Origin of the sequence: Rhodanobacter aciditrophus (genome assembly GCF_050026795.1) — a bacterium.
In the GTDB taxonomy this organism is placed as follows: domain Bacteria; phylum Pseudomonadota; class Gammaproteobacteria; order Xanthomonadales; family Rhodanobacteraceae; genus Rhodanobacter_A.
This window is the reverse complement of the sequence record NZ_JALBWP010000010.1, coordinates 457,966-515,376: the sequence shown is the minus strand read 5'-3', so window position 1 is coordinate 515,376 and position 57,411 is coordinate 457,966. Positions and strand designations below refer to the sequence as shown.

47 protein-coding genes and 1 tRNA gene are annotated in these 57,411 nt (G+C 67.9%); 17 read left to right on the top strand and 31 right to left on the bottom strand.

All coding sequences use genetic code 11. The features are described from left to right. Positions 1-458 precede the first annotated feature (458 nt). From ACQGNW_RS07190 to ACQGNW_RS07170, 5 genes are all read left to right on the top strand, one after another. A complete protein-coding gene (locus tag ACQGNW_RS07190; RefSeq protein ID WP_426662451.1) occupies positions 459-1,292 on the top strand; it encodes a phytanoyl-CoA dioxygenase family protein in 834 nt (277 codons plus the stop codon). Next, positions 1,289-2,407: a zinc-binding dehydrogenase gene (locus ACQGNW_RS07185; protein WP_426662450.1), complete on the top strand. Its 1,119-nt coding sequence runs from the start codon at positions 1,289-1,291 to the stop codon at positions 2,405-2,407. The genes ACQGNW_RS07190 and ACQGNW_RS07185 overlap by 4 nt, the downstream gene beginning before the upstream one ends. A gap of 265 nt (positions 2,408-2,672) precedes the next feature. Further along, positions 2,673-3,497: an alpha/beta hydrolase gene (locus ACQGNW_RS07180; protein ID WP_426662449.1), complete on the top strand. Its 825-nt coding sequence runs from the start codon at positions 2,673-2,675 to the stop codon at positions 3,495-3,497. Further along, the gene (locus tag ACQGNW_RS07175; RefSeq protein WP_426662448.1) at positions 3,494-5,089 is read left to right on the top strand and encodes an alpha-amylase family glycosyl hydrolase; all 1,596 of its coding nucleotides are present in this window, start codon (positions 3,494-3,496) and stop codon (positions 5,087-5,089) included. The genes ACQGNW_RS07180 and ACQGNW_RS07175 overlap by 4 nt, the downstream gene beginning before the upstream one ends. A gap of 61 nt (positions 5,090-5,150) precedes the next feature. Further along, positions 5,151-6,023, top strand: a complete 873-nt coding sequence (locus ACQGNW_RS07170) for a helix-turn-helix transcriptional regulator (RefSeq protein ID WP_426662447.1) — start codon at positions 5,151-5,153, stop codon at positions 6,021-6,023. A gap of 202 nt (positions 6,024-6,225) precedes the next feature. On the opposite strand, the gene ACQGNW_RS07165 is transcribed toward ACQGNW_RS07170, so the two are convergent. The 3 genes from ACQGNW_RS07165 to ACQGNW_RS07155 form a co-directional block, all read right to left on the bottom strand. After that, a complete protein-coding gene (locus ACQGNW_RS07165) occupies positions 6,226-7,068 on the bottom strand; it encodes a transporter (RefSeq protein ID WP_426662446.1) in 843 nt (280 codons plus the stop codon). 218 nt (positions 7,069-7,286) lie between these two features. Continuing rightward, complete coding sequence (locus ACQGNW_RS07160) at positions 7,287-8,504, bottom strand: hypothetical protein (RefSeq protein WP_426662445.1); 1,218 nt, start codon at positions 8,502-8,504, stop codon at positions 7,287-7,289. Between the two features lie 88 nt (positions 8,505-8,592). Beyond that, positions 8,593-11,070, bottom strand: a complete 2,478-nt coding sequence (locus ACQGNW_RS07155; RefSeq protein ID WP_426662444.1) for an outer membrane beta-barrel protein — start codon at positions 11,068-11,070, stop codon at positions 8,593-8,595. Between the two features lie 345 nt (positions 11,071-11,415). On the opposite strand from ACQGNW_RS07155, the gene ACQGNW_RS07150 reads away from it, so the two are divergent. Beyond that, positions 11,416-11,985: a hypothetical protein gene (locus tag ACQGNW_RS07150; RefSeq protein ID WP_426662443.1), complete on the top strand. Its 570-nt coding sequence runs from the start codon at positions 11,416-11,418 to the stop codon at positions 11,983-11,985. Positions 11,986-12,412: 427 nt separating this feature from the next. Here ACQGNW_RS07150 and ACQGNW_RS07145 read toward each other — a convergent pair whose 3' ends face one another. After that, complete coding sequence (locus tag ACQGNW_RS07145) at positions 12,413-12,895, bottom strand: hypothetical protein (protein WP_426662442.1); 483 nt, start codon at positions 12,893-12,895, stop codon at positions 12,413-12,415. A gap of 520 nt (positions 12,896-13,415) precedes the next feature. On the opposite strand from ACQGNW_RS07145, the gene ACQGNW_RS07140 reads away from it, so the two are divergent. Further along, a complete protein-coding gene (locus ACQGNW_RS07140; RefSeq protein ID WP_426662441.1) occupies positions 13,416-14,627 on the top strand; it encodes a hypothetical protein in 1,212 nt (403 codons plus the stop codon). Between the two features lie 816 nt (positions 14,628-15,443). On the opposite strand, the gene ACQGNW_RS07135 is transcribed toward ACQGNW_RS07140, so the two are convergent. The 5 genes from ACQGNW_RS07135 to ACQGNW_RS07115 all read right to left on the bottom strand — a co-directional run bounded on the left by ACQGNW_RS07135 (position 15,444) and on the right by ACQGNW_RS07115 (position 25,478). Beyond that, positions 15,444-19,853, bottom strand: coding sequence for an RHS repeat-associated core domain-containing protein (locus ACQGNW_RS07135; protein ID WP_426662440.1), 4,410 nt, complete (start codon positions 19,851-19,853; stop codon positions 15,444-15,446). A 493-nt stretch (positions 19,854-20,346) separates the two neighbouring features. Then, positions 20,347-20,778 (bottom strand): hypothetical protein, encoded by a 432-nt coding sequence (locus ACQGNW_RS07130; RefSeq protein ID WP_426662439.1) that lies wholly within the window; start codon positions 20,776-20,778, stop codon positions 20,347-20,349. 244 nt (positions 20,779-21,022) lie between these two features. After that, positions 21,023-21,538: a single-stranded DNA-binding protein gene (ssb, locus tag ACQGNW_RS07125; protein ID WP_426662438.1), complete on the bottom strand. Its 516-nt coding sequence runs from the start codon at positions 21,536-21,538 to the stop codon at positions 21,023-21,025. A 353-nt stretch (positions 21,539-21,891) separates the two neighbouring features. Continuing rightward, positions 21,892-25,062 (bottom strand): TonB-dependent receptor, encoded by a 3,171-nt coding sequence (locus ACQGNW_RS07120; protein WP_426662437.1) that lies wholly within the window; start codon positions 25,060-25,062, stop codon positions 21,892-21,894. A 164-nt stretch (positions 25,063-25,226) separates the two neighbouring features. Further along, on the bottom strand, positions 25,227-25,478 hold the full coding sequence (locus ACQGNW_RS07115; protein WP_426662436.1) for a transposase: 252 nt from the start codon (positions 25,476-25,478) through the stop codon (positions 25,227-25,229). 437 nt (positions 25,479-25,915) lie between these two features. On the opposite strand from ACQGNW_RS07115, the gene pdxR reads away from it, so the two are divergent. Continuing rightward, entirely contained in the window at positions 25,916-27,394 is a 1,479-nt protein-coding gene (gene pdxR, locus ACQGNW_RS07110; RefSeq protein WP_426662435.1) for a MocR-like pyridoxine biosynthesis transcription factor PdxR, read from the top strand. Between the two features lie 32 nt (positions 27,395-27,426). On the opposite strand, the gene ACQGNW_RS07105 is transcribed toward pdxR, so the two are convergent. The 8 genes from ACQGNW_RS07105 to ACQGNW_RS07070 all read right to left on the bottom strand — a co-directional run bounded on the left by ACQGNW_RS07105 (position 27,427) and on the right by ACQGNW_RS07070 (position 37,594). Continuing rightward, the gene (locus tag ACQGNW_RS07105; protein WP_426662434.1) at positions 27,427-28,119 is read right to left on the bottom strand and encodes a response regulator; all 693 of its coding nucleotides are present in this window, start codon (positions 28,117-28,119) and stop codon (positions 27,427-27,429) included. Then, entirely contained in the window at positions 28,116-30,785 is a 2,670-nt protein-coding gene (locus tag ACQGNW_RS07100; RefSeq protein ID WP_426662432.1) for an ATP-binding protein, read from the bottom strand. The genes ACQGNW_RS07105 and ACQGNW_RS07100 overlap by 4 nt, the downstream gene beginning before the upstream one ends. A gap of 30 nt (positions 30,786-30,815) precedes the next feature. Then, the gene (kdpC, locus tag ACQGNW_RS07095) at positions 30,816-31,394 is read right to left on the bottom strand and encodes a potassium-transporting ATPase subunit KdpC (RefSeq protein WP_426662431.1); all 579 of its coding nucleotides are present in this window, start codon (positions 31,392-31,394) and stop codon (positions 30,816-30,818) included. A 73-nt stretch (positions 31,395-31,467) separates the two neighbouring features. Continuing rightward, complete coding sequence (locus ACQGNW_RS07090; RefSeq protein WP_426662430.1) at positions 31,468-32,283, bottom strand: TorF family putative porin; 816 nt, start codon at positions 32,281-32,283, stop codon at positions 31,468-31,470. Positions 32,284-32,341: 58 nt separating this feature from the next. Next, positions 32,342-34,429: a potassium-transporting ATPase subunit KdpB gene (gene kdpB, locus ACQGNW_RS07085; protein ID WP_426662429.1), complete on the bottom strand. Its 2,088-nt coding sequence runs from the start codon at positions 34,427-34,429 to the stop codon at positions 32,342-32,344. Positions 34,430-34,451: 22 nt separating this feature from the next. Continuing rightward, positions 34,452-36,254: a potassium-transporting ATPase subunit KdpA gene (kdpA, locus tag ACQGNW_RS07080; protein ID WP_426662428.1), complete on the bottom strand. Its 1,803-nt coding sequence runs from the start codon at positions 36,252-36,254 to the stop codon at positions 34,452-34,454. After that, positions 36,251-36,343, bottom strand: coding sequence for a K(+)-transporting ATPase subunit F (gene kdpF / locus ACQGNW_RS07075; protein ID WP_426662427.1), 93 nt, complete (start codon positions 36,341-36,343; stop codon positions 36,251-36,253). The genes kdpA and kdpF overlap by 4 nt, the downstream gene beginning before the upstream one ends. A gap of 270 nt (positions 36,344-36,613) precedes the next feature. Continuing rightward, positions 36,614-37,594 (bottom strand): VTT domain-containing protein, encoded by a 981-nt coding sequence (locus tag ACQGNW_RS07070; protein WP_426662736.1) that lies wholly within the window; start codon positions 37,592-37,594, stop codon positions 36,614-36,616. Between the two features lie 146 nt (positions 37,595-37,740). Between ACQGNW_RS07070 and ACQGNW_RS07065 the strand changes: the two genes are divergently transcribed. Both ACQGNW_RS07065 and ACQGNW_RS07060 read left to right on the top strand, forming a co-directional pair. After that, positions 37,741-38,742, top strand: coding sequence for a polyprenyl synthetase family protein (locus ACQGNW_RS07065; protein WP_426662426.1), 1,002 nt, complete (start codon positions 37,741-37,743; stop codon positions 38,740-38,742). Beyond that, complete coding sequence (locus tag ACQGNW_RS07060; protein ID WP_426662425.1) at positions 38,742-39,308, top strand: NUDIX hydrolase; 567 nt, start codon at positions 38,742-38,744, stop codon at positions 39,306-39,308. Before ACQGNW_RS07065 ends, ACQGNW_RS07060 begins: the two co-directional genes overlap by 1 nt. 198 nt (positions 39,309-39,506) lie before the next feature. Here the strand turns inward: ACQGNW_RS07060 and bla are convergent, their stop codons facing one another. The 9 genes from bla to rsmD all read right to left on the bottom strand — a co-directional run bounded on the left by bla (position 39,507) and on the right by rsmD (position 46,928). Next, positions 39,507-40,394: a subclass B3 metallo-beta-lactamase gene (bla, locus tag ACQGNW_RS07055; RefSeq protein ID WP_426662424.1), complete on the bottom strand. Its 888-nt coding sequence runs from the start codon at positions 40,392-40,394 to the stop codon at positions 39,507-39,509. A gap of 96 nt (positions 40,395-40,490) precedes the next feature. Beyond that, positions 40,491-41,543 carry a TMEM43 family protein gene (locus ACQGNW_RS07050; protein ID WP_426662423.1) on the bottom strand — a complete coding sequence of 351 codons (1,053 nt, stop codon included), beginning with the start codon at positions 41,541-41,543 and terminating at the stop codon, positions 40,491-40,493. Then, entirely contained in the window at positions 41,543-42,409 is an 867-nt protein-coding gene (locus ACQGNW_RS07045; RefSeq protein WP_426662422.1) for an MBL fold metallo-hydrolase, read from the bottom strand. Before ACQGNW_RS07045 ends, ACQGNW_RS07050 begins: the two co-directional genes overlap by 1 nt. A 5-nt stretch (positions 42,410-42,414) precedes the next feature. Further along, entirely contained in the window at positions 42,415-42,849 is a 435-nt protein-coding gene (gene fosX, locus ACQGNW_RS07040; protein WP_426662421.1) for a FosX/FosE/FosI family fosfomycin resistance hydrolase, read from the bottom strand. Beyond that, on the bottom strand, positions 42,850-44,577 hold the full coding sequence (gene ggt / locus ACQGNW_RS07035) for a gamma-glutamyltransferase (RefSeq protein ID WP_426662420.1): 1,728 nt from the start codon (positions 44,575-44,577) through the stop codon (positions 42,850-42,852). It lies immediately after the preceding gene. 18 nt (positions 44,578-44,595) lie between these two features. After that, positions 44,596-44,859 carry a YfhL family 4Fe-4S dicluster ferredoxin gene (locus tag ACQGNW_RS07030; protein ID WP_426662419.1) on the bottom strand — a complete coding sequence of 88 codons (264 nt, stop codon included), beginning with the start codon at positions 44,857-44,859 and terminating at the stop codon, positions 44,596-44,598. A gap of 105 nt (positions 44,860-44,964) precedes the next feature. Continuing rightward, entirely contained in the window at positions 44,965-45,468 is a 504-nt protein-coding gene (locus tag ACQGNW_RS07025; RefSeq protein WP_426662418.1) for a hypothetical protein, read from the bottom strand. Continuing rightward, the gene (gene coaD, locus ACQGNW_RS07020) at positions 45,461-46,015 is read right to left on the bottom strand and encodes a pantetheine-phosphate adenylyltransferase (protein ID WP_426662417.1); all 555 of its coding nucleotides are present in this window, start codon (positions 46,013-46,015) and stop codon (positions 45,461-45,463) included. The genes ACQGNW_RS07025 and coaD overlap by 8 nt, the downstream gene beginning before the upstream one ends. A 349-nt stretch (positions 46,016-46,364) precedes the next feature. Next, the gene (rsmD, locus tag ACQGNW_RS07015) at positions 46,365-46,928 is read right to left on the bottom strand and encodes a 16S rRNA (guanine(966)-N(2))-methyltransferase RsmD (RefSeq protein WP_426662416.1); all 564 of its coding nucleotides are present in this window, start codon (positions 46,926-46,928) and stop codon (positions 46,365-46,367) included. Positions 46,929-47,161: 233 nt separating this feature from the next. Here rsmD and ftsY point away from each other — a divergent pair, with 233 nt between their 5' ends. The 5 genes from ftsY to ACQGNW_RS06990 all read left to right on the top strand — a co-directional run bounded on the left by ftsY (position 47,162) and on the right by ACQGNW_RS06990 (position 50,848). Next, positions 47,162-48,250, top strand: coding sequence for a signal recognition particle-docking protein FtsY (gene ftsY / locus ACQGNW_RS07010; RefSeq protein WP_426662415.1), 1,089 nt, complete (start codon positions 47,162-47,164; stop codon positions 48,248-48,250). A 17-nt stretch (positions 48,251-48,267) separates the two neighbouring features. Continuing rightward, entirely contained in the window at positions 48,268-49,362 is a 1,095-nt protein-coding gene (locus ACQGNW_RS07005) for an AsmA family protein (protein WP_426662414.1), read from the top strand. Next, entirely contained in the window at positions 49,359-50,417 is a 1,059-nt protein-coding gene (gene mutY / locus ACQGNW_RS07000) for an A/G-specific adenine glycosylase (RefSeq protein ID WP_426662413.1), read from the top strand. Before ACQGNW_RS07005 ends, mutY begins: the two co-directional genes overlap by 4 nt. Beyond that, positions 50,414-50,692: an oxidative damage protection protein gene (locus ACQGNW_RS06995; protein ID WP_426662412.1), complete on the top strand. Its 279-nt coding sequence runs from the start codon at positions 50,414-50,416 to the stop codon at positions 50,690-50,692. The genes mutY and ACQGNW_RS06995 overlap by 4 nt, the downstream gene beginning before the upstream one ends. 80 nt (positions 50,693-50,772) lie before the next feature. Next, a tRNA-Phe gene (locus tag ACQGNW_RS06990) sits at positions 50,773-50,848 on the top strand. Positions 50,849-51,045: 197 nt separating this feature from the next. On the opposite strand, the gene ACQGNW_RS06985 is transcribed toward ACQGNW_RS06990, so the two are convergent. The 4 genes from ACQGNW_RS06985 to ACQGNW_RS06970 form a co-directional block, all read right to left on the bottom strand. After that, complete coding sequence (locus ACQGNW_RS06985) at positions 51,046-51,930, bottom strand: alpha/beta fold hydrolase (RefSeq protein WP_426662411.1); 885 nt, start codon at positions 51,928-51,930, stop codon at positions 51,046-51,048. Between the two features lie 88 nt (positions 51,931-52,018). Next, positions 52,019-52,519, bottom strand: coding sequence for an SRPBCC family protein (locus ACQGNW_RS06980; RefSeq protein WP_426662410.1), 501 nt, complete (start codon positions 52,517-52,519; stop codon positions 52,019-52,021). Beyond that, positions 52,497-52,859: an ArsR/SmtB family transcription factor gene (locus ACQGNW_RS06975; RefSeq protein ID WP_426662735.1), complete on the bottom strand. Its 363-nt coding sequence runs from the start codon at positions 52,857-52,859 to the stop codon at positions 52,497-52,499. Before ACQGNW_RS06975 ends, ACQGNW_RS06980 begins: the two co-directional genes overlap by 23 nt. Positions 52,860-53,105: 246 nt before the next feature. After that, on the bottom strand, positions 53,106-54,503 hold the full coding sequence (locus ACQGNW_RS06970; protein WP_426662409.1) for an aminotransferase-like domain-containing protein: 1,398 nt from the start codon (positions 54,501-54,503) through the stop codon (positions 53,106-53,108). 102 nt (positions 54,504-54,605) lie between these two features. Here ACQGNW_RS06970 and ACQGNW_RS06965 point away from each other — a divergent pair, with 102 nt between their 5' ends. Both ACQGNW_RS06965 and ACQGNW_RS06960 read left to right on the top strand, forming a co-directional pair. After that, on the top strand, positions 54,606-55,511 hold the full coding sequence (locus tag ACQGNW_RS06965; RefSeq protein WP_426662408.1) for a DMT family transporter: 906 nt from the start codon (positions 54,606-54,608) through the stop codon (positions 55,509-55,511). 57 nt (positions 55,512-55,568) lie between these two features. Next, positions 55,569-56,933, top strand: a complete 1,365-nt coding sequence (locus tag ACQGNW_RS06960; protein ID WP_426662407.1) for a S41 family peptidase — start codon at positions 55,569-55,571, stop codon at positions 56,931-56,933. 168 nt (positions 56,934-57,101) lie between these two features. On the opposite strand, the gene ACQGNW_RS06955 is transcribed toward ACQGNW_RS06960, so the two are convergent. Further along, positions 57,102-57,224, bottom strand: coding sequence for a hypothetical protein (locus ACQGNW_RS06955; protein WP_426662406.1), 123 nt, complete (start codon positions 57,222-57,224; stop codon positions 57,102-57,104). Positions 57,225-57,411 lie beyond the last annotated feature (187 nt).

Genomic DNA, 57,411 nt, shown 5'->3' with positions numbered 1-57,411 from the left:
ATGTGAATCGCTGGATGCTGCAATGGGGTGCCGCCCAACCTCGCGGAGCCGCCGCACGCAGGATCACGCCCTCGATGCCTCTTGCGCTGACATCGCGCCCGCGTCGCACGACAGCCCCCCGGGTTTACGCCGCGGCACCGATGGCGCAGGCCAGATTCGTCGCCATCGATGCGCCCCCGTCGCGCTGCGACGCGGCAGCAGCCGGGCGAACTGCCGAAGCGCTGCCGCGCGGCCTGCCGGCGCGGGTACCGGTGCCGGACGGCGCCAGCCTGATCGTGGCTGGATGGTGCACGCGGCGCGTGCGCCCGGAGGATGCGCGCGACAGGTCATGAATCCGACAGTCGCCGCCGCGCATTGGACAAGCACCGGCGATGCCGGACCCGGCTGCCGTTCCTACCATGAGGTCATCCGCCCACGCCGCCCCGGCACGGGCGCGCCGGAAACGCACAGGAACCTGGATGGCCATCGACCTCGACCGCCCCTACCCGCTCACCGCGCAGCAGATCGCGAACTACCGCCGCGACGGCTTCATCAAGCTCAGGCAGGTGTTCGACGGCGACGAGCTGGCCCATTACGGCGCGGAGATCGCCCGCCTCACCATCGCGCTGAACACGCAAACCACGCCGCTGGAAGAACGCAGCACCTACGACCGCGCCTTCCTGCAGGTGATGAACCTGTGGGAGGAAAGCGGCGTCGTGCGCGAATTCGTGTTCGGCAAGCGCCTCGCCGCCATCGCCGCCGCGCTGATGGAAGTGGACGGCGTGCGGCTCTACCACGACCAGTCGCTGTACAAGGAGCCGGGCGGCGGCATCACGCCCGCGCACGCCGACCAGTACTACTGGCCGCTGGCGAGCGACCGCACCATCACCGCCTGGGTGCCGCTGCAGGCGGTGCCGCAGGACATGGGGCCGCTGGCCTTTTTCGCCGGCAGCCAGCACGTGGAATTCGGCCGCGACCTGCAGATCTCCGACGAGAGCGAGCGCGCGATCACCGCGAACATGCAGGCGCGCGGGTTCCGCGTGGTGGACGAGCCGTTCGAGCTCGGCGAGGTGAGTTTCCATTCCGGCTGGACCTTCCATCGCGCCGGCCCCAACCGCTCCACGCAGCCGCGCTCGGTGATGACGGTGATCTACATGGATCGCGACATGCGCCTGAAGGCGCCGGACAACCACATGCGGCAGGCCGACCGGGAACGCTGGTGCCCCGGTGCCGCGGTCGGCGCGGTGATCGATACGCCGAAGAACCCGGTGTTGTTCGAAGGCCGGCTGTCCGAGGACACGGTCGCCGCATGACGGCCGGCGTCGTCCGCGGCAAGGCGATCATCGCCGACGGCGCCGGCCGCTTCGGCCTGGACACCATCGAGGTCGATCCGCCCGCCGCGGGCGAGGTGCGCGTGGCGATCGCCGCGGCCGGCGTCTGCCACACCGACCACGCCTCGCTGCGCTGGCCGGGTCCGCTGGTGATGGGCCACGAGGGCGCGGGCCATGTCGAGGCCGTCGGCGAAGACGTGGAAGGCCTGGAAATCGGCCAGCCCGTGCTGCTGAACTGGGCGATCCCCTGCGGCCACTGCTGGCAGTGCGCGCACGCCGCCGCGGCGCTGTGCGAACGCACCCACGAACTCGACGTGCCGCGCCTCGGCAGCAGCCGCGCCCATGCCGGCGCCACGCGCCGGCGCGGGCAGGCGATCGAGCGCGCCTTCCACCTCGGCACCTTCGCGCAGTACACGCTGGTGCGCGCGGAAGCGGTGACGCCGCTGCCGCCCGCGCTGACGCCCGACGCGGCCTGCATCCTCGGCTGCGCGGTGATGACCGGCGTGGGTTCGGCGGTGAACGTGGCCGCCGTGGCGCCCGGCGACACCGTGGCGGTGCTGGGCTGCGGCGGCGTGGGCCTCAACGTGATCCAGGGCGCGCGCATCGCCGGCGCGCACAGCATCATCGCCATCGACCGCGTGCCGGCGCGGCTGGAACGTGCCCGCGCGCTCGGCGCCACGCACACGCTGGCGCCGCACGGGGATGACGCCGGCCACGCGCAACTCGTCGCCGAGGTGCGCGCGCTCACCGACGGCCGCGGCGTCGACCACGCCTTCGAGGCCACCGGCGTGCCCGCACTGGCCTTGCTGCCGCTGAAGCTCGCCCGCAACGGCGGCAACGCGCTGCAGGTGAGCGGAGCGCATGGCCCGGCCCCGCTGGAACTCACCGAGCTGTTCTGGAACAAGCGCTACCTCGCGCCGCTGTACGGCGGCTGCGTGCCGTCGCGCGACTTTCCGCGCCTGTTCGAGTGGATCGCGCAGGGCCGGCTGGAGCTCGCCGCACTGGTCAGCCACCGCTACCCGATGGAGGCGCTGGACCACGCCTTCGACGACATGCTGGCCGGACGCAGCAGCAAGGGCGTGCTGCGCATCGCATGAACGACGGGACCTTAGAGCCTGTTCAACATCTCCGCGTGGTCCGCGCCGGGAACTGTTTGCACGCAGGCCAAGAAAGAAGGAGGAAGTGGACGTCCGTCCACGACCGAGTGATGACGCAGGGATGCGGGCAAACAGACCCGGCCCTTCGGGTTGCCTGGCTGTGGCCGCCATGCGGCAGCGCGCGGCTTGGCCTGACAGCCAGTCAGGCGCTGCGCCACGCACTACCACCTGGCGACCACAGCCAGGCAACGCGGGCTACGTGGAGATGTTGAACAGGCTCTTTCGCACCATCGAGGCCTCCGACCCCGCCATCGCGGCGGACGGGCTCACCTTCGTCACCGTGAAAAGCCGCGCGCTGCGCCGGCGCGCCGACGTCACCTTCTACGTGCCGCGCGAGGCGCAGGGCATGGCGGACCTGCCGATCGTGGTGCTGCTGCACGGCGTGTACGGCTCGCACTGGGCGTGGGCGCTGAAGGGCCGCGCGCACCTCACCGCCGCGCGTCTGATCGCGCAGGGCGCGCTGCCGCCGGTGGCGCTGGTGATGCCGTCGGACGGCCTGTGGGGCGACGGCTCCGGCTACGTGGTGCACGCCGACCACGATGTCGAGCGCTGGATCGTCGGCGAGATGCCGGCGCTGGCGCAGGACATCGTCGCGGGCTGCAGTGCGCGCTCGCCGCTGCTGGTGGCCGGCCTCAGCATGGGCGGCTTCGGCGCGCTGCGCCTGGCCGGCAAGTACCCCGACCGCATCGCAGCGGCCGCGGCGCTGTCGGCGGTGACCGATGCCTCGCAGTTCGACGCGCTGATCGAGGAAAGCCGCGCCGGCTGGAGCACGGCGCCCGCCGACCGCAGCGTGCTGGCCGCGCTCGCCGGCGGCAGTGGCCCGCGGCCGGCGCTGCGCATCGACTGCGGCCTCGACGACCCCTACCTCGAAGCCAACCGCGAGCTGCACCAGAAACTGCAGCGCGCCGGCATCGCGCACCACTATGCCGAAGGCCCCGGCGGCCACGACTGGGGCTACTGGTCGGCCACGCTGGAACACACGCTGCGCTTTTTCGGCAGGGTGCTGCACGCAACGGAGGACGACGCATGAAACCCACGAGGCTGCTTGCCGCCCTCGCCACGCTGTTCGCGCTGGCCACCCTGTCCGCGCGGGCGGCCACGCCGCCGCCCGCGCCGCCGGCCACCAGCCAGGTGTTCTACCAGATCTTCTTCCGCAGCTTCCGCGACTCCAACGGCGACCGCATCGGCGACCTCAAGGGACTCACGTCCAGGCTCGACTACATCCGCCAGCTCGGCGCCACCACGATCCTGCTCACGCCGCTGCAGCCCTCGCCGTACTACCACAACTACTTCGCCAACGCGTTCAAGGCGATCGATCCCGCCTACGGCACGCTGGACGACTACTTCGCCTTCATCCGCGCCGCGCACGCGCAAGGCCTCAAGGTCTACCTGGACGAGGAGTTCCAGTACGTCGCCGAAGGCCATCCGTGGTGGCGCGACTCGATCTGCAAGCCGCATGCGAAGTACGCCGGTTACCTCTTGTGGAAAGACAAGCAGCACTGCGTGGCCGAGCCCTTCCTCGACAAGCCGAAGTGGCTGGGCTACGACGGCCGCGACATCGGCATCGCGATGGTGAACCTGGAAAACCCGGCGGTGCGCGCCTACTTCCGGGACCTGCTGCTGTACTGGGCGGACCCGCACGGCGACGGCAGCGGCCGCGACGGCGTGGACGGCTTCCGCATCGACCACATGATGGACGACCTGGACCACAAGGGGCTGGACAAGAACCTGTTCCAGGGTTTCTGGGCGCCGCTCTTCCGCGCACTCAAGGCGCGCCGCCCCGCCCTGCGCATCCTCGCCGAGCAGGCCGGCTGGGGTTACGGCAGAAAGTGGCTGAGCGCCGGCCACGTCGACATGGTGTTCGCCTTCCCGCTGCGCGGTGCGCTGGTTTCACTGGACAAGCGGCAGATCGTCGACACCCTCCGCGCCACCGCTGCCGCCACGCCGCCGGGCAAGACCCAGGTGATCCTGCTGGAAAACCACGACGTTGACCGCTACATGTCGGAAGTCCACGACGACCCCGCGAAGGCGCGTGCGGGCGCCGCGATCGAGCTGATGCTCAAGGGCGATCCGCTGATCTACTACGGGCAGGAACTCGGCATGCGCGGCGTGCAGCCGAAGAACGTCGGCAAGTCCGGCGGCATCCCGCTCACCGACGCCGTCGGCATTCCCGTGCGCGAGGCGTTCCGCTGGCGGGCGGACCTGGAGGCTGCCGGCTCGGCGACCTGGTACCGCGGCGGGCAGTGGTTCTGGAAGGATCGCTACAATCGCTCGCACGACGGCGTCTCGCTGCAGGAAGAAACGGCCCGGCCCGACTCGCTCTATCACTGGTACGCCAGGCTGCTCGCGTTGCGCCATGCGCGGCCGGAAATCGATGGCGGCAGGCAGCGCATCCTCTGTGACGACGACAGCGCGGTGCTGTGCATCCTGCGCGAACAGGGCGAGCGGCGCACCCTGCTGCTGGTCAACCTCGGCAAGACCGCGGCACGGCCGCGGCTGGATGCGAAGCTTGCGGCAGGCACGGCATGGACCGACCTGCTCGACGACGGCGAACCGGGCGCGGCGGACGGAACGTTGCAGCCGATGCAGGTACGCATCCTGGGCACGTCGTCGCCGCTCTGAAGCTTCCGGTCCCGCAAAATCGGGGACAATCCCACGGGTCGCGGCGATACAGGCCATGGTGATGACCCTGCCCCATCTCGATCGTCCCATCTGCGAGCCGGTGGAATTGCCGCCGGGTGCGCCGATGCGGGTCGAGCGCGTCCGGCAGGGCCGCAACGCGACGCGCAGCGAACCGTTCGTGCATTTCCACGACGTGCACGAACTGGTGCTGTTCGGCCGCGTGGCCGGGCACTTCGACGCCGAGGACCGTCGCTACCCGCTGGCGCCCGGCTGCATCGCGTTCATTCCCTCCATGCACCAGCACGACTTCTCGCTGGAGGCCGGGCCGCGCGACTGGGTGCTGCTGCAGGTCGAGGCGGCGGCCGGCGAAACCCTCGCACGGCGTCCCGGCCTGGAGCGCCTGCGCGAACCGTTCTGCGCCCGGCCCGGCCGGCGTCTCGGCCAGCGCCTGCAGCAACTCGCCGACTGGCTGGCCGGACTCGATCCGCGCGATCCGCTGGCCCCGCCGATGGTCGAATTGCTGCTGCGTGCGGCCGCGCAGGCCCCGGTGGTCGCGGGCGAGAAGCTGGCCGCCCACGCGCGCGGCCTGCAGCGCCTGCGCCCCGCCATCGACCGTCTGCGCCGCCGTCCCGCGGATGCCCCCGGCGCGGAACAGGCTGCGGCGCTGTGCGCGATGTCGGCCGCCTATTTCAGCCGCCGCTTCAAGCAGCAGGTCGGCATGAGCTGGAGCGACTACGTGCGCACGCATCGCCTGCAGTTGGCCAGCCGTCGCCTGCTCGACACGGAACAGAGCATCGCCGCCATTGCCGCGGACCTGGGTTTCGCCACGCCCTCGCACTTCGGCGAGCTGTTCCTTCACCGCTTCGGCGCGACGCCGGGGGAATACCGCCGCGCGCGCACCCCGCCGAAACACCCGCCGGCAACCCGGGCCTGACCGGGAACGACGCCCCGGGGTTTCGCGTGGCGCCGCGAAGCGGAGCCCGCTCCGTCACCGGCGGTGCCTGGACGCGACGGGGCGCGTTGTCGAAGAGCGGATCATCGGCGCCCGCGCAGCGCGGACGCCGGGCGACACGGCAGGGCACGGAAAAGCCCCCGAAACGAGGGCTTTCCGTGCATTCCCCGCGGGAATGGACATGTCAGAAGGAATACCTGACGCTGGCGCCGGCGCCGTAATCCGGGCTGCCGTCGGCGAAGCCGCCGAGCACGTACATCTGCAGGCGGGCGGAATCGCCCAACTGGTGGCTCCAGTAGGCCGTCAATTCGCTTTGCGGCCCGCCGCCCGCGGCGATCTTCTCGTGATACAGGTAATACGCCCCAAGGGTGTCGTCCGAAGTGACGTGGTAGCCGGCGCCGACGGTCGCGCCAAAGCCGTTCTTCAGCTGGATGTAGGACGAGTTGCCGTACTCCGTCCAGCCGACCGAGCCGTAGGTCATCCAGCTGTCGTAGGACTTGCGGATGTCCAGCGCGACGCCGTAGTCGTTCTTGCCCGTGCCCAGCCCCTTGTCAGCGTCGGCCGTGCCGAACTTCACCAGGCCGGTCAGCCCCATGCCGAACGAACGGTCGGCGCTCTGCACGAATTCGTATCCCGCCGACGCGGTGACGTCGCCGATGCCGGAGGCCGACCCGGTGGTGACCACCGTGCCATTGACGACCGTGGCGCCCGAGCCGCCGCGTCCGGCCGAACGCCCGCGACTGACGGGGTTCCGGTTGTCGACCCGGCCGACGCCGGGGATCACGTCGCTGGAACCGCTGACGTCGATGTACGGCACGCTCAGCCGGAACGTCCAGCGGTCGCCCGTGTAGCCCAGCGTCAGCGGCACCGACCAGATCTCGGTGGTGGTATCCAGGCCGTATTTGCCGCTGCTGTAGTCGAAGCCGGCCGAAAGGTTCCACGAGCCCTGCTCCGGTGTCGCCGCGTGGGCGGTGGCGAGCCCGAACGCCAGCGAGCCGGCCAGGGCCAAGAGACGCTTGTTGTTCATGAGTTGCTTCTCCTTCACGTCGCTCGAATGCGAGCGGCAAATCCAATCGTTGGCTTTGTCCCGGGTCGATTCGACGCTACCCGCCCGCCGGCGGTGTTGATCAGGATCAAGCGATGTGCGCGCCGCGGCATGGCATCGACCCGCGTCATGCGGGACGACGCACATGCCGCGGTGGCGCCGGCCGTGGCGGGGCGTCTTGCCCGGGTTCGCCACGCCCGTTACTGGCTCGGCACCGGGTTGTCGTGCACGAACTCGATCACCGCGCGGGCGTCATCGGCTGCCTGGGTAAACGCATCGAGCTGGGTGCCGGTGTAGTTGGTGCCGCCGAAGACGGCGTCGAGGATCGGCGCGGTGACGCTGGTGTAGGTGCCGTCGCCGTTGCTCTTCAGGTACGTCACCGTGCCGCTGTAGGTCGCACTGCGGTCGTAGGTGGCGCTGCTGAAGTCGTAGTAGCTCTTGCCGTCCGTGCCGACGATCGGCGTGGCGCCGGTGATGCCGAGGATGGCGTCGGTATAGACGACGGTATCGTCACTGATCGAGCCGGCCTTGTCCGACGCCGCGGCCAGGAACGAGGCCGCCTGCAGCAGGTCGCCCTTGGTGGTCGTCTTGTCGACCAGGCTGGAGAGATTGCCCAGCGAGACGCCGTCCTTGGGCACGAATCCCGGCAGGTAGCCGTTGTTCAACAGGGCCTGGTACAGCGCGAGGTTTTCCAGCGGCGAGTCGATGGTCGAGGTCGTGCCGTCGACGGTCACCACCAGCCGGCCCGACGCGTCCGTGGCGATCGCGGTGGCGCTGTTCAGCGCCGTGATCGCCTCGTTGTAGGACTTGTCCAGCACCTTGTCCGGCGAACGGGAGACGCTGAGGCGGCTGAACTCCACCGGCACGACCAGGTCCTCGTAGCCCGCGACAATGTCGCCTTCCGGCGTCAGCGGGATCGGGTTGCCGTCCGCGTCCAGCGGCTGCACGTGGCCGTACTGGTCCAGAATCGGCACGCCATTGGCGTCGCGCAGGATCACGTTCAGGTCGCCGAGCACGTCGCCCTTCTTGGTACCGGCGCCCGCGGGTTTTCCGGTGCTCGAACGGCCGCCGCCGTATTGCGGCCCGCGCCGATCCGAGCTTTCCTCCTCGGCGGCAGCGGCGGAGGCGGCATCCTGATGGCCGTGCAGCACCTTCGACTCCACCGATTGGCTGCCGCTGGAGCCATGCGTGCTCGAACCGGCGGCACCGCCCATGGAACCCTTGCCCTTGCCGCCCTTGCTGCCCTTGTCCTGGCTGCCGTGGCTGCCGGAACCGTGCGAGCCGCCATGGCTGTCCTGCGCGGCCGCCGTGGCGATCGGCGACCAGGCGGCATGGCTGCCGCCGAGCGCCAGCGCCGCGGCCAGTCCGGCCAGGCCGAGGTAGAGCGGCGTTCGCCGTGATGTGCGATGCGTGTTCATGTCCATCTCCTGCTGTGTGAAAGCCCCGGCCTGCGCCCGGGCCGCGGCGAAACGTCTGGGAGAGCGGGCGCAGGCTCGATACGTGGTTCTAGAAGCGCACTCCCGCGCCGATGCGCATGAGGTACTGCCAGTTGGCGAAGTGCAGCTGGTCGGCGCGCGCCTGGGTGGTGGTGAAGGCGATCGCGCCGAAATGCGTGACGGAGTAGTCCAGGCGCACGAACACGGCCTTCGTCAGCGGCACGTCCATGCCGACGCCGAAGCGGTTTCCGGTGCGGGTGTCGTTGCGGTCCACCCATGCCTTGGCGTTCTCGCCCTTGATGTAGGTGGTGGCGAAGCGTCCCTTGACGCGGCCGCCCCGCAGGTAGAGCAGGGCGCCGTAGCGCGTGGCGTAGCCCAGCCGCAGCGATGCGCCGTAGCTTCCGCGCCATTCGATGGAGAACACCCGGCCGCCCGGCTCCTTCTGGTGGTACCAGGCCATGTTGTCGGCATCGCTCTCGACCTCGACGCCGGCGTAGATCGCGCCGAAACGGTGGCCGTAGCCGGCGAAGGCGCCGAACTGGGTGCCGCGGCCGCCGAAATCCGTCAGGAAATGGGTGACCTCGGGGATCTCCGCCTGGCGCTGGATCGCATCCAGCCGGCTGCCGAAGCGGTTGTCGCCGCCCTGTGCGCCGACGTAGAAGCCGCCGGGGTCGACATCCTGGCGCGTGGCCTCAGGCACCCCGCCGAACCGCCAACCCACCCCCAGCAGGAACCGGCCGACGCTGCCGGTGAAGCGGTCCTCGCCGCCTTCATAGCGGACGTCGTAACCCTCGAAGTGCGCTACCTCGTAGCGCGCGCGGGCGAACAGGTGACGGCCCAGCGGCGCGTCGATGCCGAGCCCGTAGGCGTTGGCCCAGCGCGCGTTGGATTGGCCGTGCGGTGTGCCGCCCTTCTCGGCGTAGCTGCTGTCGAACCCGGCGCGCAGGCGCTCGGCGCTCGCGAACAGCAGGTTGCCGCCCGGCAACAGCGGGCCGCCGAGGATGGCCACGCTGCGGGCGCGGCGCTCGTCGGTGCCGAACACCCGGCTCGACGGCGTCTTGTCGTGGAGCCAGTCGATCCGCGAACTCTCGAGGGCGGCCTCGGCGCCCAGGTACCAGCGGTCGATCGCCAGGCCGTAGCCGGCGAACAGTGCCTCGGTGGCGCCGCTGCCCGCAAAGTCGCCGCGGTACGTGCCGTGCTCGCCGCGCAGCCCGGTGACGCGCGTGCCCATCGCGCCGTAGCCGGTGCCGGCACCGAGGTAGAAGCCGCCGGCGACCGCGCCCCATGGCGATGGCGTCATGGCGGGCTCGCGTGCCGCGATGGCGCCCGCGCCGCCGTCCATGCGCACGCCGACGTAGACCTCGTTGCGGCCGTACTCGGCATCGGCCACGTTCGAATGGCGCTGCAGCAGCTGATAGTTCGCATCCAACTGCAGGTGGCGCCGTATCCGGTAGCTCACGCCGACGCTCGCGCCGAACAGGTCGTCGCGCCGCGCGATGCCGCGGAAATCGCTGCGCGTCACGTCCACTCCGGCATAGGCGGAGAGGCGGCCGTCGAACACGCGCCGTACCTGCAGCCCGACGCTGGTGTCGACGTAGCTCGAGGTGCCGGGCAGCGTGGTCTCCTCCACCGAGCGGCTGAGGTTGGCATCCAGCGTGGTCCCCGGCGTGACCCGCCAGGACAGGCTTGCGCCCGCCGTCGGCACGGCCACGGCGGGCAGGCGCGGGTCCGCGTAATGCTGGGAGAGCCAGCCCGCGTAGAACTCGCCGCGCAGGTCGCGCGTGTCGTGGCTGGCCACGCCCACGACCCAGCTGTCGCCCTGCGAGCCGCGGCGCAGGCCGTTGTCGTCGATCCGGCGCGCGTAGGTGCGCTCGTCGTACGTGCCCTGCGTGAACAGGTCGACGTGGGGCGACAGCGCGTAGCCGAGGCGCAGGCCGACGCCGACCACGTTGCGGTTGCGGTCCGCGTTGTCGATCGCGTCGCCGGCCGCATCGCGCACGTTGCGGAAAATCAGGTGGTCGAACGTGCCGCCGACGCGCAGCGAGACGGCGGACCAGCGTTGCGACAGTCCGAGATAGGTGCTGGCATCGGTGAAGACAGTGGGACGCGTGCCCTGCACGTCGTCGGGCGAGGTCCGGTCCTCGTGCGCCCGGGCGTAGCCCACGCCGCCGAACACCTCGCCGTAGGCGTTCACGCGTTGCCGGCCGGACGCGTCCAGCTGGTAGTCGGTGCTGTTCTCGTTGGAGTTGCTGCGGTAGCGCGTTTCCGTCGCCTGCAGGCCCAGGCTCAGGCTGTGGCCGTTGCCCTGGCCGGTCACCTGCAGCGACGGCGACACCGTGAACAGCAGGTCGCTCTGCGGCTGGGCGGGCGTCGCGTAGACATTGCTGTCGTAGGTGACGCCCGTGGCCAGGCCGGGCACGACCTTGAAGCCGGACGGCGTGCCGGCGCTGTCCGAGGTGTCCGAGGTGTCCGGCGTGCCGGACTGCCGCGTCGCCGTCGCCGGCAGCGTCTGCGCGAACGCGGCTTCGCAGGCGCCGTGCAGGAGCACGGCGGAAAGCGCGGCACCGAGCGTCCGCTTGGCCAGAATCGACCTGTTCCTTTGCCCCCTGCTTTCCATGTCGTTGCATCCGGTTCGCCGGCACGCCCCCGTGTCGTGATGCTTCATGCTGGGGATTCGAGGGCGGGGCGAGTTGACCCTGGTCAACGGAAGCCGATTGCGGTGGGCATGCGCTCGTAGGTATGCAGTCGGGCAGCGGTCGGCGGATCGCCTGCCTCAGGTTCCCGTCGCGGAGGACCGACACGGACAGTTGATCGTGATCAACATGGCCCCCGGTCGGCACGACCGAAGATCACGGTGCGGTTCTTGTCACCGCCATTCGATCAGGAGTCCACCATGAATTCACGACACGTACTCGTTCTGGGTATCGCCATCGCCGCGGCAGGCGCGCTGCCGGCGATGGCTTATCAGTCGCGCGGCGGCCAGGGCGGCCAGGCGCAATCGTCCGCAGGCGCCGCGCGGGGCGTCACCCAGCAGGATCGCCTGCACGACAGGCTGCTCGACCAGGATCGGCTTCACGACCAGGATCGGCTCCACGATCAGGATCGGCTCCACGACCAGGACAGGGATCGTCTGCGCGACCGCGACACCATCTACGGCTCGCAGTTGATGACGCCGGCGGAGCGCACCGCCTACCGGAAAAAGATGCGCAGCCTGAAGACTGCCAAGGAGCGCGAGGCGTTCCGCATGCAGCATCACGAGGAAATGCAGCAGCGTGCCCGGGAGCGTGGCGTCACCCTGCCCGACGAGCCGAACCAGAACCGGGCGGGCTCTGGTGCGAACGTCCAGCAGCGCACGGAACAGCAGCAGCGCAACCAGCAGATGGATCAGCAGATCCAGCAGCAGGAGCGTACCCGCCAACAGGAACAGCAGCAGCAACAGGATCAGAGTTCGCAGGGACAGTGAGGCCTGTCCGCGCCGACAGGAAGTCGGCAATCGACCCGGACGCTTCGTGCTGCCGGAGGCGAGGGCATCGGCATGCCCCGTGGACAGGCAACGGCGATTGTCTCAGGCCACCTGGCGTGTCCGCTTTGAAAAACGAGAAAGCCCCGCAACTGCGGGGCTTCTCCATCATCTTCTTTGCAGCGCGGGAGCATCTCACGCGGGTTCTTGATACCTGAGCATGATATCTAACCGCCACAAAGCCTGATGTAGAGCCAACGTAGCACCCCAAACCGAACACGCAAGGGCGCATCCTGTCTTGTTTCCGGGGCCGCTCAAGATAAAACGCAACAACTTCGGATGCAGGCCAGATGGCCTGCATGATGCGGGCAGGCCGCTCACTGGCGGCCGACGCGCCTGCAGGGGCGCGTTTTCAATTCCAGTCTTGCAACTAGAGCTGTACGGGGTCGGAGAAGGAGACTATGTTTGCGGGGTCCTCGTCGGAGGACAACACCTTTGCGATCAGGTAGCCCAAGCCTGCCAGCGCCACGGCGCCGCCCACCAGCGCCACGGTCGTTAGTGCCGACGAATCCGTTTCCCGATCCCGGCCGGCCTGGGCAATCGCGGCGCGATCGCTGGCGAAATACAGGTCGGCCACACGCATCCGCTCCGACGCGGTCTCGGCGGCGTCCAGAAAGCGATTCGCGACCCGCTCCCGGGAACCGTCCAGGCCTATCTGACGGGCATCATTCCCGCGGCCCGCCTCAAGTAGGCCATCTGTGATCGCGTTGAATAGAGGGGCAGGTGACACCAACGGGCCGCTGAGCACTGCAACGGATTCGCGCCCTGGCGCGATTGCGCGGTGCTCGGCCCGCAATCGCTGCAGCTCACGCAGCTTCTCCTGCATTGTCCAGCCTTCGTACGGACCAGTCATGGCTGCGCTCTCCCGGAACCCACGAGCGAGTGTAAATCGAAAGCAGATTCGGCGTGAGGAAGTGGTGCGAGCGATGTGCAGCACGATTTCCCGTGTCTACAGTGCGGCGACGAAATCCTGCGTGTCGTAGCGTTTGTCGGCACCTAGCGTGGCCCCTCGCAAGACGCCAGCCGCAGTGAGCAGATCCAGCGCACCGTCCCGCTCACCGGTGTTGACGCGCGCCGGGACTTAACCAGATAGCCGAAAATTGATTGACCAGGGCCGGCATCGTCCAACCTGGCGCGCGGCGAGGGTTCGCTGTTAGTGGAGGTGGTCAATCGAAAGCGAGCACGATGGCCAATTCGTCGAGAGCGCCAAACACGCAGGGCTTCCCTTGCTGACCCGGCGTATGAACTTGAAGCATGGCAAGGCACTCGGCCACACTTTGCCGCGCCGAAGGTCACGCGGACGTAGATCCGCCATCTTCTAGCGGCAGGCGTTCTCTTGCCAACAGGAACTCAAAGCCACGAGGGCTACTGATATGCCAACAATCCCGGGCTCCGACCTCCCGCCCCCACTCTCATGGGATGAATTTGAGCTCATCTGCAGGGACTCGTTTGGCCTGCGTTGGAACACCCGCGACTTTCATCGACACGGCCGGCTTAGGCAGGCTCAAGAAGGCATCGATATCTATGGAACCGACAGTCGCGGAGACTTGGTCGGCATCCAATGCAAACGAACCACTCGTTCAATCGCCCCCGAAGTCATCGATACGGCGATCCGGGACGCGGAAGGGTTCAGGCCAGAGATCAAAAGGTTGTACATCGCCACCACGCTGGCAAGTGATGCGAAGACACAAGAGCGCCTGCGCACCATATCAGACGAACGAACGAGACAAGGCAAATTCGGCGTTGAGATCGTATTCTGGGGTGAGATCGTTCAAGACCTAGCCGAGAACCTCACGGTAGCCAGAAAGCACTTCCCTCAATATTTCACCGATGTCCCCTCCCTTCCAACGAATCCTCACCCTGCAAACGGCCCGAACGTATCATCGGTGACGCATACGCTTCCGCAGATCAAATTGCTTGATCAAAGTCGCAATCCCACTCAGAAGCTGCTAGTCCCGTATCAATGCGCCTGTATCCCCAATATTGAGGCATTGCCCGACTTCACCGACACGCGTTGGCCGTTCTTGAGGAAGCTGCGCAAGAAATCGAATCTAGGCTATTGGCGAGAGTTTGCAAAAGTAGCCTTGATCTCGCTCAACAGCTTCTGGTTCGACTTCGAAATCATCAACGACTCGAACACCTACTTAACCGAATGCACGGCGCACTTCACCGTGGCCGCACCCAACGGTCGGCCTGTGCCAGCTCACAGCCCTGTTCCAAAAGCGCCGACGCCGTATGGTAAGCAGGACCAGTGGCTCAAGGAATATGCACATTTCATCGCTTCTCAGAGGAGTCCGAAAAGAGGCTGGAAAACCAGGGAGCTATCGACAAGAAACCTGCGGCCTGGCGAAACAGCCGGGTTCAGCGACGGCTTGCTCCTTTACTTTGGCGAACACTCGCATTTAGACATCCAGTACAAAATACTCGCCAAAGAACTAACTCAGCCCGCGACGGGTGGTCTATCCGTCTCCGTGAACGTTCCATTTGAGAGCCTCACGTTTGAGGAGCTTGAAGCATTCGCGACTGCGAAAGGGCATGACCGTGGTCCTCGATACGTCGTGAAGTCCAGCAGCCCATTTGAGTAGTGCGATCGAAGACGCTTCACCAGCTGCAAACGCCAACCACCTGCTCACCTTCGCCACGGCAACTGATCGGCGGCAGCAACGATACTGGACTGCTGCCGGTTTCATAGACACAGAGCAGTACCGACGCCCCCCGTTTCCACAGACAGTTAGACTGATCGCGAAGAGCCTCTACAGCAAGCCTGCCTAAGTGGCGGCCAATCCAAGCGTCGGACCGAACCCCGTATACACAAAATTCTGCACACGCTCCCCACCAGGGCCGACCTGGCTGGCACGCCGTCCAAACCCATGTGAACCCATTGGCACTGGAGGCGGCCACATCACGAATAATTTCCGTACTTGTCCCTTCTCTGATAGAGAGCCCCATATTTCGCCGCGCGCGACTTCAAAAGCCCAGCCAGGCTCAGAATATCGTCAAAGCTATTTGTAACCGAAAATATTCGCCGGCCGCCCTTAGCGTATGCCGACAGATTGCTCGAGCTTCTGCCAAAACCTTCGTTGAAAACGATTCTCTCAATGTCACGGTATTCAACGGACCTGGATCCGCCAAGCCGATTCACAACGAGGCAATCATCTCTGTCCTCGATGGAAAATTTCCTCATGGAAACGTATGAAGCAAGCAGAAGCACGGCGGGAAGTATGCCGACCAAGAGGTATGGCAACAAATCGATCCCTCTCGGCTTGGGCGTGAGAAAGATATAAAACAAGATCACGAAAAGTACCGGCCACGGGGCACAGAATAATAAGAGCCGCAACCTGCCGGGGCGATATCGAAACACAGCCCCGGAATCCCCTTCCGCGATCTTATGCATAAATATTCTACCTTTGCTCTTGCCCTTCCATCGCCGAGACCGGAGCGGTTACTGCACCAGCTGTGCTTCCGCCCACAATCGTCGCCCTTACGTCTGATGGAGATGGATCCCAATGCATTCCATCACCAAGATCACTGGCAACATTCGATGCATCCAAATCGCCAACCATATCGCCAAACGCACTAGCCACACCCGCAAAGGCAATATCTTTGCCACTCAATTCCACACATCCCTTTTCCATGCCATTAACCCCTTCCCTGTATGCCTCCATCGACATGCTAATACCAGCCCTCAGGGAAACGCCCTCGACCAGGGAGAGACCATCCGTTAGTCCAGCAAGACCACCAGTAGCGGCACCGACAACCGTATCGTTGAATAGTGCGCTGCCCCTATCGCCAGACAAATAGCCATTTGCCAAGCCCCATACACCACCAACCAGAGCACCAACTCCAGCAAGAATTGGATCTCTGCCATCATGATCCTCAAATCTCAGCGGATTCGCATAACCGTACGCATACAGATTACTCCCCGCCGCCCACCCCATCGGATCGGCTTCCACGTAACGGCCCACGCTCGGGTCGTAGGTGCGGTGCAGGTTGTAGTTGAGCCCGCTCTCGGCGTCGAAGTACTGCCCCGGGAAGCGCAGGTTATTGGTGATCTGGGCCACCTGCAGCTGCGCCTTGCCGAACGGCAGGTATCGCGCCTGCCACACCACCTGGCCCTTCGCGTCGGTCATCGCCTGCGGTGTGCCGAGGACGTCCGTGTGGAAGTAGTAGACGAGCGCCTGGCCGCGATCATCGGGACCGCGATCGCGATCGCCGTCATTGCGGTCGCGATGATCGCGGTCGCCGCGATGCTCTTCGTCTTCGCCCTGATCGTGGTCCATTCGGCTATCGAGACGAGCCAGCGGCATGTTGCCCAACCACACGTAGTCTTCGATGTGGCCATGGCGATCCAGTTCGGCCAGCAGTCGGCTGCCTGGACCGTAGACGAAGCGGGTGTCCTCGCCCTGCGCCTGCTTCCAGATGCGCTCGCCAAAGGCGTTATAGGCATAGCGCGCATCCGGGCCGTCGCCATCGTCGTGATCGCCATGTTCGTCGCCGCGGGCGCGGATCGCCACCAGGTGCTGGTATCCGTCATAAACGAAGTGCCCCTGCTCCGGCGTGTAGATCGTGTTGCCGTCGGCGTCACGCTGCCGCTGGCCGCCTCCTTGCCCGTCCGAGGTCAGCCAGTTGGCGGGATTGTAGGTGTAGACGCTGGTCGCCCCGTTGCGGACGAGACTGGTGCGGTTGCCGTTGAGGTCATAGGTGTAGCCACGCGTGCCGTAGCCGTCCTTCGCCGTGTCGGTCGACTGGGTCAACCGATTCATGGCGTCGTAGCGGTTGTCCTGTTCGCTCTTGTCGGCATCGAGCAGGGTGGTGGGATTGCCGGCAGGGTCATAGCTGGCACCCTTCGCCCAGGGGCCGCTCTGTTCCAGCAGCGGGCGGTAGTCCTGGTCCACTTCCTGCAGGTAGCTGGCGCCGTTGCCGAAGTTGAAGCCCGCCGGGCCGGCGAACGGGTGGTAGCTGAAGTTGCGGGCGAGCACGGTTACCGGGCCACCGTGTGGCGCCTGGACACTGACCTGGCTGACCTGACCCAGTGAGTCATAGTCGTACCGTACCACCTGCCCGTCGGGGTAGGTCAGGCCGGCGAGCTGACCGCCGGGCCGATAGGTATAGGCCGTATGCAGCCAACGGCCACGAACGCGGTCCGACCGCTCGGTCAGGCGCTCCTGTCCGTCGTAGGCGAAGCGCATGACGGTTTCGCCCTGCTCGCGCACCGCGCAAAGGCGACCCACACCGTCGCGGCAATGGTCGTAGACGAAACGATAGGCTGGAGTCCGGCGATCGGAGCTGGCCTCGTAGACGATCCGGTTGAGCGCGTCGTAGGCGAAGGTGGTGACCTGGCCCTTCGCGTCGGTGGAACGCACCACGTTGCCGGCCGCGTCGAATACGCGCGTGGTCGTGCCGGTGTCGGCGCTGGCGGTGACCAGCGCATCGCCCCAGGCGTCCGGGGTATAGCGCGTAGCCTGGTGGTTGGGGTCAACCAGTTGCGTGAGGTGCCCCTGGGCATCATAGCTGGCGGTGTTCACGCCGCCGTCGGCCTGAGTCCACTGCACCAGGCGGTTGAGTGCGTCGTACTGGTACTGGGTAACATCGCCGATGTCGGTGCGCGGCCCGTTGCGGACGGCCAGGTTGTCGTGTGCATCGCGCGTGTCGGTAGTGGTCTGGTTGTAGGCACCTACGTCCTTCGCCACCCGGCCGAGCGCGTCGTAGACACGATGATGGCTGTACACAACCTGCCCGCTGGCATCGAGAATCTGTACCTGGGTGACGTCGCCGGCGGCATCCAGGGTGAATACCTGCTTGCTGCCGTCAGCGCGGGCAATGCTCGTGAGGCGGTGCGCCGCATCGTAGCCGTAGCTCGTGGTACGGCCATCCGGCGCGATCGTCTCGACGAGCTTGCCCACCGCGTCATAGCGGTACTGCGTGGTCTCGGCGCCTGCCGTCAGCGATGTCAGCCGGTTCATGGCGTCGTAGCCCAGGGTGATCACCAGGCCGTTCGGGTCGGTGATCTGCAGCGGCCTTCCGGCCGCGTTGTAGCTGTCCACCGTGGTGGTCTGGCCCAGCGCGTTGACCACGTCGCGCACCTGGCCGCGACAGCCAAGGGGTGCGTTGCCGGGGCAGCTGGCATCCGGCGCGTAGTAGTCGGTGGTGGTCACCTGAGCCACATCGGTGCGCGGACCGCGGACCACGGTCTGCAGCACGGCGCCCGCGACGTTCGGTGCATAGGTGTAGGCCACGGTCCAAGTGCGGCTGAGGTGGTTGGCCGTGTCGGTTTCGGTGCGGCTCAGCACATGGCCATGGTCGTCGTAGGTGTAATCGGTGGTCAGGCCGGGGGACGTCACGCTGTCCGGCAGGCGGAAGCGCTTATCCCAGGTCATCGCCGTGGTGCGCGCCACCGGGCTGCCGGCGGCGTCGGTGCGCGACAGCATCAGGTTGCGCGTGGTGTCCCAGGCGAACGTGGCGTTCTGCGGTGCGCTGCGGTCGCCCGGCACGTCGGTAAGCCCGGTGACGTAGCCGTTCGCGTTGTAGGCGATGGACTCAGTGTTTTGTGCGCTTGTGCAGGTCGTCCCTGCGCACGGCGTCTGGATTTCAGTATTGCGGAAACGGTTGACCAGGCTCTGGAAGTCATAGACGCGGGTGGCGCCGCGGGCATCCGTAGCGCTGGTGGCGCTGCCGCCGAAGTTCATCGACAGCGCGTTGACGCCGCCCGCCAGCGAGGTCGAGGTGATGTTGTCGTAGCTGGGATCGTAGTTGTAGGTGGCGTAGGTGACGCCCTTCTCGTCCACGATGCCGGTGAGGAAGGCCGTGTTGATACCCGACTGGTAAAGGTAGCGGCGCACGCTGCCGTCAGGATGGGTCACCGACACCAGGTTGCCGTTGCCGTCGTAGGCATAGGCGCTGACGCCTCCGTCGGGATCGGTGGCCGTCTGGATGCGCCGCTGGGCGTTGTAGGCGAACTGCAGCACCCGGCCGTCGCTGTCGGTAACGGAAACCAGCAGCCCCGGAACAGGAGCCACCGACGCAGGCGTGGATGCCGTGCTGTAGCCCAGGGTCTGCATCAGGCCCGCCCGGTTCGTGATCGACAGCAGCCGACCGGCCGCGTCGTAGCGTTCCGTCGCATCGTTGCTGGTGACCAGGGTCCAGCCGGTAGTGGCGCCGTTCGCGCCCGTCTGCATCGTCAGCTTGGCGTTGACGTCGGCATCGCTGCTCCAGGCGCCGCCATTGAGTGCATAGGTCAGCACTTGGCCGTCCGGACGCAACACTTTCACGCTGGTCAGCGGCTGGCCGGAATCGGGCAGGATCGCAGCGCCGTAGCTGAAGGTCCAGTCCACGCCCATCGGGCTGACATACGCCGCGAGGCCGTTGCCGCTCTGCGCCGCCGTGATCGAGAAAAAGGAGTTGTACGAGCGCACCATCTGCAGCGGGAACGCTCCTGCGCCCTGCCAGTCGACATGCTGGCTGTAGAGGTTGCCCGTGGCGTTGTCGACCGGGTCGCCCGAAGATGCTCCCGGTGCCTTGCACGTGAGGTCGGGGCTCTTGGGATTGCCCTGGGATTTCTGGTTGGTCTGCGGCGAGCACACCTCGTCGCCGTCGCCATCGTAGGCACCGACGTCCGCCGGATCGCACGCCGGCTCGGACTGCGCCTGGGCGCTCAGCGGCGTCGCCATCAGGCCGACCGCTCCCAGCCATGCCAACGACGCTATCGGCAGGGAGGCGACGGAAGCTCCGAGCGCTAGGGTCAGCGCCATCGGCAAGGCGGCAGGGCGGGATAACGCGCAGCGGGCAGCGCGGGACAGCGGCAACTTCACCATGACAGCTCCTTGTATCCGTGTGAAAGGCGTTTCGAGAATTCGAATCAATCTGCACGTTCGTCGCGCACAGCTGCGGCGTAGTGCTTACCGCGCTACAGCAGAAAAATTCGGTGATCAGCTAGCCGAGGGAGGCGCAACTCGGTATGGCGCCGCGCGAGAGAGCAATCCGCTGCCATGCATGGACATCCATTTCATTCCCCCACTCCCCTATAGTGGCGAACACGCCCTTTGCAGGCATGCGAATGGGCTGAAGTCTATCGACGTCGCAGCAGGTGATGTCAACAAGCAAGATTTTACGGCACCCGAAGTGTGATCGGGATGGATCTATTGTCGAGATTGCGCCTGAAACGATGCGTTCGATTGCGCTCGAGGTGCCCTACGCCAGACAGCGCCCGCATCGGCATCTCAGGCAGCTTGGTGCACACGGGGCCTGAGATGATCAACTCGAAAAAGCAACATCCAAATGGAGGTGGACTCCAAACCACCGTGCTACTCAAAACCGGGGGGGCGTCGGCCGACCAATCAACCCGCGATGAACCTGATCAATCTGGCGCGCGGCCACCGTATCAATCGCAGAGCCAAGTAGGGTATGCGATAGCCACCGAACGTAGTTGGCGACATGCGTCAAACGGGCGTATTCGCTTCCAGCTCCAATCCTCTGCGTTGCTTTACGCCCTCGGAATGGCGCGACCGCAGCGCCACCATGCTTGCTGCGTCGCTTCTGGCATTCATCCCTGATCGTATCCAACTCTGCCGGACTGAAGAAACGCCGCTCCCTGATTCGACTCTCCAGATTGACACCTCGCTCGGAACAGTAGGTAAGCAGCACATTGATCGCCGCAGAGGCGGCATTCATGCTGGCTGCCGACAGTGATCGATTTCGGACCTGCGTCGTCACAAACAGGTTCGGATAGAAGAGAGGCATGCCAGTGCCGGGATCGACGAGCAGGCAATACCTCTCGCCATCTCCCAGAACGAGGCCTTGAGTTCTATATCCAAGTCGCATCTCCAAGCTCCGATTGAAGGCTCACAACAGTTCTCAAGGTGCAGCTTATGCGAGGACATAGGATGGAAGTTGACTCAGAAACGTCCAGTTTGGGAAAAGAAAAACCCCCGACGAATCGGGGGTTTAGGCTCACAAACCGGACAACAATAGTCTAAGGTGCGTCCTAGAACGGAATGTCGTCGTCCTCGAATCCGCCAGTGTTGGCCGGTGCCGACGGCGCCGGTGCGCCGCCGCCGCGCTGCTGGTTGCCGTAGCCACCGCCGTAGTTGGCGCCGCCCTGCTGGCGCTGGCCGCCTTGCGGGCGTTCACGCTGGAAGCCGCCGCCGCCAGCACCGCCCTCGCCGCCACCGCCGAGCATCTGCATTTCGCTGGCGACGATGTCGGTGGAGTAGCGCTCCACGCCGTCCTTGTCGGTGTACTTGTCGGTGCGCAGCGAGCCTTCGATGTAGACCTGGCGACCCTTCTTCAGGTACTCGCCGGCGATCTCGGCGAGCTTGCCGAACAGCTTCACGCGATGCCACTCGGTGCGCTCCTGCTTTTCCCCGCTCTGCTTGTCGGTCCACTGCTCCGACGTGGCGATGCGCAAGCTGGTGATGGCGGTGCCGCTGCCGGTGTAGCGGGTTTCGGGATCGGCACCGAGATTGCCGACCAGGATGACCTTGTTGACTCCGCGTGCCATGGATGCGCTTCCTGGGTTGGCCGGCCGCACTTGAGGTTGGATTGCGGCCGGGGTTGAGGTGGCGGTCATCATACCTTGCCGTGGACCGGACGCGTCCACCGCGAGCCGCGCAGACCTTGTAGTCCCAGGCAGGCCCGGGGTGCAGGGCAGCGCCAGCGGCACTGGTTTCCGGTTGCACGAACCGCTTGCGCGGCCGACATCCCACGGTGTGTCGCCCCGCCGCGGCTGTCGCGCGATTGCCGTACATGCCGAGACGACAAGGCCGCCGGTTGCCCGGCGGCCTCGTCGATCCGCTCGCGTCGTTCCGGCCCGTGTCGCCGATCCACTGGCGACACGGGGCGCGGGGACGATGCTTACCAGTCGTACTTGACGCTGAACGCGGCGTAGCGCGGTGCCTCGATGCCCCACGGCACCTTGTACGTGGAATCGGGGACGTTGCCGTTGCCGGTGCCGCCGTAGAAGTCGTTGTAGGCGGTGACCTTCTGCTCGTTGAACACGTTGTGGACCTGCAGCTGGAAGCTCAGGTGCTTGCCGGCCCATTCCGGGATGTAGTTCACGGCCAGGTTGAGCTGGTGCGTCCACGGCGTGTGACCGGCGTCGCCCGGGCGCGACGGCACGCCGCCGCACCAGTGGTAGTTCTCGCCATAGCTGATCGGATCGGTCTGGCCGGTGCCGAAATAGCCGAGACAGGTGATCGGCGCACCGGACTGGACGATGTAGGTGCCGCTGACCAGCCACTCCGGCGTGATCGCGTAGGTACCGTAGGCCTTGAAGGTATGGCGGTGCGAGTTCGGCAGTTCGCCGTTGGCGTACTGCATCAGCTCGGGGAAGTCCCAGGCGGTGGTGATCGAGCCGGACGAGTGGCCGCCGGCGGAGCCCGAGGCGTTGCTGATCTGGTGCGTGGCGGACTGGGTCGGGCCCTCCGTGGTGCCGTAGCTCTTGGCGAACACGTAGTCGATCTTGCCCATCCACTTGCCGTCCCACGGATGCTCCAGCGACTCTTCCAGGCTGTAGTACTTGCGGAACGCCGCGGGGAAACCGATCACCTTGCCGGCAGGGCTTGCGGCCGCGCCCGGGTTCCACGTGTAGGTCTTGTAGGTGCCGTCCTTCGCCAGATAGCGCAGGGTATTGCTGCGTCCGGGGTTGACCAGCACGTCGACTTCCGAACTCAGGTTGTTCGGGTCGGCATTCGCAGGGATGATCAGGTTGCCGGACGCGTCGTAGAACGCACCGGTGTCGTCCACGATGTCGTTCATCTTCGAGTAGGTGGCCTGCGAGGTCCACACCAGCGACTGGCCGAATGCATTGAACGCCTTCTGGAAGCCCAGCACGTATTCGTCCTGGTACATGGGCTTCAGGTCGGCCGCGGCGACCACCTTGGGATCCTTCGGCTGGCCGTACTCGCCGTCGGCGGAGTACGGCGTCGAGGTCGTCGGAACCTGGGTCAGGCCCTGCGGAATGCCGTTCGCGTCGATGGACGAATAGGTGTAGTACTGATAGCTGAAGTTGTTGGAACCCGCCATGCGGGTGCCCAGGCCGGAAGGCAGGGCGAGGTAGTAGCGACCCACGTTGCCATACAGCTTCGCGCTGCTGTCGCCGAAGATGTCCCAGCTGAAACCGATGCGCGGCGCCCACTGCGGCTTGGTCTGGCGCACGTAGGGCTGCATGTCGCCGTTGTAGTTCGTGAACTGGTCGTTGCGCAGGCCAAGGTTCAACATCAGGTTCGGCGTGACCTGCCAGTTGTCCTCGACGTACTGCGCCTTCTGCATCACCGTGAACGAGGCCACGCCGCCGTAGTACACCTTCGCCGCGTAATAACCCGTCTGGCCGTTGGGATAGAACGTCGGGCTGTAGGCGCACTGGCCCAGGCTGTTGCACGCCATGTACTTGCCGTCGATGAGCGTGGCCGGCGCCTGGCCGTATTGCCAGTAGTAGCCCGGACCGCCGGAGATCGAGCCGTCGTTGATGTCCGTGCTGCGCTGGTTGTCGATGCCGAACTTCAGGTCGTGGTCGCCAAGCTTCCAGTCCAGATCCACGCGGAAGTTGTTTTCCGTCGACTTGTGATCGGGCGACGCCAGCGTGGAGGGATAGTTGTTGCTGTTGCCGAAGCCCGGCACCGCAGGGTTCTGGAAGTTGGTGGTGACGAGGCCCGGCGTCTGCGGATTGAAGCCGGAGTAGGCCAATTGCTGGCTGAAGTAGGTGCTCTTCATCTTGCCGCCCAGCACGCTCAGCGTGAGGTTGTCGGTGATGTACGAGGTGAACTTCAGGATGTTGACGTCGAACTTGCTCGAGTACAGCGGGTTGTTGATGGAATTGAAGCCGCCGATGGTGTTGTTGCCGTAGTTGTAGTTGTAGGCGTTGTTGAACTGATCCATCACCTTGCTCTGGATGTGGGTCAGCTCGAGGGTGTTGTTGTCGTTGATGTTCCAGTCCAGCTTGCCGTAGAACTTGGGCGAGGTACTGCCGTAGCTGTTGTAGTACGGCGAGAGGACCGAGCCGGTGGTTTTTGTGTTGTCGTGCTGGGCTTCGGCCGTCAGATAGAAGAACAGCGTGTCCTTGATCAGCGGACCAGAGATGTAGGCGTCGTAGATCGTGGTCCAGCTGCTGTTGTGCTGGCGGTTCCGGTAGATGTCCCCGTACTGCTGGCCTGGCGTGGTGACCAGCGGGTTGGCGAAGTGCTCGTTCTCGTAGCTGCCCTGCGCCCAGTCCGGCATCCACGTGGCATAGACGCCGGCGTGGAACTGGTTGCCGCCGCGCTGGCCCACCTGGCTGATCACGCCGCCGGTGGAGCGGCCGTATTCGGCACCGTAGCCGGAGGTGATGGTCTGCTGCTCGGCAATGGCGAAATACGGCAGGGCAACACCGCCCGCGCCGCCCACCGGATCGGTGGTGTTGAAGCCGTTGATGTAGTACGCGTTCTCCACGACCGAGTCGCCGCCGAAGGAGATCAGCGGGGTGCCGGCCGGACCCGTGCCGAGGACGGCGTTGCCGCCCGCCGTGCCGGGCGCCAGCAACGCAATGGACTCGGCATCGCGCGCCACGGGCAGCACCTTGAGGTCCTGCGAGGTGATCACCGAAGTCTGGCGGGTGGAGGACACGTCGATCGCGGGAACCGAATTGGCCGTGACGGTGACGCTGGAGAGGTTCTGGACGTTCTTGCCTGACTCGGCCGTGACGAACGGCACCTGGGAGCCGCCATTCACGCTCACCGGCACGTTGTCATGCGAGGCCACCACGTTGCCGCCCTGCATCAGCGACACGCTGTAGTTGCCCACCGGCAGGTTGCTGACGCTGTAGCGGCCGCTGCTGTCCACCGCGACCTCGCGGGTAAGCCCGGTCTGGTTGTTGACGACCCTGACCGTTTCGCCCGTCGCCGCCGGCGCGGTACCGAAAATGGAGCTCGTGGTGGCCTGTGCCAGCGCCTGGCCGGTCACGCCGGCACCGGCGGCGATGGCCAGGGCCAGCGCCGTGCGGCGCAAACGCGCGGCACGCGACGTGGCATTGCGGAAATTTGCGATATTCATCAAGCGACTCCCCAGCATATGACATGAACAAAGGTCCCGGCCTTCAGGCACGCGACCCCACAAGGTTTCTTACCGTGGTTGGAACACCTGCAGAAACAACAGAAAACCGCCTCTTCGGCGGATGATTGCGAACCCTGGATGCCTGCACGACGGCAGTGCGCGACTCATCCCGTTTTCTCGAGAAGACGGGCGGCAATACCGGCAAGCGTGTCGCGCTCGATCGCAAGCTTTTGCACACAGGCGCGCAATTGGTCGGCGTCATTGGGGCGTGCCGTCCGGCCACGAAAGCGACGCACCCAGACCCGCACGATCTCGCCGCGCAGGCCCAGCTGCTGTGCGGCCTCCCGCGTGGTAAGCCGGTGCTTGACCACCAGCCGGATGGCCTCGTCTTTCAGCTCATCCGGATAGAACTTCATGCGCATCTTCCACTCTCCGTCATCTCGTCACGCGTGTTTTTCATGACGCAAGAATTTTCCAATCGGCCATTCCCGAACAGATCGAATCAAACCGGAACCGGTTCGACATGCCTAAAGCGGCATTTCTTTGAATCCATCATCCGGTCACATTAAATAAACATTCACGGCCATTACAGAACCAATCGAATGGGAGCGAACATGACCAATGGCGCTAGCCAGTGCACGGATCCACCCACCGCTCGTTCACGGCACGGACGTGCCTTGTGGCACATGACGATGCAGCCAAGCCATGCCTGACAATTAGCCGGATATCCCCTCTCCCCCGGCCAATTCCGGGTCATTTCAATTTCCGGGCAGGTAATCGTCCTGCTCAGGTCGAGTAACGCCGCGACATAACCAATTTCACGGAAGCGTCCATAACCAATTAAGGAGCCATGATGTTTCTCGAACTCGATGGCCATGGCCCGCACTACAGCCAGCTCACGCGCGCCATGAAGTCGGCCATCCTCAGCGGCCGGCTCGCCGCCGGCGCCCGCCTGCCTCCCACCCGCGTGCTGGCGGAGGATCTGGGGGTTTCCCGCATCACGGTGCTGACGGCCTACGAGCAGTTGCGTGCCGAGGGCTACATCGTCGGCCGCGTGGGCTCAGGCAGCTACGTGAGTACGTCGCAGGCCGACCCCATGCCGCCGCGGCGGACCACGCCCAGGTCCATCGCCCCGCTCACGCGCTATGCCAAGCGCGCACGGCAGCTGGCGGACTGGTCGATCACCGCGAAACATCGCGACCGGCGTCTGGACATGCAGTACGGGCGCCCGCAGGTCAATCCCACGCTGGGCGCGATCTGGGGGCGCGAGCTTGCCTGGGCCGCCACCCACACCAAGCTCGACTGCACCAACATCCAGGGCCTGCCCGCCCTGCGCGAGCAGATCTGCGACTACGTGGCCCGGCGCCGCGGGATCAGGACCTCCCCGGACCAGGTGCTGATCGTCGGCGGCACCCAGCAGGCCGTTGCGCTGACGTCGCGCGTGCTGCTGGACGAGGGCGACGAAGTGGCTCTCGAGGAGCCCCATTACTTCAGCGCCAGTCAGCAGTTCAGTGCCCATGGGGCATCGCTGCTGGCCATCCCCACGGATCACGAGGGTCTCGTTTGCAGCGCCTTGCCGAAACAGGCGCCGCGCCTGGTGATGGTCACGCCATCCCACCAGTTTCCCGCCGGCCCGGCGCTGTCGCTGTCGCGACGGCAGGAGCTGCTGAGCTACGCGCGGGAGACGGGCTGCTGGATCATGGAGGACGACTACGACAACGAACTGCGTTACGACGCCTCGGCACTGCCGGCCCTGCGCTCGCTCGACGGCGACGACCGGGTGATCTACGTCGGCACCTTCTCCAGGGTGATGTTCGGTGCGCTGCGCCTCGGCTACATGGTGTTGCCGGAGGCGCTGTGCGGCGACTTCATCAACGCCAAGTACCTGTGCGATCGCGGCAGCCCCGCCATCGAGCAGGCCGCGCTCGCCCATTTCATGGAGTACGGCGGCTTCGAGCGCCATCTGCGCTACGTGACCCGGGAATTGGGCGCGCGGCGGCGGGAGCTGATCGCCGGCCTGCAGCAGCACGCCGGCGATCGCGTGCAGATCGCGGATTCGCATGCCGGCATGCACGTCACCGCATGGCTGCCCAACTACGACCATGCGCAGGTCGACGCGCTGATCGCCGACGCGCACGAGCGCGGGCTGGGCCTGTATTCCATCGCCCCGCACTACCGGAAACCACCGGACGTGCCGGGGCTCGCCCTCGGCTACTGCGGCCTGTCCAGGGCACAGCTGCAGGAGGCGATGCAACTGTTCGGCGAATGCCTGGACGCGGTCGACGCCGCCGCAGCCCAGCCGTCAGCCGCGGCGCGGCGCAGGCAGGCCTGAAATCGCCTCGCCGCGTGCGTGTCGTACTGCGCTCAGCCCAGGAAGCGGTAGCCCACACCCGGCTCGGTCTTCAGCCAGCGCGGCTGCGCCGGGTCGTCGCCCAGTTTCTGGCGCAATTTGCCGATCACGATGCGCAGGTACTGGCTGTCGCGGGTGTGGGTGGGCCCCCACACCTCGCGCAGCAGCTGCGGCTGGGTGACCACGCGCCCGGCATGGCGCAGCAGCAGTGCCAGCACGGCGTATTCCTTGCGGGTCAGCGCCAGCTCTACGCCATCCAGGCGCACCTCGCGGCGCAGCAGGTCCACGCTCAGCCGGCCGTCGTCCCAGCGCGGCGGCACTTCCGGCTCGCTGGCCGGGCGCTGACGCAGCAGCGCGCGCAGCCGCGCCATCAGTTCCTGGATGCCGAAGGGCTTGGTCACGTAATCGTTGGCGCCCGCGTCCAGCGCGCGCACCTTTTCGGTTTCGGCGTCGCGCACCGAGAGCATCAGCACCGGCACCCGGCTCCACTGGCGCAGCTCGGCCAGCACCTCGTGGCCGTCGCGGTCGGGCAGGCCCAGGTCGAGGATCACCAGGTCCGGGCTGCCGGTGGCGGCCTGCGCCAGGCCTTCGGCGGCATTGGCGGCGAGCAGCACCTGATAGCCCTCGGCGCGCAGGCCGATGTCGAGGAAGCGGCGGATCTGCGCTTCGTCGTCGATCACCAGCACGCGCGGTGCGGAAGCGGTCATGGTTGCGTATCGGGCGGTGGCGGCAGCGGCAAGTTGATGCGGATGGTGGTGCCCGCGCCGTCGCCGGGCAAGGCCTCCACGCTGCCGCCGTGCGCGCCGATCATGCCTCGGCAGATCGCCAGGCCCAGGCCGGTGCCCTGCGGCGCGCGATCGCCGCGCGCCACCGAGTAGAACATGTCGAAGATGCGCGCCCGCTCCTCCTCCGGGATGCCGGGGCCGCGGTCGGCGACGTCGATCAACAGGCGCTCGCCGGCGCCATGCACGGCGATGCGCACGGCCTCGCCGGGCGGCGAGAAGCGCGCGGCGTTCTCCAGGATGTTGAACAGCGCCTGCTCGATCAGCGCCGGATGCACGTACAGCAGCACGGTATCGGGCGGCAACGCGGTATCCACGCGCAGGTCCGGGAACAGCTTGCGCAGGCGCGCCACCGCGGCCGCGACGATCTCGGCCACATCCACCCAGTCGCGGTTGAGCTTGAGCGTGCCGTGGCCAAGGCGGGTCATGTCGAGCAGGTTCTGGATGTAGCGGTCCAGCCGCTGACCCTCGCCCAGGATCGCTTCCAGCAGTTGGCTGCGTTCCTCGGGCGGCAACTGGTCCCCGTAACTGGAAAGCGTGCCGGCGGCGCCGATCATCGAAGCCAGCGGCGAGCGCAAGTCGTGCGAGACCGAGGACAGCAGCGCGCTGCGCAGGCGCTCGGTTTCGCCCTGCACGCGCGCGCTCTCCAGCTCGTCGGCCAGCCGCGCCCGCTCCAGCGCCTGACCGATGTCCTGCGCCATCGCCAGCGCGAGGCTGCGCCGCTCGGGGTCGGGTTCGGCAACGCCCTCCGCGAAGCGCAGGGCGGCCACGCCGAGGCGGTTGTCTTCGCTGCCCAGCGGCAGCGTCCAGCAACTCGCGGCATTGATGGTGTCGGTATAGCGGCCGGCCGGCTCGGCGTGCTGCTCGCTCCAGTCCGCCGCGGCCAGGTCCTGCATGCTCAGGGTCATGCCGCGCGGCGAAGCGGCCATCGCCTGCAGCCGCTGCGAGGCGTCGCGCGCCAGGATCGCCACCTGGGCGTCCAGCGCCTTGGCCATGGCCTGCGCGCCGACGTCGCGCACGCCTTCGGCGTCGGCACTGGCGGCCAGCCGCTGCCCCAGCGCGAGCAAGGCGCGCGAACGCACCTGCGCGGTGCGCAGCGATACCACCTGGCTGGACAGCCGCGTCGCCAGCCGGCTGCTGACCAGCGCCGCCAGCAGGAACAACCCGACCGTGAGCACGTCGCCGGCGTTGCTGATCATCAGCGTGTAGCGCGGCGGAGTGAAGAAGAAATTGTCGCCGAGGAAGCACAGCAGCGCGGTGTACACCGCCACTGACATGCGCGTGCGCACCGCCACTACCAGTACGGCGGTGAGAAAGATCAGCGACAGGTTGGCCACCGACAGGTAGCGATCCACGGCGAAGGCCAGCGCGAACGCGGCCAGGGTGGCCATGGCCGCGTAGGCGTACTCGTCGCGCGAGCCGCCCACCGCGGAGCGCTGCAGCCGGCGCCGCGACTTTGCCCGCTCGACCGGGGTGGCGATGATCGCCAGCTCCAGGTGGGCGCCGCGGCGCAGCAGTTGCTGGGTGAGCGAGCGGCCGAGCATGCGCGCCAGCGGCCGTTCGCGGGTGCGTCCGAGGATGATCTGGCCCACGCCTTCGCGGTCGGCGTGCGCCAGCAGTTCGTCGGCCACCGCGTGGCCGCGCAACACGATGGCTTCGCCGCCGAGCCGGCGCGCCAGCCGCATCGCGGCGTCGATCCGCTCGCGCCGCGCCGGGTCGCCGGCGCCGCCGGTGTCGACATAGGCCACGCTCCACGGCGCGCCGCGGCGCTCGGCGATGCGCCGCGCCACCCGCACCAGGTACTCGCTCTGCGCATGGCCGTCGATGGCGGCCAGCACGCGGCGGCGCACCGGCATCGCGCCGCCGCGCGCCAGCATGTGCTCGCGCAGATCGCTCTCGACGTGGCTGGCCACCGTCTCCACCGCCAGCTCGCGCAGCGCGGCCAGGTTGGTGGGCGAGAAGAACGCGTCCAGCGCGGCGGCCGCGGTCTCGGGCACGTAGACCTTGCCCTGCTTGAGCCGCTCGATCAGCTCGCGCGGCGGCAGGTCGATCAGCATGATGTCGCGCGCGCGGTCGAGGAAGGCGTCCGGCACCGTCTCGCGCACGGTGACGCCGGTGATCCGGCGCATCTGGTCGTTGAGGCTTTCCAGGTGCTGCACGTTGAGCGCGGTGTACACCTCGATGCCGGCGTCGAGCAGCTCGGCGATGTCCTGCCAGCGCCGCTCGTGCCGGCTGCCGGGCAGGTTGCGGTGCGCCAGCTCGTCGACCAGCAGCACCGCCGGCTTGCGCGCCAGCGCGGCGTCGAGATCGAACTCGGTGAAATCGCGTTCGCGGTAGCGCACGGTGCGCCGCGGCAGCACCTCGATGCCATCCAGCAAGGCCGCGGTCTCGGCGCGGCCATGGGTCTCGACCAGCCCGACCACCACGTCCACACCCTGCCGTCTCAGCTCGCGCGCGGCGGACAGCATGGCGTAGGTCTTGCCCACTCCCGGCGCGGCGCCCAGAAACACCTTGAGCCGGCGATGCTGCCCCTCCTGCATCGTGCTCAGCAGGGCGTCGGCGCGGGCCTGGCGGTTATCGTCGTCGGTCATGGGCTGTCGCGGCATGGACACCGCCGTACCTTAGCGCTTCTGCAGGGCGTCCAACGCCAGGTTGAGCTGCAGCACGTTCACCCGCGGCTCGCCCAGCACGCCGAGCTGCCGGCCGCGGGTATGCGCCGCCACCAGTGCGGCCACCTGCGCCACGGGCAGCCCGCGCAGGCGCGCCACCCGCGCCACCTGGTACTGCGCGGCGGCCGGGCTGATCTCGGGGTCGAGGCCGCTGGCGGAGGCAGTCACCAAGTCCACCGGCACCGGCGCGGCGTTGCCCCGGTCCACGGCGCGCAGTGCGGCGATGCGCTGCTTCGCCGCCTCGGTCAGCGCCGGGTTGGTCGGACCGAGGTTGGAGCCCGACGAGGAACCGCCGTTGTACGGATTGGGCGTGGTCGCCGAGAGCCGCCCCCAGAAGTACTTGGGATCGGAGAACTGCTGGCCGATCAGCGTGGAGCCGACCGCCTTGCCGTCCTTCACGATCAGGCTGCCGTTGGCCTGCCCGGGAAACAGCGCCTGCGCCAGGCCGGTGACCAGCAGCGGATAGGCCACGCCGGTGAGCACGGTCAGCAGCACCAGCATCAGGAGGGATTGACGCAATAGCTTGCTCATAAAGGACTCGATGTCTGGAAAGCGCGGCCGCGGTGGGCCGCCGATGGGTTTTCGCGAACGGGAGCCGATCGCCTCAGAACGTTCCCTGCAGCATCACGAAGCCGCGCGTGCCGCCGACATTGCGCACGTCGCCGGCGTTCATGAAGCTGCTGGTGCGGCGATAGAAACGGTCGTTGGTGGCGTGCGTCACGCCCAAGCTGGCCGACCAGTGCGCGGAAAACTGATCCTTCAGCGTGGCACCGAAGTCGGCGTAGTCCGGATGGCACGCGCCGTAGGCGTTCGGCGCGGCCAGCGCGGTCGTGTAATGCGTGTAGCCGGCATGCAGCGCCAGGCTCCAGGCCGGGCCGAACGGGAAGCTGGCGTCGAGCTGCGCATAGCTCGTGCCCCTGGAGTCGCCGCGGTAGCCCTGCTCCACGTCGGCGCCGAAGTAGTCGGTCAGCGCGTAGTTGTACTTCAGCGTGAACTGCTTCCAGCTCAGCGCGGCGTTGGCCTCGCCCGTGTTCAACGAGCGCGACGGCAGGCCTGCCTTGTCCAGGTTGGCGCCCGGGTAAACGTAGCCGTAGAGACCGGCGCGCCAGGACCAGTCGTCGTTGAAGGAGGCGCCGTAGCTGGCGTAGAGATCCAGCTCCATCGAGCCGCCCGGATAGCTGTTCTCGCTGATCGCCGAGCCCCAGAAGCCCGCGGCGAATCCGTTCGCGAGCACCAGGTCGGCGCCGCCCTGCACGGCCGGATGTCCCCAGGTCTGGGTCAGGCCGCGGAACATGTAGTCGGAGGCCACCGCCACGTTGCCGGTGACCGTGGTGGCGGGCGCGTCGGCGGCGCGCGTCGCGGGCATGCAAGCGGCCAGGGCAAGCGCGGCGAGAGGAAGAAAGACGATGCGGATGTTCATGGAAGACTCCGCGCCGGGCTTCAGTGCCGCGGCGCATGGGATGGGGAATGCGGCACGCTCAGGCCAGGCCCAGCAGCACCAGCAGCAGGTCGATCAGCTTGATGCCGATGAACGGCACCACGACGCCGCCGAGGCCGTAGATCAGCAGGTTGCGCCGCAGCAGCGCGCCGGCGCCGAGCGCGCGGTACTTCACGCCCTTCAGCGCCAGCGGGATCAGGAACACGATGATCAGCGCGTTGAAGATCACCGCCGAGAGGATCGCGCTCTGCGGCGTGGCGAGGTGCATCACGTTGAGCGCGTTCAGCGCCGGATAGGTGGTGGCGAACGCGGCGGGGATGATCGCGAAGTACTTGGCGATGTCGTTGGCGATGGAGAACGTGGTCAGCGAGCCGCGCGTGATCAGCATCTGCTTGCCGATCTCCACCACCTCGATCAGCTTGGTCGGGTTGGAGTCGAGGTCGACCATGTTGCCGGCCTCCTTCGCCGCCTGCGTGCCGGTGTTCATCGCCACCGCCACGTCGGCCTGCGCCAGCGCCGGCGCGTCGTTGGTGCCGTCGCCGCACATCGCCACCAGGCGGTTCTCGGCCTGGATGTCGCGGATCAGCTTGAGCTTGGCCTCGGGCGTGGCCTCGGCGAGGAAATCGTCCACGCCCGCCTCGGCCGCGATGGCCGCGGCCGTCAGCGGGTTGTCGCCGGTGATCATGACGGTCTTGATGCCCATCTTGCGCATCTCGGCGAAGCGCTCCTTGATGCCGCCCTTGACGATGTCCTTGAGCTCGATCACGCCCAGCGCAGCGTCGCCCTCGGCGACCAGCAGCGGCGTGGCGCCGCGGCGCGCGATGTCCTCGGCCATGCCCTTGACCAGCGGCGGCAGGTGGCTGCCGACGGCAACGAGATGCCGCTCCACCGCGTCCAGCGCGCCCTTGCGGATCTGCCGGCCATCCACGTCTACGCCGCTCATGCGGGTCTGCGCGGTGAACGGCACGAAATGCGCGTGCAGCGCTTCCAGCGAATGCTCGCGCAGGTTGAAGCGCTCCTTCGCCAGCACCACCACGCTGCGGCCTTCCGGCGTCTCGTCGGCCAGCGAGGCGAGCTGGGCGGCCTCGGCCAGCGCGCGCTCGTCCACGCCGGGCGCGGGATGGAACGCCACCGCCTGGCGATTGCCCAGGGTGATCGTGCCGGTCTTGTCCAGCAGCAGCACGTCAACGTCGCCGGCGGCCTCGACCGCGCGGCCGGAGGTGGCGATCACGTTGGCGCGGATCATCCGGTCCATGCCGGCGATGCCGATGGCCGAGAGCAGTGCGCCGATCGTGGTGGGGATCAGGCACACCAGCAGCGCGGTCAGCACGGTCAGGGTGATCGGGTGGCCGGTGCCGGTGGCCTGCACGCTGTAGATCGAATACGGCAGCAGCGTGGCGCAGGCGAGCAGGAAGATCAGTGTGAACTTGGCCAGCATGATGGTCAGCGCGATCTCGTTCGGCGTCTTGCGCCGCGCGGCGCCTTCCACCATCGCGATCATGCGGTCCAGGAAGCTCTCGCCCGGATTGCTGGTAATGCGCACCACCAGCCAGTCCGACAGCACGCGGGTGCCGCCGGTGACCGCACTGCGGTCGCCGCCGGACTCGCGGATCACCGGCGCGGATTCGCCGGTGATCGCACTCTCGTCCACGCTGGCCGCGCCGATCACCACCTCGCCGTCGCCGGGAATCTGCTCGCCCGCTTCCACCAGCACGTGCTGGCCACTGCGCAGATCACTGGCCGACACGAAGGTGATCGCCGCCTCGCGCGAAGGCTCGGCCAGCTTCTTGGCCAGCACATCCTTGCGCGAACTGCGCAGCGCGTTGGCCTGCGCCTTGCCGCGTCCTTCCGCCAGCGCCTCGGCGAAATTGGCGAACAGCAGGGTGAACCACAGCCACAGGCTGACCCAGAAGATGAAACTTGCCGGCGCCTCGCCGTGTCCGGCTCGCGCCTCATTCAAGCAGGCCTGCACCCACAGCAGGGTGGTAAGCACGCTGCACACGAACACCACGAACATCACCGGGTTCTTGAACTGCACCCGCGGCGACAGCTTGCGGAAGGCATCGGCCACCGCGTTGAGGACCAGCTCGCGGTCGAAACCGCGCACAGCATGGGTATGCGAAGTCATGGATTCTCTAGTCCCGGACGGATCAGTGCGCTGACATCAGGTATTCGGCGATGGGGCCCAGCGCCAGCGCCGGCAGGAAGGTCAGCGCGCCGACCACGATCACCACGCAGGCCAACAGGGTGACGAACAGCGGCGTGTGCGTCGGCAGGGTGCCGGCGGAAGCCGGGACGTGGCGCTTGGCGGCCAGCGAACCGGCCATCGCCAGCATCGCGATCACCAGCAGGTAGCGCGAGAAATACATGCACGCGCCCAGCATCGCGTTCCAGAACGGCGTGTTCGCCGACAGCCCCGCGAACGCGCTGCCGTTGTTGTTGGACGCGGAGGAGAGGGCGTACAGGATCTCGCTGAAACCGTGCGCGCCCGGGTTGGCCACGCCCGCAATGCCGGCCGCAACCATCACGGCTATCGCCGTGCCCACCACCACCAGCGCGCAGGGCACCAGCACGGCGAGGCTGGCCATCTTCATCTCGTGCGCCTCGATCTTCTTGCCGAGGTATTCCGGCGTGCGGCCCACCATCAGCCCGGCGATGAACACCGCCACCACGGCGAAGGCGAGCATGCCGTACAGGCCGCAGCCGACACCGCCGAAGATCACCTCGCCCAGCTGCATCAACCACATCGGCACCAGCCCGCCCAGCGGGGTGAAGGAATCGTGCATCGCGTTGACCGAGCCGTTGGAGGCGGCGGTGGTGGCGGTCGCCCACAACGTGGAATCGACGATGCCGAAGCGCACCTCCTTGCCCTCCATGTTGCCGCCCGCCTGCAGCGCCGAAGCGTGCTGGTCGACCGCCAGGCCGTGCAGCGCCGGATTGCCGGCCTGCTCGGCCGCGGTACAGGTCAGCAGCAGCGGCACGAAGATCACCAGCATCACCAGCAGCAGCGCCCAGCCCTGGCGCCGGTCGCCGACCATCCGGCCGAAGGTGTAGCAGAGCGCAGCGGGGATCAGCAGGATGGCCAGCAGCTCGGCGAAGTTCGACAGTGGCGTCGGGTTCTCGTACGGATGCGCCGAGTTGACGTTGAAGAAGCCGCCGCCGTTGGTGCCGAGCTGCTTGATCGCGATCTGCGAGGCTGCCGGGCCCATCGGCAAGGTCTGCATGGTCACCGGCACCTCGCGCGTTTCCACCTTGCCGGCGGCGTCCTTGAGCGGTTTGCCGGCGGCATCCTTCAGCGTCTCGACATAGCTGGAGGGCTGCACCACCGGCACGTCGACATAGGACTTGAAGCTCTGCACCACGCCCTGCGACACCAGCAGCAGCGACAGCAGCAGCGACAACGGCAGCAGCACGTACAGCGTGCTGCGCACCATGTCCACCCAGAAATTGCCCAGTCCCTGCGCGCTGCGCCGGGTGAAGCCGCGGATCACCGCCACCAGCACCGCGATGCCGGTCGCCGCCGAGAGGAAGTTCTGCACCGCCAGGCCCAGCATCTGGGTCAGGTAGCTCATCGTCGTCTCGCCGCCGTAGCCCTGCCAGTTGGTGTTGGTGGCGAAGCTGATCGCGGTGTTCATCGCCGAATCCGGCGATACCGCGCCGAGATGCTGCGGGTTCAGCGGCAGCCACGGCTGCAGCCGCTGCAGCGCGTACACCGCCAGCAGGCCGAGCACGTTGAACACCAGCACGGCCAGCGCATAGCGCTTCCATCCCATGTCCTCGGCCGGGTCGATGCCGCACAGCCGGTAGAGCACGCGCTCCACCGGCGCGCCGAAGCGGGTGACGCGGTTGGGTGCATCGGCGAAGACCCTGGCCATGTAGCCGCCCAGCGGCTTGACCAGCAGCAGCAACACGGCCAGGTACAGGCCGAGCTGGAGGATACCGTTGGCGGTCATTCGAACCACTCCGGCTTGAGCAGGGCCACGCACAGATAGACAGCCAGGCCCACCGCAATCGCGGCAGCCACGACGTAGACGACGGTCATTGGAATTCCCCTCGGGGCAAAACTCGGATGCGGGATGGGGTCGCCGGCGCAGCGGCCTAGCGATGGCGGCCCAGGCGGTCGCAGATCAGCAGGAAGCCGAGGCTGGCCGCAGAGAGCGCGAAGGCGAACGAAAGTTGGATGACGTCCATCACACCGACCACTGGAAATGTCGGCGGAAACTGTAGGTCGCGGCGCATAACAACGGGGTAGCGAATCGCCCTGGCGGCATATAGATCGCGTAAATTTTCGGGCCCCGCCGACGCCGGTCCGTCAGGCCGTCGCTTCCGGGTCGACGGTCGCCTCGGCAAGCGTCCCGCCGTTCGCAGATGCCAGCCGCTGCACCGCGTAGCCGGCCGCATCCCAGGCATCCAGTCCGCCGTGCAGCGGCCGCACGCGGCGGTAGCCGCGCGCCATCAGTGCCTGCGCCGCACGGGCGGCGGAGACCTCGTTCGGGCAGTTGCAGTACACCACCAGTTCGCGGTCGAGCGGTATCGCGGCGACCGCCTGCACGATACCTTCGACATCGGTGAGCAGCGCATCGGGAATGATCCGGCCGTCCAGCTGCCGGGCCACCGCGGAACGCACGTCGATCACCAGCGGCGCGCGGCCCGCCGCGATGGCGCGGGCGAGCTCCTCGACGCCGATGCGGGCCATCCGCAGCGAGCGCAGCAGGCGTTCGCGCCGCCACCACTTGATGAGCACGTAGGCCGCGAGCAGGGCCGCCGCCACCTCGATCGCCACCGTGCCGGCGTTGGCGACAGCGCCCAGCACGCGGTCGACCTCGCCCGCGAAGACGTAGCCGAGCACGATCGCCGCGCCCGCCCAGAGCAGCGCACCCAGTCCGTCGAGCAACACGAAATGCCGCGGCGGCAGGCCCATCGCGCCGACCAGCGGCGGCGCCAGCATCGACAGTCCCGGCACGAATTTCGCGACCAGCAGCACCTGGCCCCGCCAGCGCTGGAAGCGCAGTTCCGACTGCTTCACGCAGGAATCCGGCGACAGCGAGATGCGGCAGAGCGTGCGCATCACCCCCGCGCCGTAGCGCCGCCCCGCCAGATACCAGGCCAGGTCGCCGAGCAGGCTGCCGACCAGCGCGGCCGCCACGATGCCGGCCAGCGACAGGCGATCGCCCGCCGCCAGCGCGCCGGCCACGACCAGGGTGGGTACCGCCGGCACCGGCACGCCCGCCTGTGCCGCCAGCACATTCAGGAACACCAGCAGCAGGCCGTACTGGGCGATCAGCGCAATGATTTCGTGTGCCATCGGACCGGAACCTCGCGGCAACGGAGGCCGTCGCCCCATCATTGGGCCGGCCCGCGCGACTTGCAATCATCGGCCGGGCGCTGGTTCGTCGCGGGCCGCCCTCTATAATCGCCCGATCCGGACCGCGATAACCCATGAACTCGATTCCCGCCGACGCCCCCCGCCCCGCCGACTTTGCCGCCGTGCGCGCGCTTGCCGACGCCGACATGCGCCGCATCGATGCGCTGATCCGCCACCGGCTGGCTTCCGACGTGGTGCTGATCAACCAGATTGCCGACCACATCATCGCCGGCGGCGGCAAGCGGCTGCGGCCGATGCTGCACGCGCTGGCCGCGCGCACGGCGGGCTACCGCGGCGAGCAGCACGTGAAGCTGGCCGCGGTGATCGAGTTCATCCACACCTCCACCCTGCTGCACGACGACGTGGTGGACGAGTCCGGCCTGCGCCGCGGCCGGCAGACCGCGAACGCGCTGTGGGGCAACGCCGCCAGCGTGCTGGTGGGCGACTTCCTCTACTCGCGCTCGTTCCAGCTGATGGTGGAGCTGGACGACATGCGCGTGATGCGCATCCTCGCCGACACCACCAACACGATCGCCGAGGGCGAGGTGCTGCAGTTGCTCAACATCGGCAACGCCGACGTGGACGAAGCGGCCTACCTCGCGGTGATCGAGCGCAAGACCGCGGTGCTGTTCGCCGCCGCCACCGAGCTGGGCGGCCTGCTCGGCGGCCTGCCGGAGGAACAGGTTTCCGCGCTGCGCCGCTACGGCATGGAGCTCGGTTACGCGTTCCAGATCGCCGATGACCTGCTGGACTACACCAGCGACGCCGACACCCTTGGCAAGAACATCGGCGACGACCTCGCCGAGGGCAAGCCGACCCTGCCGCTGATCTACGCGCTGCAGAACGCCACGCCGGAACAGGCCGCCTCGCTGCGCCACGCGATCGAGCACGGCGGGCTGGATTCGCTGGATCGCATCGTCGCCGCCATCCGCGACTCCGGCGCACTGGAGCGCACCCGCGAACGTGCGCAGGCGCACGCTGCCGCCGCGCACGAGGCGCTGTCCCTGCTGCCTGCCTCGCCGTACCGCGACGCGCTGGCCACGCTGGCGGACTACTCGGTGCAGCGCACGTTCTGATGAATCCACGCGACGACGCCCTGCCCCCCGATGCCGGCGCCCCGGAGGAAACCCTGTACCAGGGCCGCTGGCTGAGCCTGCGCAGGCGCGGACGCTGGGAGTACGCCGAACGCAACAACCCCGGCGGCGCGGCGATCGTGATCGCGGTGACGCCGGAGGACCGCGTGCTGTTCGTGGAGCAGTACCGCGTGGCGATCCAGTCGCACACCATCGAGATGCCCGCCGGCCTCGTCGGCGACCTCGCCGGGCAGGAGGACGAGAGCCTGCTGCTGGCCGCGCAGCGCGAACTGGAGGAGGAAACCGGCTGGCGCAGCGGACACGCGACCCTCCTGCACCAGGGACCGTCTTCCGCCGGCATGAGCACCGAGATGATCGCCTACGTGCGCGCGTTCGACCTGGTGAAGGTGGGCGCGGGCGGCGGCGACGCCAGCGAGAACATCGTGGTGCACGAGGTGCCGCGCCGCGAGGCAGGCGCGTGGCTGTTCGCGCGGGCCGCCGAGGGGTACTCGGTCGATCCCAAGTTGTTCGCCGGGCTGTGGTTGCTCGAGCACGCTTCCGCCGGCTGAGCATTCCGGTTTGCTCCCTCGCCCCGCCGGGGAGAGGGTCGGGGCGAGGGGTGGGTGCTCGCGACGCCCCATCGTTCCATGCCATGTTTCCGCAATCTGGCCCGCCTGCGGCGGACCTTCGGTCGCCTGCCGGTGCCTGAGTTCCTTCTCTTTGCCGGCCCGCGCCGCATCCGGAACCGAGGCAAGGACGCCTGCAGATCACTTCACCGCAGCGCGCTCGTTCGCCAATCGCTCATCCAGATTCTTCCCGGCTTCGGCCGCGTAGTTTCGGCAGGCATTCGCGTCGATCAGCGACGTGACGTCTGTCGGCGACTTGCGTCCTGCCACCTTCCCCCAGAAGCCGCTGGCGTCGGGGTGCGGCGTCAGCAGGATGTCGCAGGGCAGCGCGGCCACGGTGGCGATGGTCTTGCGGAAGGCAGCCACGTAGGCCGGGTGGTCGATGAAGCGGTAGGCCGGCGCGCTGATCGCGCTGAGGCTGTCGGCATAGGCGATGTGCAGGCAGCGCCGGCCCGAGCAGGAATCCCAGGTCCATGAGGTGCCGCCCGGCGTATGGCCGGGGGTGTAGTGGGCGGTGATCGCCACGTGGCCAAGCTGCAGGGTTTCGCCGTCGCGCACCACGCGCACGTTCCACAAGGGCGCGTATTCGGGAGCCGAGCCGTACTGCGGATCGGCACGGTCGGCGCCGCCGAGTTCCAGCTCGCGCGCCCCGGCGGCGCTTGCCAGCACCTGCGCTCCGCTGGCGGCCCGCAGCGCGGCGATGCCGCCGGCATGATCGACGTGGGCGTGCGAGTTGAGAATCCATTTGACGTCGCGCACCTGGAAACCCAGTTCGCGTATGCGCGCCGCGATCTGCGTCGCGGATTCGGGCAGGTCGCCGTCGAACAGCGCCAGCCCCTGTCCGGTATCCACCAGGATCGACGACAGGCCGTGCGGCCCCACGTACCAGGTGTTGCCGTAGATGCGGAACGGCTTTTGCGGCGCGTTCCACTGCATGCGGTCGACGTCGTACGGGGACGGCGCCGCGTGGATGGCCGGCAAGGCCAGGCTCAGCGCCAGGACGGCGCCGGATAGCGAACGCAGGTGCATGGGAAGGGCATCCTTGGAAGCGGATGCGCAGCATGTCCGCCGCTGCAGGTCCGCGGCGGGCGCGATCCTGACTTTTTGCCGATGGGGATCAGCGATTCAGTGGCGCGGGCGCGGGCGTGACGCGCGATGACGCCACACCAGCAACGCCAGGCCGACCAATGCGACGGCGAGCCAGGCGAAGGCGGTCGCCGTGCTGCTGCCCAGCCACGGCATGGCGGCGAACACGCCCACCACGAGCAGGCCGCCACCCAGCGCCCCCCGCGGGTCGATGCGCGTCGCCCCCTGCTGCCGCAGCAGCAGGCCCACGCCCAGGACCGCCAGCAGCACGGCGAGGATGCGCCGCGGCCAGACCCACGCCGGCTGCGCCGCCATGTCGGGCCGCATGTCCAGCAGCGTGCTGTCGCCCACGTTGACTTCGTAACCGTCGCCGTCGACCGCGTTCGGCACCGCCACGAGGCGGTCGCCGTCGACACGCGCAATCACCGTCACTTCCTGCAGCGGCACCGCGCTCCAGCTCACCTGCAGGTCACCGAGGCGCGGATTGCCCGCGTTGGCACTGGTCACCAGTGCGCCGTCCTGCAGGGAAAAACTGGCCGCAAGGTTCGCCGGCAATGCCTTCACGACCGGCGCGACGGGCTCGCTGTCCGGCAGGGCATGCACCAGGGCGGCATCCAGCCGGTAGCCCCCCAGTTCCACGTCGCCGGCATCGAAGCGCTTGCTGGCGACCGGAAACGACCCCGGGTTGGCGTGCCCCTGCGGCTGCGCGAAATGGCTGGAATCCTGCGGCGTGTCCGCCCAGTCCAGTTCATACGTCACGTTGCCGCCCAGGCGGAGTTCGCGCCACTGGAACATCCGCACGTGGCGCGTCAGCACCGGCGTGGCCGCCTGCTGGTTGAAGTCGGGGTCGTAGGGCGCCTCCACCACCCGCGGCGTGCCGCTGATGCGGACCATCCGGCCCTGCAGGCCATCCTGCGGCTCCGCGCTGTGGCCGAGGTCGATTACCCCGCCACCATGCAGCTCCAGCGCCAGCCGGTAATTCTCCAGGCTGTGCTCGGTCAGCGCCGCCAGCACGATGCCCAGCGCCAGCGATGCCACGCCGGCCGCGATGGCCAGCGGGCCGCGCCAGGCAATGGTGTGGCCGACGGACACTAGCCGGGGCTCCCGTGCAGTTCAGGCAACTCGTCCACGCAGCTGTAGCGGCCGCGCTCGTCGCGCTGCACATGCGCCGCGGCGCAGGCGTGGTCGTGGGTGAAGAACAGTCGCACGCCGCGCGTCAGCTTGTCGTCAAGGAAGGCGTGCTTCTCGTCGATCAGCTTCTCCGGATAACGGTCGTAGCCCATGGTGATCGGCACGTGCACCCAGGCGCGGCCGGGAATCAGGTCGGCGCAGAACACCACGCCGCCGATTTCGGCCAGCATCAGGCCCGGCGTATGGCCGTCCGAATAGCTGAAGCGCACGGCCTCGCCCAGCGCCGTCGAATGCTCGCCCTCGACCAGCTCCAGCCGCCCGCTGTCCATCAGCAGTTGCGGCAGCTCGGGAATGAACGAGGCGCGGTCGCGCGGATGCGGCTTCAGCACGCGCTGCCAGTGCGCCGCGCCCACCACGAAAGTGGCGTTGGGAAACAGCAGGCGCGGCGGCTGGCCGTGCTGCCACGCGGCGAGCAGGCCACCGGCATGGTCGAAGTGCAGGTGCGACAGCACCACGGCGTGGATGTCCTCGTGCGAGAGTCCCGCCGCCGCCAGCGAATCCAGCAGCACATGGCGATCCTCCACCACACCGTAGCGCTCGCGCAGCGACGGTTCGAAGAACGCGCCGATGCCGGTCTCGAACAGCACGTTGCGGCCGGGCACGCCGTTCACCGTCACGCCTTTCGCCAGCAGGCAGCGGCAGGCCAGCGGAATGCGGTTCTGCTCGTCGGGCGCGATCCACCGCGACCACATCGCCTTCGGCGCGTTGCCGAACATCGCGCCGCCATCCAGCTGCTGCGAGTTGCCGAGTAGCGAAAAAAGTTGCATGCCCGTCACGCCTCCACCAGTTGCGCGAGGTCGGCGCCGCGCCCGTAGCGGGCCAGGCGTTGCTCCAGCGTGCCCGCATGCAGCTCGAACAGGTGGTTGTCGAAATCGTAGAAGTACAGGGATGCGCCCTCGCCATCGATACGCGGCCGCGACTCGCGGAACTCCGCGCCAAGCGCCCGCAGCCTGCACTCGTAGCGCGGCAGGTCGTCTTCGTTCACGGCAAACGCCAGGTGCTGGTAGGAACGCGCGGTGGGCGGCTCGCCCTGCATCGCCGCGATCCAGACCCCGCCCAGCTCGAAGAATTTCTCGCGGGAAAGGGAAAACTCGCCGGTGGCGCGGCTGTCGTAGATCTCGCGCGCGCCCAGTCCCTCGCACAGGAACCGGGCCATGCGCTCAAGATCAGCGACCACGAAGGTCGCATGGCTGATGCCTTGCAGCACTCACTCCACCTTGCCCAGCCCCGACGGCCGGCGCGGATCGCTGGCGGCGTCGAGCTGGTTGTCGCGATGATCCCAGGTGACCACGTTCATGAAGCCCCAGGCCTCGCGTGGCTTCAGCGTGTAGCCCATTTTCCTGAGCGTGTCGCTGGTGGCGGCGTCGAACACGCCATCCTCCACGAACACCTCGTCGGGCAGGAACTGGTGGTGGTAGCGCTTGTCGGCCACGATCTGCTGCGCGCTCTGGCCGTCGATGAAGTGCAGGATGCCTTCCAGCACCTGGGTGATGATGGTGGAGCCGCCGGGCGAGCCGATCACCGCGCTGCGGTCCTTGCCGATCACGATGCTGGGCGACATCGAGGATAGCATGCGCTTGCCGCCCACCGGCGCGTTCGCCTTGCTGCCGAGCAAGCCGTAGACGTTGGGTTTGTTCGGCACCAGCGCGAAGTCGTCCATCTCGTCGTTGAGCAGCACGCCGGTGCCCTTGGCGACGAAGGTGGAGCCGAGGATGTAGTTCACGGTGGAGGTGATCCCCACCATGTTGCCGTCCTTGTCGATGATCGAGAAATGCGTGGTGTGCATGCCCGGATCGTGCGACGGCCCGTGCGGCAGCATGGACGAGGGCGTGGCCTGGTCGGGCAGGATGCTCTGGCGCAGGCCGTCGGCGTAGTACGGCGACAGCAGCATGTCCAGCGGCATCTTCACGAAATCGGGATCGCCGAGGTAATCGTTGTGGTCGCGGAACGCGCGGCGCATCGCCTCGATGATGTAGTGCACGCGATGCGCCTGGTCCATCTTCGCGAGGTCGTAGCCGCGCAGGATGTTGAGGATCTCGGCGATCGCCACGCCGCCGGAAGACGGTGGCGGCGCGGTGACGATCTGGTAGCCCTGGTAGTCGATGGTGATCGGCGTGCGTTCCTTGGCGCGGTAGTTCGCCAGGTCCTCGAGCGTCCAGTTGCCGCCGGCGGCGCGCACCGCGTCCACCAGCTTCTGCGCCACTTCGCCGCGATAGAAACCGGCGTCGCCCTGCCTGGCGATCAGTTCCCAGGTGCGCGCCTGCTCCGGGTCCCGCCAGATCTCGCCCGCCGCCGGCGGCTTGCCGCCCGGCAGGAACTTCGCGGCGGAGGCGGGCCAGCGTTCGAGATTCTTCTGCTCCCCCTTGATCGAAGCCAGCAGGCGCGGATCGGGCTTGAAGCCGTCCCGCGCGATGCGGATGGCCGGCGCCAGCGACTCGCTGAGCGGCAGCTTGCCGAATTTCTTCGCCAGCAGCACCAGCCCGGCCGGCTCGCCGGGGATACCGGCGGAGAGCGGGCCCTTCAGCGCGGCGTCGCGGTTCGGCGTGCCGTCGGGATTGAGGTAGTCCTTCGGGTTCACCGCCATCGGCGCGGTCTCGCGGGCGTCGATGAACACGTTCCTGCCGGTCCTGGCGATGTGCAGCGTGGCCATGAAGCCGCCGCCGATGCCGGAGCTTTCCGGCTCCACCACCGACAGCGTGGAGGCCACTGCCACCGCCGCGTCGAACGCGTTGCCGCCCTTGGCCAGCACCTCGAAGCCGGCGTTGGTGGCGAGGAAGTTCGCGCTGGCAATGCCGGCGTGGCCGGGGCGCTGCGCCGACGGTACGGCCGCCGTGGCGGCCGGTGCGGTCCTGGGCGTGCCGTCGGCGGCGAAGGCCGCGCTGCCTGCCAACAGCAGACTCAACAGCAGCACGCGGCCGTGCAGTGGGAATTTCATGCGGCGGACTCCTTCAGCTCATCCAGTGGCGGCACCTGAACCCATCAGGTGGCGGTACTTGAGTTCGAGCGCTTCGCGCGACTCGGTGTGCTCGGGGTCGACGATGATGCATTCGACCGGGCACACCTCCACGCACTGCGGCTCGTCGTGGTGACCCACGCACTCGGTGCACAGCGCCGGGTCGATCACGTAGTACTCCTCGCCCAGCGAGATCGCCTTGTTCGGGCAGACCGGTTCGCAGACGTCGCAGTTGACGCAGGTGTCGAGGATCTTCAGGGACATGAAAACAAGCCGGAAGCGAGTGGGGAATGGCGGGAAGCGGGAGAGCAGGAACCTGCCGCATCCGGCATGCTCTCACCCCCCACTCCCCACCACTCACTCCCGCTCTTACATCTGCACGAAGCGGAACGTGGCGCCCGACGGGTTGATCACGTCGGCGACGCGCTGCTCGTCGGCCTTGTCGCCGATGAACACCACGATCACGCCCTTGAAGGTGCCGGGCTTGGCATCCTTGAACGCGGCCACGACCAGGTCGGCGGTGGTCGCCGACACCGGGCCGGCGAAGGCCATCAGGTTGCCCGGCAGCACGCCGCGGGCCACCGCGTCCTGCACGTTCTGCAGCTGGCGGTCGTTCTGCGCCTTGTCGTCGTCGGTCTGGCCCGGCGTCACCAGGTACGCGTATGGCTGCTGGGCGGCCATGCCCTGCAGGTTCTTCTGCACCAGCTGGCCGAGGTACGCGTTCCAGCCCTTGGCGTCCGTGATGCTGGTGGGCTTGGTGATCGCCTTGGCCTGCTGCGCGGCCTGCTGATCCTGGTCCTGGCCCTGCGAGCAGCCGCCCAGGACGAGGCCGGCGGTCAGCGCGATGGCGGCGATGAGAACGAACTTACGCATGATGGTCACCTTCTTTTTCGGGTTGCTTGGGGAGGCCGCCGCTGCGGCCCTTGTGCCAGCGCTGACGCATGGCCTGTTGCACCGCCGGATGCACGAAGCTGGAGATGTCGCCGCCCAGGCGGCCGATCTCGCGCACCAGCGAAGAGGAAATGAAACTGTATTGCTCCGCCGGCGTGAGAAACAGCGTCTCGGCCTGCGGAATCAGGTGCCGGTTCATGCTGGCCAGCTGGAATTCGTACTCGAAGTCCGACACCGCGCGCAGCCCGCGGATGATCACGCCCGCGCCGATCTCGGCCACGAAGTCGGCCAGCAGGCTGTCGAAACCGCGCACTTCCACGTTGCGCAGGTCGGCCAGCGCAAGACGCGCCAGCGCGATGCGCTCGTTGAGGCTGAAGCCCGGCCCCTTGCTGGAGCTCTCGGCCACCGCCACCACCACGCGGTCGAACAGCGGCGCGGCGCGCGTCACCAGGTCCGCATGACCGTTGGTGATCGGATCGAAGGTGCCCGGGTACACGGCCAGGCGGGGATTGCCGGAAGGTCTGGTCACGAAGTGCGGAGCGGCAGCGGATACCGGGCCTAGCTTAGAGCCTGCCCCATGCCTCCGCATAGCTCGCGTTGCCTTGCCGTGGCCGCCGTGTGGTGGCGCGTGGCGCAGCGCCTGCCTGGACGGCAGGCCAAGCCGCGCGCTGCCGCATGGCGGCCACGGCAACGCAACCCGAAGGGCCGGGTCTGTTTGCCCGCATGCCCGCGTCATCACTCGGTCGTGGACGGACGTCCACTCCTCGCTCCTCAACGCCGAGTCCATCCATGGACTCTCCCCGCGTACCTTCGTTTTTCCTTGGCCTGCACGCAAACAGCTCCCGGCGCGGGCCATGTGGAGGCACGAGGCAGGTTCTTCACGGAAGCGCGCGCCGGTAGAGCGCGAAGCGCACTTCGCCGGCGCGCCCTTCCCGATGCAGCACCCACTGGGCCGGCAGGGCGGGGACCGGCTCGCGCGGGGACTCCACGTAGACCCATGCCCGCCCGGCCAGCCAGCCGCCCTGTTCCAGCCGCTCGGCCAGCACGCTCCACAGCCCCAGCGCGAACGGCGGATCGAGGAACACCAGGTCGAACGCCCGGGGCGCACCGCCGAGGAACGCCTGGGCGTCGGCAGCCACCACCTCGCCACCCTCCACCTTGAGCCGGACCAGGTTGTCGCGCAGCGTGCGCGCCGCCCGCGCGTCGGGCTCGACGAAGCAGGCGGCGGCCGCGCCACGCGACAGCGCCTCGATGCCCAGCGCGCCCGTGCCGGCGCACAGGTCCAGCACGCGGGCACCCTCGATCATCGGCGCGAGCCAGTTGAACAGGGTCTCGCGCACCCGCTCGGAGGTGGGCCGCAGGCCGGCCAGCTCGGGCACCTCCAGTCGCGAGTTGCGCAGGCTGCCGCCGATGATGCGGATGCGTCCGGGACGGCCGTTCACGTGGCCTGCCCGGGCCCGGCGACCCGTACGGAGGGGCGCCCCGGAAGATCTCGGAGCGCCCCTGCAAGCCACGGATGGCCCGCCGCGACAAGCACGCCAGCGATTGATCGCCGGCGGCGAATCCGGGCATGCACCGGACTCGCCGATTCGAAAAATCGCCAGGACGGCGGTTTTTCGAGGCGTAAGGAACGGAGTGTTAGCATGCCGCCCATTGTCTTTGAATCGCCCCCGCAATGCTCAAGTTCTGGAAGAAGAAGCCCGCCGAAACCCCGCCCGCAGCCCCCGCCGAGGCGCCGGCTGCGGGCACGCTGCGTGACGCGGGCACGTCTGCCGCCGCAGCGTCGGTCGAGCAGCCCGTCGAGGTCGCCGCTCCCTCGCCTGCTGCCGAAGCGGCCGAGGCGGTCGCGGGCAGGCGCAGCTGGCGCGAGCGCCTCGCCGGCAGCACGCTCGGCCGCGGCCTGGGTGCGCTGTTCCAGCGCAATCCCAAGCTCGACGACGACCTGCTCGACGAACTGGAAACGACGCTGATCACCGCCGACGTGGGCGTGGAGGCCAGCACCCAGCTGGTGGAGGACCTGCGCAGGCGCATGCACAAGCGCGAGTTCGCCGATGCCGCGGCACTGCGCAATGCGCTGCGCGAGTCGCTCGTCGCCCTGCTGAAGCCGGTGGAGCAGCCGCTGGATCCCTCCGGCCGCAAGCCTTTCGTGGTGCTCACCGTGGGCATCAACGGCGTGGGCAAGACCACCACCATCGGCAAGCTCGCGCGCCGCTGGCGCGACGAGGGCCGCAGCGTGCTGCTGGCCGCCGGCGACACGTTCCGCGCCGCCGCCGTCGAACAGCTGAAGACCTGGGGCGAACGCAACGCCGTGCCGGTGATCTCGCAAGGCCAGGACGCCGACGCCGCCAGCGTGATCTTCGACGCGCTGCAGGCCGCGCGCTCGCGCGCGGCCGATGTGCTGGTGGCCGACACCGCCGGCCGCCTGCACACCCAGGGCGGCCTGATGGACGAACTGGGCAAGATCGCCCGCGTGCTGAAGAAGCTCGACCCCGAGGCGCCGCACGAGGTGCTGATGGTGATCGACGGCACCACCGGCCAGAACGCGGTGAACCAGGTGCGCCAGTTCCGCCAGATCGTGGGCGTCACCGGCCTCGCGGTCACCAAGCTCGACGGCACTGCCAAGGGTGGCGTGGTGTTCGCGCTGGCGCGCGAGTTCGGCCTGCCGATCCGCTTCGTGGGCCTGGGCGAGACCGCCACCGACCTGCGCGTGTTCGATGCCGCGGCCTTCGTCGACGGCCTGCTGCCTGCGGCCGGCCATGACTGAGCGCCTGCGGAGCTGACGTGACGCGCGGACTGCGACGGCTGCTGATCGGCGCGGGCGCACTGGCGCTCGCCGCGCTGCTGGTCGTGGTCGTCGCGGTCCACCTGCTGCTGCAGCCGGACCGCTTCACCGCGATGCTGCAGAGCCAGGCGCGCGATGCCGGCCTCGTGCTGAATCTCGCCAGCCCCGCCAGCCCCACCCTGTTCCCGCGCCCGGCGCTGGAGCTGCGCGGCATCACGCTCAACGCCAGGGGGGCGGACAGCCCGATCCTGCTCGCCTCGCGCGGCCGGCTGGTGCTGCCCTGGCGCACCCTGCTCGGCGGCCCCACCGCCATCGCGCAGATGGAGGTGGATGCGCCGCGGGTGGACCTGGATGCGCTGCGGGACTGGCTGGCCACCCTGCCGCCACTGCCGGCCAACGCCGCGCCGGCGATCCCCCGCATCGACGCGGGCATCAGCATCGAGCACGGCAGCGTGGTGCGCGGCGACCAGCTGCTGCTCAACAACGTGACGCTGGCGGCCGGCACGCTTGCACCCGACCAGGAATTCCCGCTCACCATGTCGGCCACCACCGCAGCCGGTGCGGCACTGCGGCTGCGGCTCACCGCGACCCCGCGCATGCAGGGCAACGCGATGCAGCTCGACCGCATCCAGCTGCACCTGTCGCAGGGCAGCGACGTCACGCTCACCCTGGGCGGCAGCGCCCGCTGGCACGGTGCGGCCGACGCGGCGGCGCAACTCGGCGGCAAGCTCGACCATGCCGATACCGGCAGCTACGACATCGCGCTGACGCTCACCCCGGCCAACCAGACCGATCCACTACTGTTGCACCTCAAGCTGGACGGCCCGGACGACCACGCCGACCTGCGCCTGCCGCCGCTGGCGCTGGCGCGCTGGTGGGGCTCGCTCAACGCCCCGGTCGACCGGCAGGCCGGGACGCAACCCGGCATGCCGCCCGGTAGCGGCACGTTGCAGATGGCCAGGCTGCAAGTCGGCAGCCTGGCCATCGAAGGCCTGAGCGTGCGCGCCGGCGACGCCGTGCCGGCCACGGCCGGCACCACGGCGAAGCCTGCCGCGGCATCCGCCCAACCCGGCGCCGGCGGCAAGGCGAAGTGAAACCGTTCGCCGCCGCCCTGCTGGCCTGGTTCGACGACCACGGCCGCCACGACCTGCCATGGCAGCACCCACGCGACGCCTACCGCGTGTGGCTGTCGGAGATCATGCTGCAGCAGACCCAGGTCGCCACCGTCGTCGGCTACTTCGAGCGCTTCGTCGCCGCGCTGCCCGGCCTGCCCGCGCTCGCCGCCGCCACCGAAGACCAGGTGCTGGCGCTGTGGTCGGGCCTCGGCTACTACCGCCGTGCGCGCTTCCTGCATCGCGCCGCGCAACTCTGCTTGGAGCGCCACGGCGGCGAGTTGCCGCGCGACTTCGACGCACTGGCCGCCTTGCCCGGCATCGGCCGCTCCACTGCGGGCGCGATCCTCGCCCAGGCGCACGGCCTGCGCTTTCCCATCCTCGACGGCAACGTCAAGCGCGTGCTGGCCCGTTACCACGGCATCCACGGCCATCCCGGCGAGAGTGCAGTGGAAAAGCAGCTGTGGCGACATGCCGATGCGCACACGCCGACTGCGCGCGTGGCCGACTACACCCAGGCGATCATGGACCTGGGCGCCACCGTGTGCACCCGGGCCAGGCCGCGCTGCGAAGCCTGCCCGCTGGCCGGTGGCTGCGTTGCCTGGCGTGACGGACTCGTGGCGCAACTGCCATCGGCGAAGCCCGCGAAAACCACTCCCACGCGCCACACCGTGATGCTGATCCTGCGCGACGCGAGCGGCCGGGTGCTGCTGGAGCGGCGCGGCCCGCAGGGCGTGTGGTCCGGCCTGTGGAGCCTGCCCGAAGCCGGCGACCACGACGCGGCATGGCGTCGCGCCCGGCAGCACGCGCGCATCGACGATGCACGATCGCTGGCGCCGTTCACCCATGTGTTCAGCCACTACAAGCTGTGCATCGAGCCGCTGCTGTTCGATGGCGCGACGGCACCGCACGGCATCGGCGACAATCACGGACTGCGCTGGTGCGACACCGGCGAACTGGCCGCGCTCGGGCTGCCCGCTCCCGTGCGCAAGCTGCTTGAGCAACTCGAAGAAACCATTGCAGGATCCAAGGCATGAGCCGCACCATCCACTGCACCAAGCTCGGCGTCGACGCCGAAGGCCTCGACTTCGCCCCGTGGCCCGGCCCGCTGGGCCAGCGCATCTACGCCGAGATCTCCAAGCCCGCATGGCAGCAGTGGCTGGCCCACCAGACCACGCTGATCAACGAATACCGGCTCAACCCGCTCGACCCGAAGGCGCGCAAGTACCTCGCCGAACAGATGGAGAAATTCCTGTTCGGCGGCGAGGTCGACCATGCCGCCGGCTTCGTCCCGCCCCCGCCGGAGTCTTGACGGCAAGCCGTGCATTGGGTCTAATGCACGGCTCCACGCCACGCCGACGCGCGCAACGCCCGTCCTGCTGGCAAGGCCATGGCCGGGTAGCTCAGTTGGTAGAGCAGGGGATTGAAAATCCCCGTGTCGGCGGTTCGATTCCGTCCCCGGCCACCACGAACAACGAAGACCTGGCCCGCCTTTCCCGGCGGGCTTTGTCTTTATGGCCCCTTGCCGACCTGTCCGGTCGTTGGTGCAGGCCATGCCGGCCGCTCGAAAGGTTGAATCCACGGTCGAAAACGGACATTGCCGAACTACAAGGACACAGGCAACTCTCCCGCGCCCTGATGGCTCCTGGGTGGTTTCGCGGCCCCCTAACCTGCTGCCGTCAATGCAGCTCCGAGGAAGCGCTCGACGATCTCCGGCAGCATCGGCTCGACTGGAAGCGTGTAGTGGGTGGTGTTCGGCACGATGGCAAGCTGGTTGGCGGGCCGCAGAGAGCCATTGATCCCGGCATCCCGCTGGCCGCCGCCCAGCGCCTTCCAGAACTCGACCATGTGTTCGGGCCGGACGGCGTCGGCGTCGGCAAAGACCAGCAGCGTGTGCGCCTGAAGCCTGGTGACGTCGGCGCTCCAGTCGAAGGGGCGTTTGGTCAGGTCGCCGACCTTCCTGAAGAGGTTGGCCCAATCGACATCGGGATAGGCCTTCCCCAACGGCGATGCCTTGACGCCGGGGCCCAAGGTGGCCGCGTTGGCCTCCAATTGTCTGAAGGCCTCCACCACCTCCGGATAGAAGCCGTCCAGCCTCATCGCCGCGGACACGAGCACGAGCCGGTCGACCACCTCCGGATGGCGGATGGCGGTCTGCAGCGCGACGCTGGCGCCCAGCGAGTAGCCCATGACGTCGGCCTTGCCGAGGTTCAGGTGGCCGATCAGGGCGGCGATGTCGTCGCCCATCGTTTCGCTGCGCAGTGACCTGCCGGTGTCCGGCGTATACCCATGTGCCTGGAGATGGGGGGCGATCACCTGCCGGTGCTTGGCCAGTTGGGCCAGGTTGCTACCGAAGCTGTCCGGATCGATGCCGCCGTGGAGAAGAACGAGCGGCTTGCCGGCGCCATGCACGCTGTAAAAGACATGCTGGCCGTTGACGTCGGCAAAATGCCCGTTCGAAATGGCGGGTGTCTTCTTCGCCTGGACGGGAAGCGCCGCAGTCAGTACTGCCGTCGCCATGGCAGCCTTCAGGAAATCGCGTCTGAGCATGTCACCCTCACTTGGCGTCGAATGGGCCGGCTCGGCGATGGTCGTGTTTCACCGCCGCATCGTGCACATGCCAGTGCCCGCGGCGTCGTCAGTCGTTGCCCGCGAGCAATGCATCCAGCTGTGCGAACTGTTCGGGCAGGCCCTCAGCAGAACCGGCGAGGGCTTCCTCGAGGGCCGCTTTCGTGGGATAGCGCTCGTGGTAGGTGACCAGCGTCTTGTCGGCAACCTCCTCGAACGTCACCGTGGTCACGGCGCCCTCGTCGCTTTCCTCGTTCATCCAGACGATGCGCTCGTTCGGCGTCACTTCGCGGTACGTGCCGAAGAACGCCATCGGCTGATCGAAGTCCGGATGGCTGAACACGAGGCGATACGTGCCTCCGGTGCGGACATCCATGTCGCACGAGACCAGCGAAATGCCTACCGACTTCGGCACCCACCAGCGCGTGAACAAGTCGGGTTTGCTCCACGCCGCGAAAACGATATGTGCCGGGGCATTGAACATTCGCGTCACGACAAGCTCGTGGTCGGACTTGCGTTCCACGACGGTGCGGTTCGTGGCGGCGGGACTACCTTGGTTTTCTTTGGGCATCTGCCTTCTCCTTGCGTTTCAGGTGCTCGACAAGCTCGTCCAGCGCGTCGAAGCGTGCGCTCCAGAGTTCGCGGTGCCGCTCGATCCAGGCGGCCTCCTCTTCCAGCCGGCGCGGTCCGAGCTTGCAGGTTCGCACGCGCCCGACCTTCTGCGTGGTCACGAGCCCGGCCTGCTCCAGGACGCTGACGTGCTTCTTCATGCCCGTGAGGGTCATGCGGAACCGTTGGGCAAGGTCGGTGATCGAGGCGTCCGAACCGCCGAGCTGCTCCAGCACGCCGCGTCGGGTGACGTCGGAGAGCGCGGCGAAGGTCGCGTCAAGGCGGGCTTGATAGTGAACCATGTGGTTCACTGTAAGGCGCGAGGCGGGTGATTTGCAAGCGGATCACTCCACGGGATCAATTCGCGTGCGGCTCCTGATGCTCCTGATCCGAACTGCCGCATACCGAGCGCAGGCAAGGTCTGGCGGAATTGCGGCTGCATGGCCAGGACCCCAACGCACTGCTCGTGGACAACAGGCCCGGCGAGCCGCGCGTGTCCAGCCCTTGTCAATCGGGCAGACCCGCTCGCAGCCGCGCGGCGTCACGACTCACGCCGCCACCATCTTCCCGAGTGTCCGCATCGCGCGGTCCATGCGCTCGTCCCATACCAGGCCGCAGCTGAGCCGCAGGCAATCGACATAGTCGCCGCGGCTGGAGAACAGCACGCCCGGCGAGGTGCCGATGCCCTTGCCCAGCGCCTGCTCGAACAGCAGGCGGCTGTCGGCGCCCTCGGGCAGTTGCACCCACAGCGAGAGGCCGCCCTGCGGCTCGCTCACCCGGGTGTCCGCGGGCCAATAGCGCGCGATGGCGTCGTGCAGGCGCTGACCGTTGTCGGCCAGGGTGCGGCGCAGCCGGCGCAGGTGCCGCTCCAGGTCGTGCCGCTGCAGGTAGTCGGCGATCGCCAGCTGGGTGAGGCTGTTGCCGCCGACGGTAGCGAAGAACTTGGCGCGCGCCAGCACCTCGCTCCACTGGCCGCCCGCGACCCAGCCCAGGCGCAGGCCCGGCGCCAGCACCTTGGAGAACGAGCCGCAGCTGATCACGGTACCGCCGTCGTCCCAGCGACGCAGCGGCGACGGGCGCTGGCCGGACCAGGCCAGATCGCCGTAGATGTCATCCTCGATGATCACGGTGCCGTGCCGGGCGCAGCTTTCCACCACGGCCTGCTTGTCGGCGTCGCGGGTCAGGCTGCCCAGCGGGTTGTTGAAGTTGGGCACCAGGACCGCCGCGCGCACCGCGGTCTGCTGCAGCAGCTGTTCCATGCGCGCCACGTCGATGCCCAGGCCGGGGCGGGTGGGCACCTCCAGCACCTTCAGGCGCATCGCGGCGACCGCCTGCAGGATGCCGTGATAGGTCGGCGTCTCCACCAGCACCACGTCGCCGGGCGAGGTGACGGCCCGCAGCGAAAGATTGATCGCCTCCATCGCGCCGCCGGTGAGCACGATCTCCTCCGCCGATACCTCGGCGCCCACCTGCGCATAGCGTTGCGCGAGCAGGCGCCGCAGCGCGAAGTGGCCCTGCGGCGGCGCGTAGTCGAGCGCCGCCGCGGGCGTGCGGCGCAGGCAGCGCGACAGCGAGGCCGTCAGCGCCGCGCGCGGCAGCAGGCCGGGCGCGGGCGTGGCGCTGTGCAGCGGCAGCAGGTCGCTGCGGGCGAGCAGATCCATCACGCTGCGCAAGGCGGGGTTGTTGACCTCGCCCGGCGCGCGGCGTCGCGGCGGGCGCGCCGCCGGTGCCGCGGCCGTGGCGGCGCGCACGAAGAAGCCCGAACGCGGCCGCGCCACCGCCAGCCCCTCGCGCTCCAGCTGCAGGTAGGTCTGCACCGCCGTGGCGGTGCTCACGCCATGCCCCTGCGCCAGTTGCCGGACCGAAGGGAGGCGCTCGCCGGCACGCAAGGTGCCCCGCGCGATCTGCGCACGCAGGGCCGCGGCAACGCGTTCGTAAAGCAGCATGTGGCCGGTCCATCTGTACAGGTCGAGTTCGAGTCTATCTGAATCTGTACCTCTACCCGCGACCGGCCTACGCTGGCCTTCCCCATCCTCGGGAAGAGCCGCATGAGTCCCTCGACCGCTGGCACGCGCGGTGCGCTGCTGCAGTTGCTGTTCGCCGAAGTGCTGATCGGCTCGGTGGGCGTGTTCGTGCACGAAAGCGGGCAGGACGCCGTGACCGCCGTGTTCTACCGCTGCCTCTTCGGCGGCCTGTTCCTGCTCGGCTGGGCCGCGGCGCGGGGACACCTGCGCGGCCTGCTGCAGGACCGCGTGCTGCTGCGCGGCGCGGTGCTCAGCGGCGTGCTGCTGGTGCTCAACTGGGTGGCGCTGTTCGCGGGCATGGCGCGCTCGTCCATCGGACTGGCCACGATGGTCTATCACTGCTTCCCGTTCATCACGCTGATCCTGGCGGCGCTGGCGCAGGGCGAGCGCACGCAACCGGCCGACATCGCCTGGACCCTGCTCGGCTTCGCCGGCGTGATCTGCACCAGCGACCCCGCCGGCATCTATCGCCATGCCGACACCGCCCAGCTCATCGGCGTGGGCCTGGCCCTGCTCGCGGCCTTGCTCTGGAGCGCGTCGCTGCTGATCTCGCGCCAAGTGGGCAAGCAGCGACCGCTGGCGCTGGTGCTGATCCAGTGCTGGGTAGGCGTGCTGATGCTGGGCGGCTTCAGCAGCGCCAGCGTGTTCCATTGGGGCCTGCAGTGGATGTGGCTGATCGGCCTGGGCGTGATCCACAGCGGCATCGTCTACGTGCTGTTCTATTCCACCTACCCGCGCCTGCCGGTGGTGACCATCGTGGTGGTGGCGTTCGTGTACCCGCTGGTGGCGCTGCTGCTGGATTATTGGCTATACGGACACCGGCTGGTGCCGATACAGCTGGCGGGCGTCGCCTTGATCGTGGCCGGTACGCTCGGCGTGAACCTGAAGTGGCGCCCGCGCAGCCTGCGCAACCAGGCGCTGCGCACCTAGAGCGACGCCGGAACGCCCGGCCCGACAGGCCGCAACCGATGCAACCGTGAGGCAACCATGGCCACCCGCAACGATCCCCTGAGCACCCGTTCCCGTGCGCGCGTCCCCCGGACCCGCGCGACGACGGCAAGCCTGCTCGCCCTGCTCCTCGCCGCCGGCCCGCTGCTTGCGCACGACGCCGTACCGGCCAGCCCGACGCTGAGCACCGCGCAGTGGCGCGCGGATCTGCATTACCTGGCCACCGAGCTGCCCAAGCGCCACGTCGCTCCCTTCTGGCACCTCACGCGCCAGCAGTTCGAGCGCGAGGTGGCGGCGCTGGATCGGCGCCTGCCCGCGCTCGATCCGGACCAGATTTTCGTCGGCATGGACCGCATCGAGAACGCGATCGGCGACGGCCATACCTACATCCGCATTCCCAAGGATGCGCCGACCTTCCCGCTGCGCTTCGTCCGCTTCGGCAACGATTACCGCCTGGTCGCCTCGCCACCCGGCAGCGCGGCCGAAGCGATGCTCGGCGCGCGGCTGGTCGAGGTGGGCGACACGCCGGTCGCCGAGGCGCAACGCCGGCTGCTGAGCCTGACGCCCGCCGGCGAGACGCAACCGCTGCGTGAGGTCCGCGCGACCAGCCTGCTGGTCGACGGGATGGTCCTGCACGGCCTGGGCCTCATCGGCGATCGCGCCGTGGCCCGCTACACCCTGCAGGCCGACGACGGTACGCGGCGGGAGATCCGCGTGCCCGCCGGGCCGGCGCCGTCCCGCTGGCACGAGCTGCCCGCTTCGCCGCCGCTGTCGCAGCAGCAGCCCGACGCCGCCCTGGCCTGCACCGAACTGCCGGCGCAGCAAGCGATGTACTGCAACTTCCGCTCGTACCGGACGCTGGCGACGGATGCGCCGCGCATGCTCGCGCAGGTCGACCGGACGCGCCCGCGGCGGCTGATCGTCGACTTCCGCCGCAACGACGGCGGCGATTTCTGCCTGGGGCTGAAATACCTGGTCGACCCGATCCGCGCACGGCCGGCGATCAACCGGGACGGCCACCTGTTCGTGCTGATCGGGCCGCGCACGTTCTCCGCCGCGATGACCAACTCCGTGCACTTCCGCCAGCTCACCCACGCCATCCTGGTGGGCGAGCCCATCGGCGAGAAGCCCAACAGCTACCAGGAAGCGCGCGAGATGGTGCTGCCCAACTCGAAATGGGTGGCACGCTACTCCACCCGCCTGTACCGCTTCACGGCCGGCGCCGAGAACCTGATCCGGCCGGACGTGGCGATCCCCACCACCTGGCAGGACTACCGGGCCGGCAAGGATCCCGCGCTGGACTGGATCCTCCACGCGCCGCTCGACGCGCATCTCAAACCGCGTGCCTGGCCGGGGCTCGGCAAGGTGCCTGCCGGAAGCGGGATCTGCGGGGGCGACTATTAGGGATCGGACCGAGCACCCAGACATCGAACCCTGCGGCCTGCATGGGCAACGGCTCGAACGAAGGCCCTGCGTGTGCGGGGTCTTCGTTTTGGTCATGGCTGATCGAACGGGTTCCTGCATTGATTCTGTTGAATCGCGTGCCCCGCCGGGTGGCACGCCAGCAACGGATCAGCGAACCGAGCGCTTGCCTCGAACTTCGTCGGTCAACTTCCGGAACGCCTGCATGATCTGCTCCGGCGCAAACCCGCAGCGCCCTTCGCCAGCCAGCGGCAGCACCGTCGGCCCGGCCATGCGCTGATTGCACCAGGGCCGGGAGATTGACCGAAAGTGCGTGGCAGGCACTGCCCCGCGATGAATGCTTGACCTTTGCAGCAATTGTGCCCATCGGGCGGTGGTAGATTCGGAACCGGGCAACCTGCCCTACCACCAACCCAGGGGATCATCATGCGCTTCTTGACTCGTGCAGTTTTCGCAGCGT

Bases quoted from the DNA above. Each gene is read 5' to 3' on its own strand.
- ACQGNW_RS07170 (WP_426662447.1), top strand. From the start codon at position 5,151: ATGACCCTGCCCCATCTCGATCGTCCCATCTGCGAGCCGGTGGAATTG.
- kdpF (WP_426662427.1), bottom strand. From the start codon at position 36,343: ATGACCGTCGTCTACGTCGTGGCTGCCGCGATTGCGGTGGGCCTGGCT.
- pdxR (WP_426662435.1), top strand. From the start codon at position 25,916: ATGTTTCTCGAACTCGATGGCCATGGCCCGCACTACAGCCAGCTCACG.
- ACQGNW_RS07190 (WP_426662451.1), top strand. From the start codon at position 459: ATGGCCATCGACCTCGACCGCCCCTACCCGCTCACCGCGCAGCAGATC.
- ACQGNW_RS07130 (WP_426662439.1), bottom strand. From the start codon at position 20,778: ATGCCTCTCTTCTATCCGAACCTGTTTGTGACGACGCAGGTCCGAAAT.
- ACQGNW_RS06970 (WP_426662409.1), bottom strand. From the start codon at position 54,503: ATGCTGCTTTACGAACGCGTTGCCGCGGCCCTGCGTGCGCAGATCGCG.
- ACQGNW_RS07025 (WP_426662418.1), bottom strand. From the start codon at position 45,468: ATGCGTAAGTTCGTTCTCATCGCCGCCATCGCGCTGACCGCCGGCCTC.
- ssb (WP_426662438.1), bottom strand. From the start codon at position 21,538: ATGGCACGCGGAGTCAACAAGGTCATCCTGGTCGGCAATCTCGGTGCC.
- ACQGNW_RS07100 (WP_426662432.1), bottom strand. From the start codon at position 30,785: ATGACCGACGACGATAACCGCCAGGCCCGCGCCGACGCCCTGCTGAGC.
- ACQGNW_RS06995 (WP_426662412.1), top strand. From the start codon at position 50,414: ATGAGCCGCACCATCCACTGCACCAAGCTCGGCGTCGACGCCGAAGGC.
- ACQGNW_RS07180 (WP_426662449.1), top strand. From the start codon at position 2,673: ATGTTGAACAGGCTCTTTCGCACCATCGAGGCCTCCGACCCCGCCATC.
- ACQGNW_RS07065 (WP_426662426.1), top strand. From the start codon at position 37,741: ATGAACTCGATTCCCGCCGACGCCCCCCGCCCCGCCGACTTTGCCGCC.
- ACQGNW_RS07165 (WP_426662446.1), bottom strand. From the start codon at position 7,068: ATGAACAACAAGCGTCTCTTGGCCCTGGCCGGCTCGCTGGCGTTCGGG.
- kdpB (WP_426662429.1), bottom strand. From the start codon at position 34,429: ATGACTTCGCATACCCATGCTGTGCGCGGTTTCGACCGCGAGCTGGTC.
- ACQGNW_RS07060 (WP_426662425.1), top strand. From the start codon at position 38,742: ATGAATCCACGCGACGACGCCCTGCCCCCCGATGCCGGCGCCCCGGAG.
- ACQGNW_RS06955 (WP_426662406.1), bottom strand. From the start codon at position 57,224: ATGGCCGGGCCGACGGTGCTGCCGCTGGCTGGCGAAGGGCGCTGCGGG.
- ACQGNW_RS07090 (WP_426662430.1), bottom strand. From the start codon at position 32,283: ATGAACATCCGCATCGTCTTTCTTCCTCTCGCCGCGCTTGCCCTGGCC.
- ACQGNW_RS07105 (WP_426662434.1), bottom strand. From the start codon at position 28,119: ATGACCGCTTCCGCACCGCGCGTGCTGGTGATCGACGACGAAGCGCAG.
- ACQGNW_RS06985 (WP_426662411.1), bottom strand. From the start codon at position 51,930: ATGCTCAGACGCGATTTCCTGAAGGCTGCCATGGCGACGGCAGTACTG.
- ACQGNW_RS07150 (WP_426662443.1), top strand. From the start codon at position 11,416: ATGAATTCACGACACGTACTCGTTCTGGGTATCGCCATCGCCGCGGCA.
- ACQGNW_RS07135 (WP_426662440.1), bottom strand. From the start codon at position 19,853: ATGGTGAAGTTGCCGCTGTCCCGCGCTGCCCGCTGCGCGTTATCCCGC.
- ACQGNW_RS07185 (WP_426662450.1), top strand. From the start codon at position 1,289: ATGACGGCCGGCGTCGTCCGCGGCAAGGCGATCATCGCCGACGGCGCC.
- ACQGNW_RS07045 (WP_426662422.1), bottom strand. From the start codon at position 42,409: ATGCAACTTTTTTCGCTACTCGGCAACTCGCAGCAGCTGGATGGCGGC.
- ggt (WP_426662420.1), bottom strand. From the start codon at position 44,577: ATGAAATTCCCACTGCACGGCCGCGTGCTGCTGTTGAGTCTGCTGTTG.
- ACQGNW_RS06980 (WP_426662410.1), bottom strand. From the start codon at position 52,519: ATGCCCAAAGAAAACCAAGGTAGTCCCGCCGCCACGAACCGCACCGTC.
- ACQGNW_RS07120 (WP_426662437.1), bottom strand. From the start codon at position 25,062: ATGAATATCGCAAATTTCCGCAATGCCACGTCGCGTGCCGCGCGTTTG.
- ftsY (WP_426662415.1), top strand. From the start codon at position 47,162: ATGCTCAAGTTCTGGAAGAAGAAGCCCGCCGAAACCCCGCCCGCAGCC.
- ACQGNW_RS07160 (WP_426662445.1), bottom strand. From the start codon at position 8,504: ATGAACACGCATCGCACATCACGGCGAACGCCGCTCTACCTCGGCCTG.
- ACQGNW_RS06965 (WP_426662408.1), top strand. From the start codon at position 54,606: ATGAGTCCCTCGACCGCTGGCACGCGCGGTGCGCTGCTGCAGTTGCTG.
- kdpC (WP_426662431.1), bottom strand. From the start codon at position 31,394: ATGAGCAAGCTATTGCGTCAATCCCTCCTGATGCTGGTGCTGCTGACC.
- bla (WP_426662424.1), bottom strand. From the start codon at position 40,394: ATGCACCTGCGTTCGCTATCCGGCGCCGTCCTGGCGCTGAGCCTGGCC.
- ACQGNW_RS06960 (WP_426662407.1), top strand. From the start codon at position 55,569: ATGGCCACCCGCAACGATCCCCTGAGCACCCGTTCCCGTGCGCGCGTC.
- ACQGNW_RS07145 (WP_426662442.1), bottom strand. From the start codon at position 12,895: ATGACTGGTCCGTACGAAGGCTGGACAATGCAGGAGAAGCTGCGTGAG.
- ACQGNW_RS07175 (WP_426662448.1), top strand. From the start codon at position 3,494: ATGAAACCCACGAGGCTGCTTGCCGCCCTCGCCACGCTGTTCGCGCTG.
- ACQGNW_RS07115 (WP_426662436.1), bottom strand. From the start codon at position 25,478: ATGAAGTTCTATCCGGATGAGCTGAAAGACGAGGCCATCCGGCTGGTG.
- kdpA (WP_426662428.1), bottom strand. From the start codon at position 36,254: ATGACCGCCAACGGTATCCTCCAGCTCGGCCTGTACCTGGCCGTGTTG.
- ACQGNW_RS07030 (WP_426662419.1), bottom strand. From the start codon at position 44,859: ATGTCCCTGAAGATCCTCGACACCTGCGTCAACTGCGACGTCTGCGAA.
- ACQGNW_RS06975 (WP_426662735.1), bottom strand. From the start codon at position 52,859: ATGGTTCACTATCAAGCCCGCCTTGACGCGACCTTCGCCGCGCTCTCC.
- ACQGNW_RS07140 (WP_426662441.1), top strand. From the start codon at position 13,416: ATGCCAACAATCCCGGGCTCCGACCTCCCGCCCCCACTCTCATGGGAT.